This is a genomic window from Gottschalkia purinilytica (assembly GCF_001190785.1).
GTDB classification, from domain to species: Bacteria; Bacillota; Clostridia; order Tissierellales; family Gottschalkiaceae; genus Gottschalkia_A; species Gottschalkia_A purinilytica.
Genome location: NZ_LGSS01000020.1, coordinates 1 through 42193, shown reverse-complemented (window position 1 = coordinate 42193; position 42193 = coordinate 1). Strand labels below are relative to the sequence as shown.

Genomic DNA, 42193 nt, shown 5'->3' with positions numbered 1-42193 from the left:
CAAAAGTACCAGCTGCAAATAGAATGGATGTTCTTCCAAACGGAGAAATAGTAGGCTTATTCTAGTTAAAATAGATTAATAACGAATTATTTTAGTATTTGTGTAACAACGTATATAATTAAAGTTAATATAAATTTGTGTAACAACGTGATCTCAAAAAACCCCTTATAATAAGGGGTTTTTTGATTTTTTGTATAAAAAAGGGAAAATAGATTGACTTGAATGAGTATAAAAACATATAATTTAAGATAATTCAATAAAAACAATTTACATAACTTAGAAATGACTGTTTTCAAATATTATTAATATAAACAGTAAGGGATGATGCTCATGAAATCAAAATTACATTTTCTCAGAATCATATGTATAAGTATAATAATGACAATTATAGCCTTAGTACTTGTTAGTTGTAAAGGTGTGTCTAAAAATACTATATTAAAAGAAGATATAGATGAAAAAGAAATATCTATTAGTGATCAAACAGAATTAAAAGTCAGAATGTATCTTGGAGATATTAATATAACGAAAAGTAAAGATGACAAAATGAAAATAAGGATTAAAACTACTGTAGAGGGAAAAGATGATAATACTATAGAAAAAATGTTAAGTTATTTAAAGCATGATGTACGAAATAATAAAGATACTATAGAAATGAATTCTACAAAGAAAACTGACTTACCAGGAATACGTAATATTAATAGTATAGTTGATATACAAGTTCCAAGTAAGATTAGAAATATCTATATAGATTCTGAAGTTGGAAACATAGATATTTTAAGTGATATACAAAAAGGAGAAATAAAAACTAATGTAGGAGATATTAATATATTTACTAAAAACTCAGAGTCGATTATATTATCTACTTCTACAGGAAATATCAACTTAGAAGGTAAAATAAAGGATATTACTGCAAAATCAGAAATAGGAGATATAAATATATTTACTAGTGAAGTTAAAAAACTTATAGCTAAAGCTGGTAAGGGAAATATTAAATCACAAATGAATGATATAGATAGTTTAGGTATATATGAATTTAAAAATGATACTGGTAACATAGATATTAGGGTTCCAAAAGATATACCTATAAATGTGGATGATTATAATGAAAAAGAAATTCAAGACTTAACACATGAAAAAATAACTTTACAAGGCATACTTTTAAAAGAAAATGGAGTAAGATTATATATTGATCTGAGACAAGTTGGAAAGGTTAAGTTACAAGGAATATAGTTATGCAAATATTAGAAACTTTACTTTAGTTATTTAAAGTATTGCAACTGACAAGTATTAATATTAAAATATAATTGCGACTATTTTATAAACATTCATTAAATGTTTAGTTAATTTAAAATTAGTGATTTAATAGTAGATATTATTTAATAATATAAATAATAAGATTGAGGAGTGAACTATATTATGGAGCATCATCATTCAAGGATCAAAGATAAACATACAGATGAATTATTCGAAGCAATTCTTAAACTTGAAACTATAGAAGAATGCTATAGATTCTTTGAAGATATATGTACAATTAAAGAAATAAAGTCTATTACTCAAAGATTACAAGTGGCAAAGCTACTAAGATTAGAAAAAACTTATAATGAAATAGAAGAAGAAACAGGAGCAAGTACAGCTACAATAAGTAGAGTTAATAGAGTATTAAACTATGGAGCAGAGGGATATAATATAGGGCTTGATAGACTTGGGTACAAAAAATACAAGAAATAAAATAACAAAATCCCTTAAGGTAAATTAGGGGATTTTATTATTTTGAAAATTTTACATTTTCCCAAGATTTAAATATTATTTCGTTAAATAAGTTAATATCTTTAATGCATGTAGGTATATTTACTTTATATCCTTCATTGGACGAGTTATTAACTTTTAAAAAACCTGTTTCTAAATCTTTAACACTAGAAACTATATTTAATATATTGTCATCAAATAGCTCAGGATTTGTTATATACATAGAAGCAACTATATCCCAATTAAAAAATCCATCTATATTGAACCAATTCATAAAGAACTCATACCATTTATAAGATTTATTTTTAATATATTTATAGCATTCTATAGAGTTACTGTTCATTAGTCTATCATACTCTTTTTTACCAAAAAAAGCCTGTAAACAAATATGTCCAGTTAATACAGTTGTCTTACAATTAGAACTTAATACATTATATGTGGCTTCAGGATCACACGAAAAATTTAATTCATCTAAAATTTGATTATTTATTACTAAGGGACGAGTTAATCCACCCATTAATACTATTTGTTCTAACTTTTCAAAAAAATTATTATCTTTTTCATAGGCACCATATAGGTTAGTAAGAGATCCAGTTCCAAGTAAGGTTATCTGATTTGGATACTTATTCACCATTTCAACTAAAAAATCAGAAGCTTCGCTTTGCCTATCTGATGTATCTTTAGCTCCTTTTAAAAGTGGAATATAGTTTATTCCTATATCATTAAACATATCGATAGAATTTCTATATACATCATCTATTGTGCTATTGCCAAAAGTTGTAGTTACTCCTATAATTTCTATATCGCTTCTACCTAACAGATATAGTAGTGTTAATCCATCATCTACATCTTTTCCGTTTAAACCCATGGTATTATCACAGTCAAATAAGATTTTCTTTTTTATCATAAAAAATACTCCTTTTTATATAATTAGAAAATTATGTATTTTGCTGAAATTTATGCATACAATGATACAACAAAATTTTTATTTTGTCAAAGATTGTAGCTTTAAGGACGGTTATAAAATAATTTGAAAAAAATGTATGCAACACTTATAATATATGTGAAAATGTTGTAAAAACGATAAATATGAGGAATAGGAGGATAAAGAAATGAAGAAATTAATTTGTGTCTTAATGATTATTACTTTATCATTAGGAATAATAAGCTGTGGCAAAACTTCTCAAACAAAGGATGATGTTTCGATTGATAAATGGGAAGATGTATTAAGTAAAGCTAAAGGAACCACTGTTAACTTTTACGGTTGGGGAGGAGATCAATTACTTAATGGATGGATAGATAATCATCTTTCTAAGAAACTAAAGGAAAAGTATGATATAACATTAAATAGGGTTGGAATGAATATAGATGAAATTCTAAGTAAACTTTTAAATGAAAAGCAGTTAAATGTTAAAGACGGAAGTATAGATATAGTATGGATTAATGGGGAGAATTTTTTTACAGCTAGAGAGAATGAGCTGTTGTATGGACCATTTTCAGACAAGCTACCTAATTTTAAAAAATACATAGATAAGGACGATGTAGAAACTAAATTTGATTTTGGATTTCCTGTGGAAGGATATGAATCACCTTATGGGAAAGCACAATTCGTAATGATATATGATAAGATGAAAACTCAAGCAGTACCTAAAGATCATAAAGAGCTTATGGAATTTGCAAAAAATAATCCTGGAAAGTTTACTTACCCTGCGCCACCTGATTTTACAGGAAGTGCATTTGTAAGAAATATTATATATGATATTGTTGGACATGAACAGTTTATGGACATGAAGGCAGATGAAGACACGGTTAGAAAGGCAATACAACCTGCTATAGATTATTTAAAAGAGTTAAAGCCTTATCTATGGAAAAAAGGAGAAACATATCCAGCAGAAAGTACATTACTTGATAATATGTATGGTGATAATGAGGTTTTAATGACTATGTCATATGCACCTAACTTTGCAGCTTCAAAAATAAAGACGGGAGAATTTACTGAATCTACAAGGACTTTTGTATTTGACAAAGGAACTATAGGAAATACTAATTTTTTAGCTATACCATTTAATTCTCCGAATAAAGAAGGTGCATTAGCTGTAATCAACTATATACTAAGTGTGGATATGCAAGCTTCAAAATATGAGCCTAAACATGGAGGAGGACAACCAGTTTTAGACAGTGATAAGTTAAATGAAAAAGAAAAGAAGAAATTTGAAAAAGTTAGAAGCAGTATAGGAGATGCAGCACTTAGTCAAGAAGAACTTCTTGATCATAGATTACCTGAAATGCCTGCTAATTTAATTCCTATAATAGAGAAAATATGGATGGAAAGTATTCCTAATAAGTAAGAAAGGGGATAAATGTGAAATATAAGTACAAACTGAAGCCTTATATTCTACTTACACCAGTAATGATAGTTATATTAGGAATATTTGTAACAGGAATTGTTATGGGGTTTTTACAAAGTATAGGATATTTTCCTATAGTAGGACTTAAAGACTTTACCCTTAAGTACTATAAAGAAGTAATGATGAGTAAAGATTTTTTATCATCGCTTATATTTAGTATATATATATCATTTATATCTTCTGCACTTTCGGTAATATTAGGAGTTGCTTTGGCTTATCTAATATATAGAAAAAAAGAGAAAAAAGGTGTAGAAGATATAGTGTTTAAAGTCCCAATAATTGTACCTCATATAGTAGCAGTATTACTCGTGTACAATTTATTATCTCAAAGTGGAATTATATCTAGAATATTTTATAGTCTAGGATTTGTTTCATCACAAAATCATTTTCCATCATTATTGTTTGAGAAAAATGGTATAGGAATAATTATAACTTATCTATGGAAAGAGATTCCTTTTATTGGAATGGTAGTTTATAGCGTTCTTAACAATATGAATAATAAATTTTCAGATGTAGCAAAAACATTAGGAGCTAATAGGAGGCAAGTATTCTTTAAAGTTACACTTCCTCTTATTATGCCATCTATAGTAACTTCATTTATACTGGTATTTGCATTTTCATTTGGAGCATTTGAAGTACCGTTCTTACTAGGACCTACTAATCCAAAAGCATTACCGGTAAAAGCATATATTGAATATAGTAATCCAGATCTAAAACACAGACCTTATACTATGGTTATAAATATGATATTAACCTTTGTATCATTGATATTAGTTTGGGGTTATAATAAAGCCTTTAAGGTTATTTCTAAATATAATAGGTGAGTATATGAAAAATAGAAAATTAAGTTTATCTAATTTCATTTTATATATAATGATATTTATTTTTATAGCTCCTTTAATTATTCTAGTAGTTTGGAGCTTTGCTAAGAATTGGCCCTGGCCAAATATTGTACCTAGTTCACTGGGATTAAGAGGATGGAAGTATTTTTTAGATCCAACTAGTAAGTCATTTAAAATATTAGGATTTAGTATATGCTTATCAATGGTTACGACTTTAATAACTGTTTTGATTAGTATTCCTGCTGGAAAAGCATTAGGTTTTTATAAATTTAGAGGAAAAAAGGCTATTGAAATACTTATACTTTCTCCCATAATAGTACCTACTGTTGCAGTAGCTATGGGAATACATGTTACTTTTATAAAACTTGGACTAGCTAATACTTTTATGGGAGTCGTATTAGTTCATATAATACCTTGTATTCCTTATGGAGTTAAGATACTTAAAGATACATTTGAACTTTTAGGAGAGTCTATGGAAGTTCAAGCTAAGGTATTAGGAGCTAGTAGTTTTCAGACTTTTACAAATATAACACTTCCTCTTATATCGCCAGGACTTATTGTTAGTAGTAGTTTAGTTTTTATAGTATCTTTTAGTCAGTATTTCTTAACCTTTTTAATTGGAGGGGGTAAAGTAGTAACATTTTCTATGGTTATGTTTCCATATATACAAAGTGGAGATAGAACAATAGCTTCTGTATATAGTATTGTTTTTATAATAACTACTTTAATTCTTTTATATTTAATTGAGAGATTTTTAAGGCATTATTATGAAGATAAAATGAAACTTAATTCAGATGGAATTTTTTTATCAAATTAAAATTTGTAAGATTAATCTCAGTCCTATATAATTCTTATTTTCTATTTATAAAGTTATGAATACTGGAATTAATTATTAAGTTACATGATGAAAGTCATACTTTTATATGAGTAGTTATATTACTATATTTGTATTATATAACCTTAATGACCCTAGATCATAGATTAGATTATTAAATCTAAATAAAAGATAAGGAGACGTTGTACATGTCTAAAGTTGAACTTAAAAATATTGTGAAATTATTTGATAATAAGAAGATCTTAGATAATGTAAACTTAACAGTAGAAGAAGGGGAACTAGTTTCTCTATTAGGTCCTTCAGGGTGTGGAAAAACAACTACCCTTAAAATCATATCAGGACTTTTGGATACTGATGAAGGAGACGTGCTAGTTAATGGTAAGTCTATTTTAAATACTCCAGTTGAACAGCGAAATATAACAATAGTATTTCAAGACTATTTATTATTTCCACACTTAAATGTAGAAGAAAATATAGGATTTGGACTTAAAATGAGAAAGATAGATAAAAAACAGATAAGCTTAAAGACAAAGGAAATGTTAGAACTAGTAAGATTAAGTAGATTTGAAAAGAAGAAAATAAGTGAATTATCAGGAGGACAAAAACAAAGAATAGCTTTAGCGAGAGCATTGGCTGTAGAGCCTAAAGTTTTGTTACTTGATGAACCATTTTCTAACTTAGACATGAGGCTTAGGGAAGATATGAGGCTTTTTATATTAGATATACAAAAAAGACTTAAAATTACAACTATATTAGTAACTCATGACAAGGAAGAAGCATTAATGATGTCAGATAAAATAGCAATTATGCTTGATGGAAAGATAAATCAATTTGGGAGTCCTACAGAATTATATGAGAAACCAGTATCTCCTGAGGTTGCTAACTTCTTTGGTGATAAAAATTATATAGATGGTGTAGTCAAGAATGGAATATTCAAGTCTTCTATATTTACTGCTGAAATGTCATTAGATAAATGCTGTGAAGGTAAGTTAATGATAAAGCCTGAAGATGTAAATATTAAAAAGAGAGAAGGAATTTCAAATATTATAGGAACCATAAATACGAAGAGATATGCTGGTGATAGACTATACTATACAGTTATAGTGGATGATACTGAACTAAAATGTATATCTAATTCTAATATACATTTTAGTGAAGGTGACGAAGTTGAAGTGTGTATAGACTTTGATAAAGCTATATTTTATGAAGCTTAGAAAGGTGGAGAACATTGATTTCCATTATATTACCTTTACTTAATGAAGAAAAAAGTATAGAGAATACATTAACACAGATACAAAGACTAAAAGGGGATAAAGAGATAATTGTAGTAGATGGGGGTAGTACAGATAGTACGGTTAAAATAGCTTCAAAATATGCTATAGTAATAAATAGCGAAAAAGGTAGAGGAAAGCAAATGAATGCTGGTGCTAAAGTTGCTAAAGGAGATATATTGTGGTTTATACACTCAGATTCTAAACTAGAAGAAAATTCTTTAATAAGTATACGAAATTGCATGGAAGAAGGATATTGTGCTGGTGGCTTTCCTATTTATTTTTATGATTATGATACTGCATTTATGAGATTTGTATCAGTGACATCTAACTTAAGAGCTAAGTACTTGGGACTTTACTTTGGAGATCAGGGAATTTTTATAAAAAAGAAATTATTTAATAAAATAGATGGATTTAAAGAAATAGAAATTATGGAAGATTGGGAATTTTCTAAAAGATTAAATAAAGTTACAAAGCTGAAAATGTTATCTACTAAAATTGGAACATCTGGTAGGCGTTTTAAATCAGGTGGACAGCTAAGAACTTTACTATTAATGCATAAAATAAAGATAATGTATTTACTAGGAGTTAGTCCTAAAACTCTCAATAGCATGTATAGGGAGGCAAGATAGTGGATGCTTTAATAATAATGACTAGAATACCTATTCCTGGTAAGACAAAAACAAGACTAATGGATATATTTACAGGTCAACAGTGTGCAGAGATACACACTTGTTTTCTTAAAGACCTGTTTAATATTTGTAATATAATAAAAAAAGATATAGATATATATTTAACTTTTACACCTGAAGATTCTTTTGAAGTTATAAAGGATATAACTCCAAATAATATCAAAGTTTTTCCACAGATAGGAGATACACTTGGAGATAGAATGAAAAATGCTTTTGAATATATATTTGATAAAGGATATGAAAAGGTAAGTCTAATAGGTAGTGATGTACCTGATATACAGCCGAAAGATATATACAATTCATTTCATATTTTAGATAAAAGTGATATATGTTTAGGTCCTACGTTTGATGGAGGATATTATCTTATAGGAATGAAGACACTCCATACTAGAGTATTTTCAAGTAATTTAAAATGGGGAGAAAAATCTGTACTTGAAAATACATTAGATATAGCTAATGAGCTTTTTCTAAAAGTTGGACTAGTTACTAAACATAGAGATATTGATACGAAAGAGGATATTATTTATTTTAAAAATAGTATAAAAAATAATGAATTTAAAAGAGATGTTAGTCCAATAAATACTATTGAATATTTAAAAGAAAGTTGGAGTGATGTTTGTTATGTTAAAAGATGATCTACTAAACGAAATATCTGAATATTTAATGTATAGTGCTTTTTTAGATAATGAATATACAGTTAATTTTTTAGCTCAAGGAGAATATAATATTAACTTTTTAATAGATTCTAAGAATGAAAAATATGTTTTTAGGGTGAATACTGGTAGTCAATTGGGAATAGAAAATCAAATAAAATATGAGTATGATTCTCTAAAAGCTCTTGAAACATCTGGAGTAACGCCGAAAGTATTCTTTGTAGATGATTCCAAAGGCTTTTTTGATTATGGGATACTCATTATGGAGTTTCTCGAAGGAAAGCCTTTAAATTATAAAAAGAACGTAAATAATGCAGCTAAGATATTTGCTAAGATTCACTCTTTAGATTTAGAAGAAGTTAATACAAAACATTTTTTAATAGAGGAAAATATATTTAGTGAAAGAATAAAGGAAAGTAAAAAACTCTTAAGCAATGTTTTACAATCAAATAAATTATCATTGGAAGTAAAAAAAATGTTTCATAATTTTTTAGATTGGGCTGAAAAGAATAAAAATAAGGAAAAATATTTTATAGAAAATAAATGGCATGTTATAAATAACACAGAAGTTAATTCACATAATTTTATAATATCTGATAAAAAAAGCTATCTGATAGATTGGGAAAAGCCAGTTATAAGTGATCCATGTCAGGATTTAACTCAATTTTTAGCTCCAACTACTACTTTATGGAAAGGAAATTATATTTTAAATAGAGAAGAAAAAGAAGACTTTTTTAAAGTTTATACTAAGTATGTTAAATGTAAAGATAATGATATAAGAGAAAGAGTTAATTTATATACTCCATATCTTTACTTAAGAGCATTATCATGGTGTGCTTATGCATATTTAGAATATCAAAATCCAGATAAAGATATAAAAAATATGGATACTTTTGAAAAAATAAAAGAATATCTAGATATAGATTTTATGAATAATCTTTTAAAAGACTACCTACACAGTTAGGAGGCATTTAAATGAAAAAAACTAACTTTAGTAAAGATTTAATGGACAAGATAAAAGAAATATCAGAAAGTTGTTCTGGTTGTAGACTTTGTGTAAAAGAATGTTTAATGCTAGAAGAATACTGTAATAGTCCTAAGGATTTATTTCAAAAAGTATTAGAAACAGAAACAATAGATCCTGCAATACCATATTCATGTAATATGTGTAATCAATGTACAATAGTATGTCCTAAAAATTTAGAAATACAAGATAAATTTATGGAAATGAGACAAGCTTTTGTAAAAGACAATAATGGTAAGTCACCTATGAAAGGTCATAGTGCAATAGAAATGCATCAATTATTAAGCTTCTCAAAAATGTTTACTACAGGAAAACTTAATAAACAAAGAGAGGAAGGGAAACATGAATAGAAATAATAAAATTAAAAAAGTATTTTTCCCAGGATGCAGTTTATCATCATATAGTCCCGAGTTAGTAAAAAAAGTGTTGATATATTTGCAAGAAAAACTGCCAGGAACAGGTGGAATTTTAAATTGTTGTGGAAAACCAACACTAGATATAGGACAAGTAGATAAGTTTAAAGAAAGACATGAAAAATTACAAAAAGAATTTGAACAAATGGAAGTAGAGGAGATAATAGTTGCCTGTCAATCATGTTATACGAATATGAATAAATATAGTACAAATTTAAAAGTAACTTCTCTTTGGCAACTGCTTCCTGCAATAGGATTACCAAAAGAGTCTATAGGTATTGGAAAAGATAGTAATATTGTTTTTGCTATACATGATTCATGTTCTACTAGAAATGTATCTTCTATACAAGATGGAGTAAGATGGATAATGAAGGAATTAGGATATGAAATAGAAGAAACACTACATAGTAGAGAAAATACAAGATGTTGTGGATTTGGGGGAATGGTAGTACCTGCGAATCCACAATTAGCTTTAAAAGTTATGAAAAGAAGAACCGAAGAAGTAAAGTCAGATTATATGGTAACTTATTGTGCTGCTTGTAGAGAAGCTATGGCTAAAGGTGATAAAAAGGCAGTTCATATTTTAGATTTAGTGTTCAATAATACATGGACATCTGATTCTCAATTTCCAGGAATACCAAGTACACCTATTACAAGTTGGAAAAATAGATATAAAACTAAAAGAAATATAAATAGTATATTTAAATAAAGTTAAACAGATATTTATTTTTATGCAACTTATTATAAATTTTAGTGAATTTTATATAGAAAAAAATTATATAAAACTAAAAATATATAGAAATAAATTATTTCAAATTCATATTAGATTAATGTATATTTTAATAGACTGTGTAGAATCCTTCTTCTTCTATAGTAGAAGATTCATAGCAGTAATTTGGTAAATGCTAGATGAAATTACTAAATTAGGATATAATGATTTTAAGAACAACCAAAAACTGAATATATTGAGTTGCTATAGGAAATGTTCTATAGTGTAAAATATTCAATACTTGCCTAGTAGTATAGCGAAAACCAAGCATATATATCAATGCAGAAGCTATTGTACTATATTTCGAGGTGGTGCGACTTTTAGAGCCCATGTGGACTTGTCTGGTTAGAGATATTGACTAGGAAGCCATTCACTTCTATAAGTGGTGGTAGTTAACTAGACAGGATGTAAGAGACTTTAAGAAAATTTATATATGGATATAATAAAACACATAAATTGTTATATCTTAAAAAAATCTTTCTTAATTTTATATTCTTGTTTGTTCTATTTTTATGTAACTTATCAAAATCTAAATGTTTTATATAGTACAATCATATATTTTATATACGTTATAAGTGAAATTGTATAGTGTAGATCATCAATATGTTATGAAAATTTGGGGGAGTGAGTTCATTGAAGGAAAAAGACAAGGAACTTATGAAGAAAGCTAGAGAACTAGCTGAAGGTTACTACAGAAAAGAAGAATACTTATGTTCTGAGGCTATATTGGCTTCGGTTAATAAAGTATTAGAGTGCGGAATGCCAGAGGAGTATGTGAGACTTACATCAGGATTTCCTGTTGGAATGGGAGGTGCAGGATGTAGTTGCGGTGCTTTAACTGGTGGACAAACTGCCCTAGGACTCGTATACGGAAGAAAGAAACCAGGGGGCGGTAATAGAAAAGTGATGAAGTTATCACAACAGTTGCATGATAAGTTTAGAGAGAAGTATGGTAGTGCTTGCTGTAGAGTCCTTATAAAAGATTACAAATTTGGTTCCAAAGAACATAAGGAAAGATGTACTAAAGTTACAGGGGATATATGTGAAATGGTTATGGAGATTATACTTGAAAATAAAAGCTTAATTTCAAAAGTACTAGGATAACGATTATCTATTAACTAAAAAAAGGAGGGGTAAAGTGGAAGATACAAAAAATAGTGAAATTAAAAATAAGAAAAAAAACTATTTAAAGATAGGAATCATAATAGCAATTATAACCGCTATCATTTTACTTATGAGGCATTTTGGATTGTTTGAATATATAAGTATTAAGAATATTCAAAATCTTAAAAATTGGATAAATGACTTTGGTATACTTGGACCTATTGTATACATAGGGCTGTATGTTATTGCTTGTATTTTCTTTTTACCAGGTTTACCAATAGGGATATTAGCTGGGTTAGCTTTTGGTTCTTTATGGGGAGCAGTTTGGGCTTCAATAGGATCAACGATAGGTGCAACAATGGCATTCATAGTAGGAAGATATACAGCTAGAGATATGGTTGAAGGATTGATTGAAAAGAATAAAAATCTTAAAAGAATAGATGATGGAGTAAAACAGCAGGGCTGGAGAATGTTAATGATAACAAGGTTAGTACCTATATTTCCGTTTAATGTTCAAAATTATGTGTACGGGCTAACAGATATTAAACTATCAACGTATATATTGGTTTCTTGGATATGTATGTTACCTGGAACTATAGCAATTACATTTATGAGTGGGGCATTAGCAAGTGGAGAAGGAAACACAGGAAAGACTTTTGCATATTTAGGAGCTGGTGCAGTACTGTTTGTTATAGTTTCACTTATACCAGGGTGGCTTAAGAAGAAAAAGAATATTGATGTTTAAATTGTATGAAAGCTAAATAAAAGCTTTTAGATAAAATTTTGATGTACAGTATAAGGGGGAGTAATAATGTTAAGTAAAAAAATAGCATTAATTGGAGTACTAGCTTTGTCTTTAACAGTAGCTACAGTTGGATGTTCTAAAAAAACAGAAACAAATCAAACTAATCAAGAAAAAACTACTGAAGATACAACAAGTGCTAGTAAAAAAGAAGATAATAAACAAGAAAAAAATCAAAAAGGGTATGCTAAACCAGAAAGTATTATAACGGCTAAAGAACTAAAAGACCTAAAAGAAGCTGTTATAATAGACCTAAGAGATGGTAAACTTCCAGGGGGATACATACCGGGAGCAGTTAAAATCAAAAGAGATGATATTATGACAGAAGTAAATGGTGTCTCTAAAATGATGGTTAATAGAGAAAAAATAGAAGAAGTTTTAAGTAAAGCAGGAATTAAAAATGATGATACTGTAGTTATTTATGATGCTGATAACGGATTATGGGCTTCACGTTTATGGTGGACTATGAAAGTATATGGCCATGAAAATGTAAAAATATTAGAGGGTGGAGTAGATGCTTGGAAAAAAGCAGGATTTGAAACAAAAGCTTTATCTGATGAAAAAGAAGCAACACAATATAAAGCACAAGAACCTAACAAAGATTATGTTGCTGATTTAGATTTTATTAAGAAAAATTCAGATAATAAAAATGTAATACCTTTAGATTCACGTTCGGAGAAAGAAGTTAAGGATGGATCTATTCCAAAATCAGTATGGATAGAATGGACACAAGTATTAAATGAAGATGGTACATTTAAAAGTGCGGAAGAACTTGAAAAACTATATGGGGAAAAAGGAATAACAAAAGATAAAGAAGCTATATTACCTTTCTGTCAATCTGGAGTGAAATCGGCACATACAGTTTTCGTATTAAGAGAATTATTGGGATATGAAAATGTTAAAAATTATGATGGGTCTTGGGCAGAATATGAAAAATCAGGGTTAGAGGTTTCGAAACCATTGGATTAATAATATGAAACTTAATTAATAATATAAAAAAACATAATTATGATATAAAAAATAATGGCTAATCAACCGATTAATTGACTAGCCATTATTTTTTGTAACTTTTATAAAAGATATATAGATAATTAAAAGAAAAATAAAACTATTTATAGTTGATCTATACAAAAAAAATAGTTAAACATAGCTAAATGAGGGAATATAATTTATTAGTAAAAAAATATGCGAAATATGTAAAAAAACATAATATAATGATAAAATATGTTAAAATAACTTATATATTATATTGAAAAACTTGAGTAAACTAAATTATTAGAGATTATAAAATTTCTTAAATACGTAGAGATATAAGGAGAATGATAAAAATGATTCTAAGTAAAAGAAAGTATGAAGAGATTATAGATGACATGTTAAAAGATAAATTAGAGGATTCTAATAGAATTGATACAAAAGATAGAATAGTAAGAAAATTAATAGATTTATCACATAAATTTTATGGAAATAAAGAAGAGATAGAGTATATTATTCACAGTATATTAGATATAGCCATAGATATTAGTACTTTTGACGTAAAGTTAGAACATTACTCAAGTGAAATAAATGACGGTGTTTCAAATATAAGTAATATATCTGATGGATTAGCATCAGTTTTTGAAGAAATATCTGCAAATATGGCCGAACTTGAAAATAATTCTATAGAGGTTTCAGATTCTTTATCTGTTATGAATGATAAAACTAAAGAGATGAGTAATAATGTGACATCAAGTAAAGAAATGGCGGAGGTTATAGGAGAGAGTATTGAATATGTAACAAATATATCACATACTATGTATGATAATGTTTCAAGTTTGATCAATATAACTAAGAATGTAAAAAAAACAATGGAAGATATAGATTCTATATCAGAACAAATAAATATACTAGCATTAAATGCTTCTATAGAGGCAGCAAGAGCAGGTGAGCATGGTAAGGGATTTAATGTTGTAGCTGAAGAAGTGAGGAAGCTTTCAGCAGATACAAAAAAACTATTAGAAGGTCTTAGTATACATATAGAAGATATAAATATAGCCTCTGAGAATAGTTCTAAGAGTGTTTCAGAATCAGTAGATGAAATAGAATCAGTTAAAGCTCAATTAGATGAGCTCATATACATATTTAATAAAAATAATGAACTAATAAGTGAAACTGTAGATGGAATTAATGCTATATCTAATACAAGTCAAGAACTTAGCTCTGCTACGGAGGAAATAAGTAGTGCAATGGGAGATACAACTAATATAATAGAAAAAATGAACAATACTTCAACTGAGTTAACAGATGTATCTAATAAAATTAAAGAGATATCTAGTGGAATTAAAGATATAGAAAATAAGGTATCTAGTGTAGCTAAAGTTGGTGGAAAGCTTAGTAATCAAGATAAGTATAGAATTTCCAATGATGACTTTATCAAAAATGTGGAATCTGCTATAACTGCCCACAAGAATTGGGTTCTGACTTTAGAATCTATGGTAAATGAAGTGAAAGTTCTACCTATCCAGACAGATGGACATAGATGTGCTTTTGGACATTTTTATCACTCTGTTAGTCCTAAAAATCCCCAAATTTTAGAAATATGGTCTGAAGTTGATTCTTATCATGAAGACTTGCATAATATAGGAGAAGTAGTTATTAATTTAATAAAGAGAGAAAATATTAAGGAAGCTTACTCTCAAGTAGAAAAGGCTAAAGAGTTATCTAAAACTATAATAACTATGTTTGATGAAATGATAAATATAACAAAAGATTTATTAGAAAAAGGAGAATATGTGTTTTAATAGAATAATTATAATTAAAGTAATGAGTCTCTTAATATTAAAAGAGGCTCATTTTTAATTAGGTTTATAATTGGTGAACTACTCACATTTACAGAAGTTAGAAACTTCTTATATAGGGCTGTTAAATATAAGAATAAAATATGATATAGTTACACTACTAATATCATTGACTAATCATCTTTAATAAGGAGATACTTTCTTATATAATAGTATAAGTAGACAATGAGAAGAAAGGGGAAAATAAAATGAGCTTTCTTACAGGAATGAACGAAAGACAAAAAGAAGCTGTTCTTGCTACGGAAGGACCAATACTCGTATTAGCTGGTGCTGGAAGTGGAAAGACAAGAGTACTTACTTATAGAATAGCATATTTAATCGAGGAAAAAGGAGTAAGTCCTTATAATATATTAGCACTTACATTTACAAATAAAGCTGCAAGTGAAATGAAAGAAAGGATATCCAGACTTATAGTAGACGGAGTAGACGATATATGGACAGGAACTTTTCACTCTATATGTGTAAGAATACTTAGAAGAAATATAGAGAAGATCGGATACAATAGAAGTTTTGTTATATTTGATACTAGTGATCAAAAGACTCTTATAAAAGATTGTTTAAAAGAAAAAGACATGAACGAAAAACTATTTGATCCTAATTCAATGTTAAACTTTATAGGATCTCAAAAGGACAAGTTGATATCACCAGATAAATATATAAATGATAACTATAGCGACTTTAGAGAAAGACAAAAAGGAGAGCTATATGAATTATATCAAAATAAGTTAAAAGAAAATAATGCATTAGACTTTGATGACTTAATAAATAAAACTATAGAGCTCTTTAGACAAAATCCTGATGTACTAGAATACTATCAAAATAAATTCAAATATGTATTAGTAGATGAATATCAAGATACAAATAGAGCACAATATATGTTGATAAAATTATTGGCTAAACAACATGAGAATATATGCGTGGTTGGTGATTTTGACCAGTCAATTTACAAATGGAGAGGAGCTGACATAAGGAATATATTGGACTTTGAAGAAGAATATCCTAATGCTAAAGTTATAAAACTAGAACAAAATTATCGCTCTACAAAAACTATACTTGATGCAGCAAACTCTGTTATAGAAAATAATTTAGAGAGAAAAGATAAGATTTTATGGACTGAAAATGAAGAAGGAGACAAAATAAAAATATATAATGGGGATAACGAACACGACGAAGCTTACTTTATAGTTAATAAAATAAAAAGTATCTGTGAGGAAGATGAAAAAAGCTTATCGGATTTTGCCTTACTTTACAGAACTAATGCCCAGTCTCGTGTACTAGAGGAAGCATTAATAAAAGGGAATATACCATATAAAATTGTAGGAGGATTAAAGTTCTACGATAGAAAAGAAATAAAAGATATTATAGCTTACTTAAGAGTTATTCAAAATCCAGTAGATAATATAAGTTTAAAAAGAATAATAAATGTTCCTAAAAGAGGAATAGGAAAAACGACTTTAGATAAGGTAGAGGATTATAGTATTAAGAAAGGTGAAAGTATATATAGTATAATGCTGGATGCAGAAGAAATACCTGGGCTTTCACAAAGAGCAATAACTAACTTAAAAAGCTTTGTTTCTCTTATAGGAAAATTTATAGCTATGAAAGAAATATTAGGAGTAAAAGACTTAATCGAGAACATATTAGATTCTATTGGATATATAAAAGAGCTTGAAGAAGAGAATACAGTGGAAGCCAGAAGTAGAATAGAAAACTTAGAAGAGTTTCTATCTGTTGCTATAGATTATGAAGCTAATAATGAAGAAAGTAATTTGGAAGATTTTCTTGCTAATATATCATTACTTTCAGACATAGATAGAGTGGACACAGAAAACGGTGAAGCAGTAACTTTAATGACCTTACACAGCGCTAAAGGTCTTGAATTTCCTGTAGTATTTATGACTGGAATGGAAGAAGGACTTTTTCCATCAGCACGAGGATTTACAGATGATGATGAGTTAGAAGAAGAAAGAAGACTTTGTTATGTAGGAATAACAAGAGCCAAAGAAATACTATATATGACATATTCAAGTATACGTATGTTGTATGGTAAAACAAATTATAATGCAGTTTCAAGGTTTATAGGCGAAGTACCGGAAAGTTTGATCGATGGTTGCAATGAAAAGAAAAAATTAAATACTGCAACTCAAAATTCAAGTACAAGTAGTAAATATTTTAAAGGATATACATTTGAGAATACTAAAAAAGAACCTAATCTGAATTCAGATAGTGAGAATATAAAGGCAGGAGCGAAAGTAAGCCATAAGTCTTGGGGAATAGGAACGGTTGTTCAAGTAAAAGGACAAGGAGAAAATACAGAGATAACAGTAACTTTTCCAAGTCAAGGTATAAAGAAACTTATGCTTGCCTATGCACCTATAGAAGTAGTATAAATTTGGAGGTGCTAATATGGATGATAATAAATTGTCTAGAATGAAAGAACTAATAGATATAATAAATGACCTAAACTACTACTACTATACATTAGACAGTCCTAAGGTTAGTGATAAAGAATATGACGCTATTTATGATGAATTAGTAGCACTCGAGAAAGAAACAAATACTGTGCTTTCTAACTCACCTACACAAAGAGTAGGTGGGGAAGTATTAGATAAGTTCGAAAAACATAGACATTTAGGAAAACTACTGAGCTTGGATAAAAGCCAAAATGTAGAAGAACTTAGAAGTTGGGATCAAAGAGTTAAAAAGCTTATAAACCAGTATAATGCAGCAAATGAACAGAAGCTTCCATATCCTACGTATGTTGTTGAACTAAAATTCGATGGTCTTACAATAAACCTTACTTATCAAGATGGAAAACTAGTACAAGGTTCAACTAGAGGTAATGGAATAATAGGAGAAGGCATACTTCCACAGATAAAAACAATAAAAACTGTTCCTTTAACTATACCTTTTAAAGATGGCACATTTGAGGTTCAAGGAGAGGGTCTCATGCCTTTATCGGCACTAGAAGAGTATAATAAAAAGGCAAAAGAACCTTTGAAGAATGCTAGAAATGGAGCGGCAGGGGCTTTAAGAAACTTGGATCCAAAGTTAACAGCAGAAAGAAACCTTATAGCTTACTTTTATAATATAGGATTTTCTGATACATTAACATTTGAAACTCATCTAGATATGATAGAGTTCATAAAGGAAAATAGACTTCCTGTAAACGACTATCTTAAAGTATATAATGATATAGAAGAAGTAATAGAAGAAGTAGGTAGAGTGAATGAAGAAAGAAAAAATTTAGATGTGTTAACAGATGGATTAGTTATAAAAATAAATGATATTAGAACGAGAGAAGTTTTAGGATATACTCAGAAGTTTCCTAGATGGGCTATGGCATATAAATTTGAGGCAGAAGAAGTTACTACAAAGCTACTAGAAGTGGAATGGAATGTAGGAAGAACGGGAAAAGTAACTCCAATAGCACATCTAGAGCCTATTGATATAGGAGGAGTAACTGTAAAAAGGGCTACTTTAAATAACTGGGATGATATACAGAGAAAAAGAGTAAAAAAAGGATGCAAGGTTTGGATAAGAAGGTCAAATGATGTTATACCAGAAATAATGGGAGCAGTTGAAGATGATGAAGTACATGAGGAAATAGATAAGCCAGAATACTGTCCTGCATGTAATAGTGAATTGAAACATGAAGGTGTACATATGTTTTGCTTAAATTCACTATCTTGTAAGCCACAGTTAGTATCAAGACTAGTTCATTTTGCAAGTAGAGATGCTATGAATATAGAAGGATTTAGTGAAAAAACAGCAGGACAGTTATTTGAAAAATTAGATTTAAAGGATATATCTCAAATATATGAGCTTAAATTTGATGATTTAGTTGAATTAGAGAGATTCGGAAAGAAAAAGACAGAGAATCTATTAAATGCTATAGAAAAAAGTAAAAATTGTGATTTAGATGCGTTTATATATGCACTTGGTATACCTAATGTAGGAAGAAAAACAGCTACAGAGCTTGCTAATACTTTCAAGTCACTAGAAAATATAATGAACGCAACATATGATGAATTAATTTCTGTACCAGATATAGGAGGAATAGTTGCTAATAGTATAATAGAGTTTTTCCATGATGACAAAATAGTAGAAAGTATAAATAAGCTATTATCTGAAGGAATAACTTTAGAATATGAAGAGCATGAAGTAAAAGAAGATAGTATATTCAGTGGAAAAACTGTAGTTGTTACTGGCACTTTAGAAGACTTTAGTAGGACTGAGGCAAAAGAAATAGTAGAAAAACTTGGTGGTAAAGTGACAGGTAGTGTAAGTAAAAAAACAGACTTTGTGGTAGTTGGAGAAAATCCAGGATCAAAGGCCGACAAAGCTAGTGAACTTGGAATTTCTATTATAAATAGTGATGAATTTAAGAAAATAGTTGAAGATTCAAAGCTTATGTAATATGGAGGGAATATAATGACTATTACAGAGGAAGAAATCGAGAAAGTTATAAAACTATCAAAATTAGAAATAAAAGGTAAGGAAAAAGAGAAATTCATAAAAGATATAGAAATATTACTAAACTATGTAGAAAAGATTGAAGAAATGAATACGACAAATATAGAGCCTACTTACTATATTCATTCACAAATGAATGTAACAAGAGAAGATGTCTTAAAAGAAAGTATGGATAAAAATAAGGCTTTAATGAATGCAAAAGATACTCTTGACGATTATTTTAAAATTTCTACAAAATAAATTGACAATAAGTATCAGCATATTTCCTGGGTAATCGAAAAAATATTAGGATAATTTTATGCACCAAGTAGAATAATAACTCTTCTTGGTGCAAATTTGTATATGATTAACTTAGTAAGAAATTCATATTTCTCGTTATTTAGGGGGAATTAAAATGATAAAGCTTCAGTACTTAGAAGAAAAAGACTTTAGAAAAATAGTTGAATGGAATGGAAATAAGACGTCAGATTATTTATTGCAATGGGCTGGGCCTGTGTATACATATCCTTTAACTGAAGATCAAATCCGAGAATATTTTTATAATAAAGTTAAAAAAGAAAATTCTGATATATTCGTTTATAAAATAATATTAGCTGATACAAATGAAACTATTGGAACTGTTGAGTTATGCATAGAAGATAAGGTCAATATGGTTGGGAAAATAGGAAGATTTTTAATAGGAGAAGAAAATGTAAGAGGTAGAGGAATAGGGAAACTAGTATTAGAAGAATTATTAAGGATTGGATTTACAAAGTTTAAACTAGAGAAGATAATCCTTAAAGTATTTGATTTTAACTCTGGTGCTATTAAGTGTTACGAGGGTGTTGGATTTGTAAAAGAAAATCTTATTAAAAATGCGAGGAAGGTTGAAAACGGTTATTGGAATTTGTATGAAATGTCTATATCTAAGTACAACTGGAAAAATAGAAATAAATAAATTACTTAACTATATGAAGTACGTAGGAAAATTATTAATAAGTTAATATATTGCTTCATATTTGAAGTATTGAAAGGATGATACAAGTGGATCTAACTCATCTCACTATACATGATTTAATAGATTTATTAAGAAAAAAAGAGATAAATTCACAAGATATAGTGAAAAGCTATTTAAAAAGAATAAGTGAAACGGAATCTGATTTAAATTCTTTTATATCTGTATTTGAAGATTATGCAATAAAAAGGGCTAAACAAGTGGATGATACTATTATAAGAATGAAGACTATATCCGATTTAGCAGGAATTCCATGTTCTATAAAAGATAATATAATGGTAGAAGGATTTAAGACAACTTGTGCTTCAAAGATGATGAAAGATTTCATAGCACCATATGATGCTACCGTTTCTAAAAAATTAAAAGAAGATGGAGCAATCATAATAGGTAAGAATAATATGGATGAATTTGCTATGGGATCGTCTAATGAAACTTCTTATTTTAATTCTACTAAAAATCCTGTAGATAAATCTAGAGTTCCAGGAGGATCAAGTGGCGGATCAGCTGCTAGCGTGGCATCTAGACAAGTACTTTTTTCTATAGCTTCTTCTACGGGAGGCTCTGTAAGACAACCTGCTAGTTATTGTGGAGTAGTAGGACTTAAACCTACTTATGGATTAATTTCTAGATATGGACTAGTTTCTTTTGCCTCGTCTTTAGATCAAATAGGAATTATAACTAAGAATGTAGAGGATTGTGCTATAGTGTTGAATAGCGTATCGGGCAACGATAAATTTGACTCTACATCTATTAATAGAGAAAAAGAAAACTATAGAGAATATCTAATAGACAATATTAAAGGAATGAAAATAGGTATACCAAGAGAATACTTTGGATCAGAAGTGGATGAACGTATAAGGGAAAAAGTGCTAGAAGAAATAATGTTCCTTGAAAGACTAGGAGCTAATATTGATGAAATTTCACTTCCAACTACAGAGTATGCATTATCAGCATACTATATAATATCGTTAGTAGAAGCCAGTTCTAATTTAGGGAGATTTGATGGAATAAGGTATGGATATAGAAGCGATAATTATAGTTCAATAGAAGACTTAATTATAAAAAACAGGAGCGAAGGATTTGGAGAAGAAGTAAAGAAGAGAATACTAATTGGGAACTACTTTTTAAGTTCTAGTAACTATGAAAAATATTATGAAAAAGCTTGTAAGATAAGAACATTATTAAAAAATGAATATGAAAATATATTTAGAAAGTATGATGTTTTAATAACACCTACTACAATTAATCTACCCTTTAAGCTAGGTAGTAAGGAAAGTAATGGTGAATATGGTCATATATTAGATAAATTAACAACTCCAGCTAACTTAGTTGGAATTCCAGCTATGACTATTCCTTGTGGTAAAATTGATAATTTACCTATAGGAATGCAGATAATGAGCAATAGACTTAATGAAAAAGCTATTTTTAAGATAGCTTATGCTTATGAAAAAAATAAAGTATGCTAATGAAGTCTTTGAAAAGTTTTATTATGAATAATTGATAAAAACAGGAGTTGATAAAATGTCTTATAAAACCCTTATAGGACTAGAAATACATGTAGAATTAAATACTAATACAAAGATATTTTGCGGTTGTTCAACTGAGTTTGGAAAAGAACCAAATACCCAAGTATGCCCTGTATGTTTAGGGCTTCCAGGATCACTACCTATTATTAACGAAAAGGTGATAGAGTATGGAATAAAAGCGGGGTTAGCTCTTAATTGTAAGATTGCTAATAAAGTTAACATGGATAGAAAAAATTATTTTTATCAGGACTTAGTAAAAGGATTTCAGACAACTCAATATTATAATCCATTATGTGAAAATGGCTATCTTAATATAGAAAATGAGGGATCAAATAAAAAGATAAGAATAAAAAGAATACATATAGAAGAAGACACTGGAAAATCTATATATGATAAAGAAAGAAATATACTACTTGATTATAATAGATGTGGAGTACCACTTATAGAGATTGTAACTGAACCAGATATAAATTCATCAAAAGAATTGAGTATTTTTTTAGAGAATTTAAAACAAATAATAGAGTATATAGAAGTATCAGATTGTAAAATGGAGGAAGGGTCACTTCGATGTGATGTAAACATAAATATAGTAGACGAAAATAATAATATAAAAACAGAAATTGTAGAGCTTAAGAATCTGAATTCATTTAAAAATGCTATAAGAGCAGTTGAATACGAAGAAAGTAGACATATAGAGCTTTTAAAATACAAAAAAATTGGAAGTAAAGAAACAAGAAGATGGGATGAATCAGAAAATAAGACATTAGCAATGAGAAGCAAAGAGGATGCTCTAGATTATAGATACTTTCCAGAACCCGATATAGTTAATGTATTATTGAATGAGGATATGATTAGTGATATAGAAAAAAGTCTTCCAGAACTACCACATGATAAGAAAATAAGATTTATTGATAAATATGAGTTATCCGAATACGATGTTGAGATTCTTATAGCTGATAAAAAGATAGCTAATTTTTTCGAGGAAACACTAAATTATACTAAAGAAGCTAAACAAGTAGCAAACTGGATAACTGGAGACATGCTAAGAAGATTGAATGATAGTAAAATAAAAATAGATAATATAAAATTTGAATCTAAGGACTTAGGTGAGTTAATAAATTACATTAGTAATGGTGATATAAATAATAGTACAGCTAAAGATATATTTAGAAGGATGTTTGAACAAGGGGAAAGACCTAAAGTAATAATAGAAGATTTAGGACTTAAGCAAATAAATGATGACAAAGAGCTTAGATTAATAGTGAAAGAAATACTGTCTCAAAATCAAGATGCTGTTAATGAATATAAACAAGGAAAAGATAAGGTATTAGGATTTCTTGTAGGACAAATAATGAAAGCTACAAAAGGCAAAGCAAATCCAAAAAAAATAAATAACATATTATTAGAAATGGTCAGTAAGGCTTAATCGTCATACTGACTATTTTTTATTCTTATCTCATATTCCAAATTGTGTATAAGATGGATTATCGTATCAATAATATATGATTAATGTTTCATATTAAACATTAATTTTATTTCAAAATTTTACTATTGATATATATATTTGTCTAATAAATAAATAGATAGTAAATATATAGTATATAAAAATATTAAAAAAATGTAACAAAAAGAAAAACTATTTAACTAATTGTGGAATATTAAAAGAATATTTTTTCTTTGCAGTGAGTGAATAAGGTTATAAATGTGTGATTTTCAACAATATGTATAAACATAATTGTAATATTTATCTATACAAATTGTTAAGAAATATTAATAAATTGTTAAAAATATGTTAATTAGGTTGTGTTATATAATTATATATAATGTCGAGAGAGATTGTGTCGATGTTACTTTTCTGATATTAAATTCAGAAAATTAGAAACTTTTACAATAGGCTAAATTATATTTAAAGTTTAATATATAAAATGCTTTAGAATATTAAAGTGAAAAAGAAGTTTTATATATTTGTTATGTGTTTTTTACTCTTATATATACTACTTTTTTGCTTTTATTTAAGATAAATTGTCAAATTTATCGTAAAATTCAAAACTATAGATATATTAATATCTAGTATAAAAAGGCTTTTATAGATGTATGGAGGTGTAGTAATTGTTAAAGTATACTCTTAAAAGAGGAGTAATAGCGGTGTTAACTGTTTGGGTTATTATAACTATAACATTTTTCTTAATGCACTCAATACCAGGAGATCCGTTTACTGATGGTAAGAAAATACCACCACAAATTATGAAAAACTTAGAAGCTAAATATGGGCTAGATAAGCCACTTATAGTTCAATACGGAACTTATATGAAAAATCTTTTAAAGGGAGATTTAGGAGATTCAATGAAGTATGAAAACAGATCAGTTGGAAATATACTATCAGAAGGATTTCCTGTATCAGCTAAGCTAGGATTATTAGCTGCTACGTTAGGAGTAGTAGTGGGAGTATCATGTGGAGTGATAGCATCACTAAATAGGGGTAAGCTCCCTGACTATTTAGTGATTATAACTGCTGTAATAGGAGTTTCAGTTCCTAACTTTGTATTTGCAGCATTATTTCAGTATTGGTTTGGAGCATATCTGAAATGGTTCCCAGTTGGAAGATGGGGTACTCTTAGCCACTATGTACTACCAGTAGTAGCTTTAGGATTAAGTATGACTGCATATATAGCTAGAATGATGAGAACAAGTATGCTTGATGTATTAGGACAAGATTATGTAAAAACAGCTAAGGCAAAAGGTCTTTCAAAAGGATCTATAATATTTAAACATACTATAAGAAACGCTATATTACCAGTAATAACTATACTTGGAGTTATGATAGCTTCAGTTCTTATAGGATCATTCGTAGTTGAAAATATATTTATAATACCTGGGATAGGTAAGCATTATGTTCAAAGTATTCAACAAAATGACTATACACTTATACTAGGAACTACGACATTTTATGCAACTATATTAGTATTTATGATGTACATTATAGACTTATTATACGGACTAGTTGATCCTAGAATAAGACTAGACCAGTAGTTAGAAAGAGGGGAGAAAAAGATGCCGAAGAGTCAGATGTCTACATTGACTGAAGATATGTTTAAGCCTGTAGACAAAGATATAGATAAATCTGAAAAAATTGTTAGACCTAGTTTAACTTACTGGGCTGATGCTTGGAGAAGACTAAAAGAAAACAAACTAGCACTGTTCTCACTTGGATTATTATTTCTTATAATTATAATGGCTTTTTTAGGGCCTAAAATTAGACCTTTTGGATATTCAGAACAAGACTTTACTCTTATAAATAAAGGACCTACATCAGTACATTGGTTCGGAACTGATGCACTAGGAAGAGATATATTTGTTAGATGTTGGGAAGGAGCTAAAGTATCTTTATTCATAGGATTTATTTCAGCATTAATTAATATAACTATCGGGATTATATATGGCGGAATTTCAGGTTATCTTGGTGGATATGTAGACGTTATAATGATGCGTATAGTAGAGATAATATACTCTATACCAGAGCTATTGTGGGTTATCCTATTAATGCTTGTTATGGGGCAAGGATTAAGCACTATAATAGTAGCGATATCCATTTCTGGATGGGGAGGAATGGCTCGTCTAGTTAGGGGCCAAGTACTACAGCTAAAACAAATGGAGTTTGTACTTGCTGCCAAAACTTTAGGAGCTAGTTCATCAAGAATTATACTAAAACACTTGATACCAAATGCTATGGGACCTATAATAATAAACTTAACTTTCCAAGTTCCTAGTGCAATATTTACAGAAGCTTTCTTAAGTTATATAGGACTTGGAGTTCCAGCACCACTAGCAAGTTGGGGAACACTAGCTAATGAAGGAACATTGACACTTTTAACATATCCATATCAGCTATTATTCCCAGCTTTATTAATAAGTGTAACAATGCTTGCATTTAATATATTAGGAGACGGCATTAGGGACGCACTAGATCCTAAGCTTAGAAAGTAAGGAGGGAAGACGTTGAAAGATAAACTTTTAGATGTTAAAGACTTAGCAGTATCTTTTGACACTTATTCTGGAGAAGTTCAATCTGTTAGAGGTGTGAACTTTCATGTAAATAAAGGAGAAACTTTAGCAATAGTAGGAGAATCTGGATGTGGCAAGTCAGTAACATCACAGACTATAATGAGACTTATCCCTATGCCTCCTGGAAGAATAAAAAGAGGAACAATAACATTTGAAGGAAAAGATCTTACAAAACTTTCAGATAAACAAATGGAGTCTGTTCGTGGAAAAGATATAAGTATGATTTTCCAAGACCCTATGACATCTCTTAATCCAACTATGAAAATCGGAAAGCAGATAATGGAAGGCTTAATGAAACATCAAAATATGGATAAAAAGCAAGCTAAAGAAAAAGCTATAGAAATGCTTAAACTAGTTGGTCTTCCAACACCAGAAAAGCGTGTAGAACAATATCCACATGAATTCAGTGGTGGTATGAGACAAAGAGCTATGATAGCTATAGCACTAGCTTGTAATCCAAAGCTTCTTATAGCTGATGAACCTACAACTGCACTAGATGTTACTATACAGGCTCAGATTATAGATCTTATGAGAGAATTACAAGAAAAACTCCACATGTCAATAATAATAATTACTCATGATTTAGGAGTAGTTGCAGATATATCAGATAGAGTAGCAGTAATGTATGCTGGAGTTATTATAGAGACTGGAACTGTAAATGAAGTATTTTATAATCCAAAGCATCCTTATACATGGGGACTTCTAAAATCAGTTCCTAGACTAGATATAAATAAAAATGAAAAACTGATACCTATAAATGGTACACCACCTGACTTAATAGCACCTCCAAAAGGATGTCCATTTGCGGCTAGATGTGACTATGCAATGGGAGTTTGTTTAGAACAGCATCCAGAAGAAACTCAAATTACAGATACTCACCGTGTAAATTGTTGGCTACAACATGAATTAGCGCCTAATGTTGAGAGTCCTGTAGCCAAAGGAGGGAAATAAAAGTGAGTAACAATGAAAAGAATCTAATAGAAATTAATAACTTGAAAAAATACTTTAATGTAGGTAAAGGACAGATATTAAAAGCTGTAGATGGAATAAGTCTTAAGGTTAAAAGAGGTGAAACTATAGGACTAGTTGGAGAATCAGGATGTGGAAAATCAACTGCAGGTAGAACTATAATAGGACTTTATGATGCAACAGATGGAGATATAATATTTGAGGATAAAAATATAAATAAAATGAACGGAAAAGAAAGAAAAGATTTTACAAGAAAAGCTCAGATGATATTCCAGGATCCATATGCATCACTGAATCCTAGAATGACAGTTACAGATATTATAGGTGAGGGTATAGATATTCATGACCTATACAAGGGTGAAGCAAGACAAAAAAGAATATATGAACTACTAGAACTAGTTGGGCTAAATAAAGAACATGCTAATAGATATCCACATGAGTTTAGTGGTGGACAAAGACAACGTATAGGTATAGCAAGAGCTCTTGCTATTGAGCCTGAGCTCATAATATGTGACGAACCTATATCTGCTCTTGACGTATCGATTCAGGCTCAAGTAGTTAATCTGCTAGAAGATTTGCAAAAAGAATTTGGATTAACTTATATATTTATTGCTCACGACTTAAGTATGGTTAAACATATATCAAATAGAATAGCTGTTATGTATCTTGGAAATATAGTAGAGTTAGCTGAAAGTACTGAACTATATGATAAACCATTACACCCTTACACTCAGGCACTACTTTCTGCTGTACCAATACCAGATCCGGAAATCGAAAGAAGTAGAAAAAGAATAATGCTAGAAGGAGATGTACCAAGTCCAATAGACCCTCCTTCAGGATGTAAATTTAGAACTAGATGTAGTATTGCTAGCACTATATGCCAACAAAAACAACCAGAATTTAGAGAAATTAGACCAGATCATTTTGTAGCTTGTCATATGGTAGAGTAAGTTTTTTCTTCTTACTCTACTTTAAATAAATACACTAAATAAATATATTTAGAGAAATAAGGGAGGAAAGTAAATGAAGATGAAAAAATGGCTTTCATTATCTTTAGTTGCTGTATTATCACTTTCCCTTGGACTGGCTGGATGTGGAAATAGTTCAGGCGACAAGAAAAGTGATAAGGGGAAAGAAAGTACAGGCAAAGAAGAATTAGCAGAAGAACAAGTATTAAGATTTAACTGGCAGGCAAACCCACCTAACTTAGATCCACAAGTTTGTAAAGATCAAGTTTCAGGATGGATCATTAATGGAATTTATGAAGGACTTGTAAGAAGATCTCCAAATGGAGAAATAAAACAAGGTTCAGGTTTAGCTGAAAAATGGGAAGTTAGTGATGATAAACTAACATATACATTCCATTTAAGAGATGCTAAATGGTCAGATGGAACACCAATAACAGCTGAAGATTTTGCATTTGCTTGGAAAAGAGCATTAAATCCAGCAACAGCTTCAGAATATGCTTATCAGTTATATCATATTAAAAATGGAGAAGCTTATAATACTGGAAAAATAAAAGATGCTGATCAAGTAGGAATAACTGTAGTAGATCCAAAAACATTAAAAGTAGAGTTAGAAAGACCAACTCCATTCTTCTTAGATTTACTAGCATTCTATACTTACTTACCAGCTCAAAAAGCTACTGTAGAGAAGCTTGGTGACCAATTTGCTACAGCTCCAGATAAAATGGTATATTCAGGACCATTCGTAGTTAAAGAGTGGAAAAATGAACAAAAGTTAACTTTAGAAAAAAATCCTAATTACTGGGATGCTAAAAGTGTTAAACTTCAAAGAATTGAAGGAGATATGATAACAGATGCTAATGCTCTAGTTAACTTATATGACACTGGAGATATGGATGAAATGACAGTTTCAGTAGACTTTATAGATAAATATAAAGACACTGAAGATTATGTAAAAGTACCAGAAGGTACAGTTTGGTATTTACAATATAACGTTGAAAATAAATACATGAAAAATGAAAATATAAGAAAAGGTCTATCACTTGCGATAGATAGAAAATCTCACGTAGATAATGTTTTAAGAGGTGCTGGAGTAGTTGCAGGAGGATTAACACCAGGACTTATAAAAGGTAAAGATGATGGAGAATTTGCTAAGCAACGTGGAGATGTATTACCAAAATATGATGCTAAAAAAGCAAAAGAATACTTTGAAAAAGGATTAAAAGAGTTAGGAATTACTAAAGAAGAGTTCCAAAAAGGAACAAGCTTCTTAGCAGGAGATAGTACAAGAGCATTAAGAGAAGCACAAACTTATCAAGAAATGTGGAAAAAAGCATTAGGAGTAGAAATAAAAATAGAGTCAGCGTCATTTAAATTAAGACTAGATAGATATGACAGAAAAGATTATACAATAACTATGGCAGGTTGGGGAGGAGACTATAACGACCCAATGTCATTTATGGATTTACATTTAACAGGTGCACCACATAATGATGCTTACTATTCAAATCCAGAATATGATGAATTAGTAAAAACAGCAATAACTACAGCAGATATTAATGAAAGACATGATAATTTAATTAAGGCAGAAAAAATATTAGCAAAAGATATGCCTATATATCCTTTATATTATGAAGTAAAACCACATGCGGTAAAACCATATGTAAAAGGAATAGCTAGATATCCAGTTGGAGTTGATACAGACTTTAAATGGACTTACATCTTAAAACACTAATATAATAAAGTAATCAAAAGAAACCTCCTTGTAGATTAAGGTTTTTACTGAAAATCTATATAAGGAGGTTTCTTATATTTAATTTAAAACATAATAATTAAATAGATTTTGATGAATTCATTTAGTAAAAATGATAACTAAACTATTAACATCCTACTTTGTCTTTAAGACTATTCCATATTGTTGTGGAATAAAAGGTAATTATACTAATTGATATGACAAGTAGTGTAATACTATATACAGAATCTTTGTAACCTATTCCCATATAACTATATAGCAACATGGCAGGAGTGTTAGCTAAAATTATAGATAAAATATATTTGATGTAACTTACTCTTGTTGAAGCTGATAAAAAGCATATAATGTCCGTTGGAGCTACAGGGCAAAGTACTCCTAATGCTAAAAATTTAAATTTATACTTTTCTATTAACGGTACCATCTCTGGATGCTTACTATTAATTAAATTTCTTAGTTGTGAATTTGAGAACTTTCTTCCAGCTAGATATACTAAAGTTTCACTTAGAATGAAGCCTAACATTGATAGCAAAAATCCCTTCATAGATCCGAAACATATTCCTCCTAATACCATAAGGATAACCCCAGGTATGAAAAATAATAGTCTAATTACCCACAATCCTATAAATGCTATCATCGTATATTGTGTATTTGATACTAGATATTGCTTTATAGTCTCTGTATCTAATGCTATTAAATTATATTTTTTAAAAACACATATTAATATAGTCCATATTATAAGTGCAATAAAATATTTTTTATTTATATTCATGATTGTTTCCTCCTAATATATCTAAAGTTTATGTTCTTAGTATAGGGGAGAAACATTAAGAAATAATAAGAAAAATTCTTTAGAATTCTTAACTTTGATTAAATAAGTGTTAACTGTAAAAGAAAAAAAGTAGCTATAGGATAAAACAACATCTCCTTTAGCTACTTTTTTTTGAAAATTAATAAATTGTTTCTTTATATAATGAAACATTAGAATTATATAATTTTTAACACTTTTTATTTAAGTGTAAGAACATGAATAGATTTTTCAATTAACTAAATAATAATTATTATAGTAGATATTAGTTAGCTGTTTTTTTATCTTTAAAATATGGGCAACTGCTACAGCTATTTCCACTAGAAGTTGTTATATGATTTAATGTACATAATCCATCATCTTGATAAAGGCACTTTTCAGAACAGTTAATGCTCATAACTATTACCTCCGATTAAAATGTATTAATAGTATTTTAACCAAATAAAATAAATTTTATTTTTAATTTTTACTTTTGATATATTTTGCCTACAATTTACTATTTTTATATATGAAAATATGATATTCTAATTAATAAAGGAGTTGATTTAGTGTTTTTCTCCGATTATAAAGATACAGGATACGTGTATCATGTTGCTGCTATAACAGACTTAAAAGATATATTAGAAAATGGGATAAAATATAATGATAAAAATACATATATAGATAAATACTTAGGTTTTCATAAGTATATAGATAGTTTAAAAAATGAAGAAATACCTCATTGGGTTCAAAGAGAAAAGGCTATATATGCTAGTATGAACTATTCAACTGATCATCAATGGCATTCACACAGTGTAGTACTAGGATTAAAAGTGAATCCAAGTAAATGCTGGATAGCTAATGAAAGTTTAGCAAATAAAATATATGAACCTTTTATACTTCAACATATAGATATGTTTAGTGATGCAAGGGATTACTTAGATTGCCACGGAGAAAGGATTATAAGAAAATACTGGGATACTTCTCTTAGCTTTAAAGATAATCTTAAACTTAGAAAAGATAGAAAGGAAGGGTATGATGAAGAAGTACTTATTTTTCATAGTATACCTCCTGATGACATAAAACCAATATATATAATATCAGATCATGAATTTACTACTATAGAAAATTGGATTAAATATTTTAAAGGGGAGGATTAATAATGGAAATAGGAAAAGTGCCAAATGACCTACTTGAAAAATTAGTATTTGAAAACATAAAAAATAAAAGAGAAGAAGTCATAGTTCATGCAGGTGTAGGAAAGGATTGTTCAGTAATTGACTTTGGAGAATATAGTTGTGTAGTTTCGACTGACCCTATAACAGGAGCTACACATAATATAGGTAGTTTAGCTATTAATATTTCATGTAATGATGTAGCTGCAAGTGGCGCTGAACCTATAGGAGTTCTTATGACTATTTTAGCTCCAGCTAATACTACAGAAAAAGATTTAGAGCAAATAATGAAAGATGCTGGGAAAGCTTCTGAAAAGTTAAATGTAGAAATAGTTGGCGGTCATACGGAAATAACTGATGCAGTTAATAGAGTAGTTATAACTACTACAGTCATAGGAAAGCAATTAAAAGAGAGAGTTATTACTATGGAAAATATAAAAGTAGGAGATAAAATTCTTATAACGAAATCAGCAGGAATAGAGGGAACATCAATAATAGCTAATGAATTAGAAGATAGATTAAAAAATAAGTTGTCAGAAGAATTAATAAGGGAAGCACAAGCCCTAGGAGATAATATAAGTGTAGTTAAAGAAGGAATGATATGTGCAAGTATTGGAGTAAATTATATGCATGATATTACAGAAGGTGGAGTTTTAGGAGCTATATGGGAAGCTTCAGAAGCTATAGGTAAAGGAGTGAAAGTAAAAAGAGAACTTATACCTATAAAACAGTCGACAAATGAAATATGTAGTATTTTTAATATAAATCCACTTAGACTAATATCAAGTGGAAGTATGCTTATAATAGCTTCTGATAAAAACTCAGAGTTAATACTAAAAGAACTTAGAAAAGAAAATATACAAGTCACTATTATAGGAGAAGTTACAGAGGAAGATATTATTATAGAAGAAGATGGACAAGGTGTAACTATAGATCCACCTCAAAGTGATGAATTATATAAAGTAATATAAATATTAAGAATTATATTGAAAAAGTTCAAATTTCAAGGTTATATATGTTAAATTAATGTTACAAAGTTCAAAACTAATTGACATAATATTTTATATAATGATATAAATAGTATAAAGGAAACTTAAAAATACATAAGAAATATGTTGATTTTCTTAACTACAATATAAATAATGTCAATACATGTATTAAAGTTAGCCAAGTTATCAAAATACTTTGTATTTATTAAATAGAAAGATTCTGAATATTAAGTTTTAAAGAATCTTACTATTTATTTTATTTTGTAAAAAAATAATAAAAGGAGGGGAAGTATTGAAAAGGATAATTTCGCTTTCGCTGATATTTGTTATGCTATTTAGCTTAAGCATGAGTTCTATAGGTCAATCTCAATTTGTCAGAGTATTTATAGATGGGCAATACAGAGATGTAAGAAAAGTAAATGTTTACTTTAATGGACAAACTGTAGTGGGAAACTCTCCATCTATTATATATCAAGAAAGAACATTAGTACCAATAAGAGCCATAGCTGAAAGACTAAATGCTAAGATAGAATGGAATCAGCAAACTGAAGAAGCAACAATAATTACAAGTACTAAAAAAATAGTGTTTAAAATTAATAGTAATTATGTAACTGTTAATGGAGTAAAAAAACCTATTCCTTATAACACTCCAGCTAAGTTAATGGATGATGCAAGTACAATGGTACCTTTAAGATTTGTGTCAGAAGAGCTTGGATGTGAAGTATTATGGGATGCACCAACGTGGACTGCAAGAATTAACTATAATAATGGAGAAAATCCTCCAGCACTAAATCAAGTTAGTGATATTGCAGTAAAAAACATAAGTGGTAATGCTCTTCCGCAAATAGAGATAAAAACAAGTGGACAAGCTAGATATACTACTATGGAATTAAGTAATCCAGATAAACTAGTAATAGATATACATGATAGTAAACTAAATGTAAATGGAAGTGGATATATAGAAAAAGCTGTAGGAAAGTGGCCTTTACAAACTATAAGGGCATCTCAATTTGATCAAGATACAGTTAGAGTTGTTTTAGATTTAAGTAAGATGGTGAGACCGCAAATAACGACTCCTAATGTAAATACTATATCTCTTAACTTTACAAATAAGCTTGAAAAGATAACTAAAGAAGTCATAAATGGTAAAGAGGCTATAGTACTACATAACATGTACCCACAAGAATATAATAGCTTTACACTTCCAAATCCAAATAGAGTTGTAGTAGATCTAAGAAATACTATAGCTCCTGATAGTATAGGAAGTATCTCTACTGGTGTTGTTGGAAGTGTAAGAGTATCTCAATTTTCCAATGATGGATCTTATCCACAGGGAGAAAAAGTTACAAGAGTAGTAATGGATATTAATAGTAGTTATACTAGTCCTACCTTATCTGTAGAAAAGTCTAATGATAAGATGATACTTTATGTTAATGGTCAATCTACAGGTGGAGGAACTAATCCAGGAACTAATCCAGGAACTAATCCTGGAAATGGAAAGCTAATTATGATAGATCCAGGTCATGGAGGATCTGATCCTGGAACAACATCAGTTTCTGGTAAATACAAAGAAAAAGATCTAGCTTTAAATGTAGCTTTAAAACTAGATAAAAAATTGAAGGCACTTGGATATAGAACCATGCTTACAAGAAGTGATGATAGAAGAGTGGAATTAAGAGAGAGAACTAAAATGGCTAATGATAATAATGTTGATGCATTTATAAGTATACACTTTAATTCAGTTGATAATGCTCCTACTGCAACAGGTTTAGAAACTTTTTATTCTTCTAAAAATATTAGTAAAATAAAATTACAAGATGATTACCCATATGCAAAGAAAATACAAGATGGGATTGTGTCAGCATTGAAAGGTAGAAATAGAGGCGTAATTGATAGATCTCTTGCAGTAACAAGAGATGTTAAAATGATATCAGCTTTAGCAGAATTAGGATTTATATCAAATCCGAATGATGAAAAGATAATAGTAACTGAAAGTTATCTTGAAAAATGCGCTCAATCTTTAGCAACATCTATAGATAATTACTTTAAATAAATAGTTATTGTACTAAATAGCAATTAAAAGATTAGTATCAATAGTCCATAATTTATCCAAATATCAATGATATAGGTTAAATTATGGACTTTTTTATTTAAAATCTTTAAAGGATTCATATAGTTTTAAGATTGATAATATATTTTATAGTAAGTTATTAATTATTTTAGTACGATATATGACTCATTTTCTTTTAGAGAAACTAATAAATTAAATTACTTAGGGAGGGTGGGTATGAAACATAAAAAAATTATAGGAATTATACTTACTATATTATTATCCTTATTATTATATGGATGCAATAAGATTGACCAAATAAGGGGGATAATATTTGAAGAAAAGGGAGACATTGAGATAATAAGGAATGATGAAGAAGAGATAAATGCAAGTATAGAAACTAACTTAAGAGATACAACACTTTACTATCAAAATGAAAATGGGTATTTAGTACCTATTAAAAGACAAATACCTTGGGAAGAAGGAATAGCAAAAGCTGCTCTTAAGAACATGACTGATACCGTTGCAGTGAGAGAAGATATTAATCCTATAGGGTTAAAACCTATTATACCAACAGGAACAGAAATAAGAGGAATGACCGTTGATAACGAGACTGGTATATGTAAAATTGATTTTAGTAAAGAAATAGAGAACTATGAAGGTAAGAAACAAGAGGAAAATATGATAAAAGGAATAGTGTATACTCTTACAGAATTTCCAAATATAAAAGAAGTACAAATTATAATAGACGGGAAAGCAGTTACTACAATGAAACACGGAACTAATATAGAAAAACCTCTTAAGAGAGAAGATATAAACTTAATAGAAGTATCTGGAAACACTGATTCGAAAATGGTAGTTTACTATAAAGGAACTGGAAGTGGAGAGTATGAATATTATGTTCCTGTTACTATTCCAGTATCTTCACATAAGAATAATATATTAACAGCACTAGGATACTTGTTTAAGGGAGCTCCTGAGCTTTCAGGATTATATACAGATATTCCAGATGGGGTAAAACTTCAACAAGCTCAGGTAAGCGACGGAACTATATATGTAGATGTTAAACTAGATAATGAAAACTCTATAAAAGATCAAGTTGCTTTTGATAAAATGTCTAAAAATATAAGTCTTACTTTATCTCAGTTTGAAAATGTGAAAAATATAGAAGTATTAGTTGACGGAAAAACATTACAAGAAGCAGGATTACCATTGGAAGGGCAAGGCACGGCTATACCTGTATTTGCTAATGAATATTAAATAGTATTAAAAAATTTATGAATAAAGTATAAATAATTATCAATGCTTATATTAGCTCATATTTTAACCACTTAGTAATAAAATAGGTTAAAGTATGAGCTATATTAAATTATTGGTTATTCATGGACAAACTATACTTTTAAAAGATATTAAATAATACTTTTATCATAGATTCTCTTATACTACTTAATATGTTTGCTAGTTCAATCTTAATAGTATTTAAAATGCTATACTGACACTTTTTTAGGATTTAACAGTCTATAACTAATAATTCTAATGTCATTATTTTTATCAAAACCATTGATTTATTGAGAAAAAAGTAATAAAATATAATTGATAAGGATTATCGTTTTCGGAGATGAAGGAGGGACTTACATGGATAGTTTAGATAAAATGCCATTAGGTGCAAAAGTAAAAGTTAAGGAAATATCAAAGGATGCACATGTTAAAAGAAGACTTATGGATATGGGGGTAGTTCCCGGGGTACAAGTAGAAATAAAAGGAAAAGCTCCATTAGGAGATCCTATTGAAATCTTAATAAGAGGATATAAACTTACTTTAAGAAAAAATGAAGCATCAAATATTATTGTAGAACAACTTTAAGGAGGGGAAGAGTATGGCTTGTGTACCTCTAAGTTTTTTTATAGAAGGCGAAAAAGGTGTAGTCGATAATATTTCAGGTGGAGAGAAAATTTCTAAAAGACTTTATGAAATGGGTTTTAATAAAGGAGCGGAAGTAAAAGTTGTGAAAAATGATGCAGGAACTATAATAGTTTCTCTATCAGGATGTAGAGTTGCTATTGGAAGAGGACTTGCTCAAAAAATAATGATTAACCGGTAATTAATTTACTGGTATTTTATTTTTTAAAATTCGTAAATGATAATGATTATTAATGTAAAAAGGAGGTAGATTTTTTGAATACTATTGCTTTAGTTGGAAATCCCAACTGTGGAAAAACTACTATTTTTAATGCTCTTACTGGCACCAATCAACATGTTGGAAACTGGCCAGGAGTTACAGTAGAAAAGAAAGAAGGAACTCTTAAATTTAAAGGAGAAAAATATAATATAGTAGACTTACCTGGAACTTATAGTTTAGGAGCTTATTCTGAAGATGAGATAGTTGCAAGAGACTTTATTATGAAAGATAATCCAGATGTAGTAATAAATATGGTTGATGCAACAAATATTGAAAGAAATTTATACCTTACTACTCAATTATTAGAAATGGGAACTAAGGTTATCATTGCTCTTAATATGATGGATGAAGCTAAGAGTAGAAAGATAGATATTAATATAGAAAAGCTATCTAAAGAATTAGGTGTTCCTGTTGTACCAACAGTAGCTTCTAAAAAAGAGGGTGTAGATAAACTTATTGAAGAAGCTATAAAGCTTATGAAAAAAGATAAGCCTTGTGAAGATAAAATAAATTATGGAAAAGAAGTAGATGAGCAGATAGATTATCTAAAAGAAATTATAGAAAATTCTTATACTGATATTGAATATCCTTCTAAATGGGTTGCTATTAAACTTCTTGAAGGTGATAGTTATATACAAGATATAATTACAAAGAAAACTGATTCTAATATTCTTGACATAGTTCAAGAGAGTATAGATACTGTTGCTGCTACTTCTATGGAGCCAGAACTTATTATAGTAGATAAAAGATACGAGTTCATTGGAAATGCAGTTAATAAAAGTGTTAAAAAACCTAAAGTAGAAGTAACAACTAAATCAGATAAGATAGATAAGGTATTAACTCATAAATGGCTTGGATTACCTATTTTTGCTTTAATAATGTTTATAGTATATCAAGTAACTTTCGTTGTAGGTCAAGGATTTCTTGGTGATTTAGTAGCTGGTGCAATAGAATCCCTAGGAGAAAAATTAGCTTCAGTTCTTACTAATATGAATGCGCCAGAACTATTAATTTCATTTATAACTGATGGAGTTATTGGTGGAGTTGGAACTGTACTTGAATTTGTTCCATTGATAATGGTTATGTACCTGCTGCTTGGTATTCTAGAAGATAGTGGATATATGGCAAGAGCAGCATATGTTATGGACAGAATAATGAGAACTCTAGGACTTCATGGTAAAACTTTCATATCTATGTTAGTAGGTACTGGATGTAATGTACCAGGAATTATGTCTACTAGAACCTTAGATAGTAAAAAAGATAGAATGATTGCTATTTTAATAAATCCTTTTATTTCTTGTAGTGCTAGATTACCTGTATATTTAGTATTTATTTCAGCATTTTTCCCTAAACACGGTGGACTAGTTTTATTTTCTTTATATGTAATAGGATTCATTATTGCTTTAATAATGGGAAAAATATTTAGTAAAACCTTATTTAAAGGTGAATCTTCTTATTTCGTTATGGAGCTTCCCCCATATAGAATTCCTACTGTAAAAGCAATTTTAATGAATATGTGGGACAAAGTAAGCTCTTTCATAAAGAGAGCAGGAACTATAATACTCGTAGTTGTAACTGCACTTTGGGCATTATCAATATTACCTTATGGTGTTGAACCTTACAGCGAGGCAAGTATTCTTGGAAAGATAGGAACATTTATTGCTCCAATATTTAAACCAGCGGGATATGGAACATGGCAAGCTTCAGTAGGGTTATTTGCAGGTGTAGCAGCAAAAGAAGCAGTTGTAGCAATATTAGGTATGGTATATGCAGGTGTGCAAGAGGGATCAAGACTTGTTACTGCTATCCAAGGAGTTTTCACTCCATTAAGTGCTTTTTCATTCTTGATTATGACACTATTGTATACACCTTGTGCAGCGGCAATTGGTACTATTAGAAGAGAAACAAACTCGAAAAAATGGGCTATCTTCACAGCAGTTTATACTTTCGCGATAGGCTGGGTATTATCAGTACTTGTATACCAAATAGGTAGACTATTCGGATTAAGCTAATTGCTAAAATTGCATAATTGTAAATAAGAAAAGTAATTAAAACATATATAAATTTAAGAAGTATTATGTTGTAAAAGAATATTTTAGATATTTAAGAAGGTAAGTATTTAAGGAAGGAGATGAACATATGTTAGTAGATACTCTAAGAGAAATAAGCAATATGTCAGCTTTTTCTAAAAAGGCATTAGCAAGTAAAATGAATACTAGTGAAGATGTAATAGAGCAAGTTCTGGAACAATTGAAAAGAATGAAATATATTTCAGAAGAAAATAATGAAGCTAGTTGTAGCTCAGGATGTAAAAGCTGTCATACAACTTGTTCTCCAAATCCAATAAATACTTTAACTATTACGGAGAAGGGAAGAAAACTACTAAATTCTAATTAAGATTATAAAAAAAGTAGTTAACTTTATAAACTTAAGATTTAAAGGATTATTTATACTAAATTAAATAATTATTTACACGAAGTAGGCTTATATTAGAATATAAGCCTACTTTCATAATATTTATAGAAAATATAGATTACTTTTCAAATTTTCATATTAGGATATTTACTAGTTTAGTATACAAACATAATTGTCTTTATATTATTTAGTATATTTATATACTTAACGTATATTTTAGTTAGATTTCATATCAAATACTTTATGTATCAACGAATTTAAATATTTGATATATGAAATAAAAAACTATGAGAAGGGTTATAAGTCAGAATTAATGATTGGTTATATATGTTATATTACTTTAACCAGTTATAGAAAAACAATAAAATATTTGTTATTATTATGATATGTATGGATAGAATACTAAATATATTTGAGAGACAGAGAAAGGTAGATAATTAATGAGAATTGATAAGAGAAGTTTTGATCAACTTAGAAGTGTGAAAATTACTAGAAATTATTTAAAGCATCCTCATGGATCTGTACTTATAGAGATGGGAGAAACTAAAGTAATATGTACAGCAATGGTAGATGATAGGGTGCCTCCTTTTATAAAGGGAACAGGAAATGGATGGGTTACAGCAGAATATTCTATGCTTCCTGGAGCTACTGCTACAAGGAAAATTAGAGAATCTAGTAGGGGTAAGGTAGATGGACGAACACAAGAGATTCAAAGACTTATAGGTAGGGCTTTAAGATCAGTTATTAATCTTGAAGATTTGGGAGAAAGAACTATATGGATAGACTGTGATGTTATACAAGCTGATGGAGGAACTAGAACAGCTTCTATAACAGGTGCTTTTATTGCGTTGGTAGATGCTTTACATAACTTATATTCACAAAATTTAATTTCATATATACCAGTAAGAAACTATTTATCAGCGGTTAGTGTAGGAATAGTTAAAGGAAATAGGATATTAGATTTATGTTATGAAGAAGATTCAAATGCAAAAGTAGATATGAACATTATAATGACTGATAAGAAAGAATTTGTTGAAATACAAGGAACAGGAGAAGAGTCACCTTTTAGTTTAGATGATCTAAATGAATTAATTAGACTTGGACAAAAAGGAAATAGTGAACTTATAGAAAAACAAAAAGAAGCACTTGGAGAAATAGCTAAACTTATAGGAAAAAGTAAAGATGAACTATCAGAAAAAGGTGGAAATAAAGATGAGTAAAAAAAATTTAATACTTTCTAGTGGAAATGAGAATAAGATAAAAGAAATAAAAGACATACTTGGTGGTATGAAGATTAATATTATTTCTAAAGATGAAATAGGATTAAAGGATTTAGAGGTAGAAGAAGATAAAGAGACACTAGAAGAAAATGCTATTAAAAAGGCAATGGAAATATCAAAACATGTTGATGGAATAGTTATAGCAGATGATACAGGGCTATTTGCAGATAAGCTTGAGGGTAGACCAGGGGTTTATTCTGCAAGATATTCAGGAGAAGATGCAACATCGGAAAAAAACAATATTAAACTTTTAAAAGAACTAGAAAATGTGCCTAGAGAAGAGAGAACAGCGCAGTTTAGAACGGCTATAGCTATTGTATTAGAAGATAAAAGTGTAAAAATTGTAGTTGGAGAATGTAAAGGAATAATAGAATTTTCTCCAAGAGGAAAAAATGGTTTTGGATATGACCCACTGTTCACACCAGATGGATATACTAAAACTTTTGGAGAATTAGAGCTTGAAGTTAAAAATAAGATAAGTCATAGAGCAAATGCTTTACAGAAATTAAGAAATGAATTAGAGAGCATATTAAAGGATGATGTAATGTGCGAATAGTAGTATTAAGTGATACTCACGGGAGTATAGATAATTCTATTTTGAAAATATCACAATTGAAAGATGTAGATATTATAATACATCTTGGTGATAACGTTAAAGATGCAATAAATCTAAAAGAGAAATTAGGAATAGAAGTTATATATGTAAAAGGAAATTGTGATTTTTTAGGTGAAAAATCAGATGAAGAAAAAATAATAAGCTTAAATAATAAAAAATTTTTTATAACGCACGGTCATTTATATGATGTTAAAAAAGATATGAACAAAATTTTTTATAGAGGTAAAGAACTTGGAGCAAATGTTATTTTATTTGGACATAGTCATGTACCAACAGTAGTTAAATATGAAGATATACTCTTATTAAATCCAGGTAGTCCTACTAAGCCTAGAATAGGTAGTAACAAGAGTATAGGCTTAATTGAAATAAAGAATGATCATATAGAAGGTGAGATATTAGCACTTGAATAGTTTATTAATATATAATTTAAAAATATAAAAATAAAAAAATGTAGAAAAGTGTTGACACCTATAAAATATCCTGCTATAATTTATTATTGTCAGCTAGGTTAAGCGCCTGTAGCTCAGTAGGATAGAGCAACGGACTTCTAATCCGTGTGCCGGGGGT

General features: G+C 29.0%; 40 protein-coding genes. 37 read left to right on the top strand and 3 right to left on the bottom strand.

All coding sequences use genetic code 11. The features are described from left to right. The first annotated feature begins 330 nt into the window (after positions 1-330). Together CLPU_RS14730 and CLPU_RS14725 are read left to right on the top strand one after the other, a co-directional pair. Positions 331-1230 carry a DUF4097 family beta strand repeat-containing protein gene (locus tag CLPU_RS14730; RefSeq protein ID WP_050378624.1) on the top strand — a complete coding sequence of 300 codons (900 nt, stop codon included), beginning with the start codon at positions 331-333 and terminating at the stop codon, positions 1228-1230. 186 nt (positions 1231-1416) lie between these two features. Further along, complete coding sequence (locus CLPU_RS14725) at positions 1417-1728, top strand: YerC/YecD family TrpR-related protein (protein WP_050378623.1); 312 nt, start codon at positions 1417-1419, stop codon at positions 1726-1728. A gap of 37 nt (positions 1729-1765) precedes the next feature. Here the strand turns inward: CLPU_RS14725 and CLPU_RS14720 are convergent, their stop codons facing one another. Beyond that, on the bottom strand, positions 1766-2653 hold the full coding sequence (locus tag CLPU_RS14720) for a nucleoside hydrolase (RefSeq protein WP_050378622.1): 888 nt from the start codon (positions 2651-2653) through the stop codon (positions 1766-1768). 205 nt (positions 2654-2858) lie between these two features. Between CLPU_RS14720 and CLPU_RS14715 the strand changes: the two genes are divergently transcribed. The 24 genes from CLPU_RS14715 (at position 2859) to CLPU_RS14600 (ending at position 30120) form a co-directional block, all read left to right on the top strand. Further along, positions 2859-4094, top strand: a complete 1236-nt coding sequence (locus tag CLPU_RS14715; protein WP_050378621.1) for an ABC transporter substrate-binding protein — start codon at positions 2859-2861, stop codon at positions 4092-4094. A 14-nt stretch (positions 4095-4108) separates the two neighbouring features. Continuing rightward, positions 4109-4978, top strand: a complete 870-nt coding sequence (locus tag CLPU_RS14710; protein WP_200898612.1) for an ABC transporter permease — start codon at positions 4109-4111, stop codon at positions 4976-4978. A 4-nt stretch (positions 4979-4982) separates the two neighbouring features. After that, positions 4983-5813: an ABC transporter permease gene (locus CLPU_RS14705; RefSeq protein WP_050378620.1), complete on the top strand. Its 831-nt coding sequence runs from the start codon at positions 4983-4985 to the stop codon at positions 5811-5813. Between the two features lie 206 nt (positions 5814-6019). Further along, the gene (locus CLPU_RS14700) at positions 6020-7045 is read left to right on the top strand and encodes an ABC transporter ATP-binding protein (RefSeq protein WP_050378618.1); all 1026 of its coding nucleotides are present in this window, start codon (positions 6020-6022) and stop codon (positions 7043-7045) included. A 14-nt stretch (positions 7046-7059) separates the two neighbouring features. Next, entirely contained in the window at positions 7060-7734 is a 675-nt protein-coding gene (locus CLPU_RS14695) for a TIGR04283 family arsenosugar biosynthesis glycosyltransferase (RefSeq protein ID WP_050378616.1), read from the top strand. Next, a complete protein-coding gene (locus tag CLPU_RS14690) occupies positions 7734-8429 on the top strand; it encodes a TIGR04282 family arsenosugar biosynthesis glycosyltransferase (protein WP_050378614.1) in 696 nt (231 codons plus the stop codon). The genes CLPU_RS14695 and CLPU_RS14690 overlap by 1 nt, the downstream gene beginning before the upstream one ends. Beyond that, positions 8416-9411 (top strand): phosphotransferase, encoded by a 996-nt coding sequence (locus tag CLPU_RS14685; RefSeq protein ID WP_050378610.1) that lies wholly within the window; start codon positions 8416-8418, stop codon positions 9409-9411. Before CLPU_RS14690 ends, CLPU_RS14685 begins: the two co-directional genes overlap by 14 nt. Positions 9412-9422: 11 nt before the next feature. Next, positions 9423-9821, top strand: a complete 399-nt coding sequence (locus tag CLPU_RS17755; RefSeq protein ID WP_050378607.1) for a 4Fe-4S dicluster domain-containing protein — start codon at positions 9423-9425, stop codon at positions 9819-9821. Further along, entirely contained in the window at positions 9814-10593 is a 780-nt protein-coding gene (locus CLPU_RS14675; RefSeq protein ID WP_050378605.1) for a heterodisulfide reductase-related iron-sulfur binding cluster, read from the top strand. Before CLPU_RS17755 ends, CLPU_RS14675 begins: the two co-directional genes overlap by 8 nt. A gap of 693 nt (positions 10594-11286) precedes the next feature. Next, complete coding sequence (locus CLPU_RS14670) at positions 11287-11757, top strand: C-GCAxxG-C-C family protein (protein ID WP_200898611.1); 471 nt, start codon at positions 11287-11289, stop codon at positions 11755-11757. 34 nt (positions 11758-11791) lie between these two features. Continuing rightward, a complete protein-coding gene (locus tag CLPU_RS14665; RefSeq protein WP_200898610.1) occupies positions 11792-12502 on the top strand; it encodes a TVP38/TMEM64 family protein in 711 nt (236 codons plus the stop codon). 66 nt (positions 12503-12568) lie between these two features. Then, on the top strand, positions 12569-13528 hold the full coding sequence (locus CLPU_RS14660) for a sulfurtransferase (protein WP_050378603.1): 960 nt from the start codon (positions 12569-12571) through the stop codon (positions 13526-13528). Between the two features lie 359 nt (positions 13529-13887). Then, entirely contained in the window at positions 13888-15336 is a 1449-nt protein-coding gene (locus CLPU_RS14655) for a methyl-accepting chemotaxis protein (RefSeq protein WP_050378601.1), read from the top strand. A 245-nt stretch (positions 15337-15581) separates the two neighbouring features. Further along, a complete protein-coding gene (gene pcrA, locus CLPU_RS14650) occupies positions 15582-17783 on the top strand; it encodes a DNA helicase PcrA (RefSeq protein WP_050378599.1) in 2202 nt (733 codons plus the stop codon). Positions 17784-17799: 16 nt separating this feature from the next. After that, positions 17800-19812 carry an NAD-dependent DNA ligase LigA gene (ligA, locus tag CLPU_RS14645; protein ID WP_050378597.1) on the top strand — a complete coding sequence of 671 codons (2013 nt, stop codon included), beginning with the start codon at positions 17800-17802 and terminating at the stop codon, positions 19810-19812. Positions 19813-19827: 15 nt separating this feature from the next. Then, positions 19828-20109, top strand: coding sequence for an Asp-tRNA(Asn)/Glu-tRNA(Gln) amidotransferase subunit GatC (gatC, locus tag CLPU_RS14640; RefSeq protein WP_050378596.1), 282 nt, complete (start codon positions 19828-19830; stop codon positions 20107-20109). A gap of 154 nt (positions 20110-20263) precedes the next feature. After that, positions 20264-20806 carry a GNAT family N-acetyltransferase gene (locus CLPU_RS14635; protein ID WP_050378591.1) on the top strand — a complete coding sequence of 181 codons (543 nt, stop codon included), beginning with the start codon at positions 20264-20266 and terminating at the stop codon, positions 20804-20806. A gap of 86 nt (positions 20807-20892) precedes the next feature. Continuing rightward, positions 20893-22329: an Asp-tRNA(Asn)/Glu-tRNA(Gln) amidotransferase subunit GatA gene (gene gatA, locus CLPU_RS14630; RefSeq protein WP_050378589.1), complete on the top strand. Its 1437-nt coding sequence runs from the start codon at positions 20893-20895 to the stop codon at positions 22327-22329. A gap of 55 nt (positions 22330-22384) precedes the next feature. Continuing rightward, the gene (gatB, locus tag CLPU_RS14625; protein WP_050378587.1) at positions 22385-23815 is read left to right on the top strand and encodes an Asp-tRNA(Asn)/Glu-tRNA(Gln) amidotransferase subunit GatB; all 1431 of its coding nucleotides are present in this window, start codon (positions 22385-22387) and stop codon (positions 23813-23815) included. A 683-nt stretch (positions 23816-24498) separates the two neighbouring features. Continuing rightward, entirely contained in the window at positions 24499-25419 is a 921-nt protein-coding gene (locus tag CLPU_RS14620) for an ABC transporter permease (RefSeq protein ID WP_050378584.1), read from the top strand. A 21-nt stretch (positions 25420-25440) separates the two neighbouring features. Beyond that, positions 25441-26373 (top strand): ABC transporter permease, encoded by a 933-nt coding sequence (locus CLPU_RS14615; protein ID WP_321169974.1) that lies wholly within the window; start codon positions 25441-25443, stop codon positions 26371-26373. Positions 26374-26385: 12 nt separating this feature from the next. Beyond that, entirely contained in the window at positions 26386-27402 is a 1017-nt protein-coding gene (locus tag CLPU_RS14610) for an ABC transporter ATP-binding protein (RefSeq protein WP_050378582.1), read from the top strand. Positions 27403-27404: 2 nt separating this feature from the next. Beyond that, positions 27405-28370 carry an ABC transporter ATP-binding protein gene (locus CLPU_RS14605; protein WP_050378580.1) on the top strand — a complete coding sequence of 322 codons (966 nt, stop codon included), beginning with the start codon at positions 27405-27407 and terminating at the stop codon, positions 28368-28370. A 73-nt stretch (positions 28371-28443) separates the two neighbouring features. Further along, positions 28444-30120, top strand: a complete 1677-nt coding sequence (locus CLPU_RS14600; RefSeq protein ID WP_082154257.1) for a peptide ABC transporter substrate-binding protein — start codon at positions 28444-28446, stop codon at positions 30118-30120. A 145-nt stretch (positions 30121-30265) separates the two neighbouring features. On the opposite strand, the gene CLPU_RS14595 is transcribed toward CLPU_RS14600, so the two are convergent. Then, positions 30266-30907 (bottom strand): TVP38/TMEM64 family protein, encoded by a 642-nt coding sequence (locus CLPU_RS14595; protein ID WP_050378578.1) that lies wholly within the window; start codon positions 30905-30907, stop codon positions 30266-30268. Positions 30908-31208: 301 nt separating this feature from the next. Further along, positions 31209-31340 (bottom strand): hydroxymyristoyl-ACP dehydratase, encoded by a 132-nt coding sequence (locus CLPU_RS18080; RefSeq protein ID WP_097677583.1) that lies wholly within the window; start codon positions 31338-31340, stop codon positions 31209-31211. A gap of 151 nt (positions 31341-31491) precedes the next feature. Between CLPU_RS18080 and CLPU_RS14590 the strand changes: the two genes are divergently transcribed. From CLPU_RS14590 to CLPU_RS14540, 11 genes are all read left to right on the top strand, one after another. Next, positions 31492-32082, top strand: coding sequence for a DarT ssDNA thymidine ADP-ribosyltransferase family protein (locus tag CLPU_RS14590; RefSeq protein WP_050378576.1), 591 nt, complete (start codon positions 31492-31494; stop codon positions 32080-32082). Positions 32083-32084: 2 nt separating this feature from the next. Continuing rightward, positions 32085-33068 (top strand): AIR synthase family protein, encoded by a 984-nt coding sequence (locus CLPU_RS14585; RefSeq protein ID WP_050378574.1) that lies wholly within the window; start codon positions 32085-32087, stop codon positions 33066-33068. A 310-nt stretch (positions 33069-33378) separates the two neighbouring features. After that, entirely contained in the window at positions 33379-35139 is a 1761-nt protein-coding gene (locus tag CLPU_RS14580) for an N-acetylmuramoyl-L-alanine amidase family protein (RefSeq protein ID WP_050378572.1), read from the top strand. A gap of 234 nt (positions 35140-35373) precedes the next feature. Beyond that, complete coding sequence (locus CLPU_RS14575) at positions 35374-36396, top strand: GerMN domain-containing protein (protein ID WP_050378570.1); 1023 nt, start codon at positions 35374-35376, stop codon at positions 36394-36396. Positions 36397-36771: 375 nt separating this feature from the next. Then, positions 36772-36999, top strand: coding sequence for a FeoA family protein (locus CLPU_RS14570; RefSeq protein ID WP_050378568.1), 228 nt, complete (start codon positions 36772-36774; stop codon positions 36997-36999). Between the two features lie 13 nt (positions 37000-37012). Beyond that, entirely contained in the window at positions 37013-37237 is a 225-nt protein-coding gene (locus CLPU_RS14565) for a FeoA family protein (protein ID WP_050378566.1), read from the top strand. Between the two features lie 74 nt (positions 37238-37311). After that, a complete protein-coding gene (gene feoB / locus CLPU_RS14560) occupies positions 37312-39327 on the top strand; it encodes a ferrous iron transport protein B (protein WP_050378564.1) in 2016 nt (671 codons plus the stop codon). A gap of 127 nt (positions 39328-39454) precedes the next feature. Continuing rightward, complete coding sequence (locus CLPU_RS14555) at positions 39455-39712, top strand: FeoC-like transcriptional regulator (RefSeq protein WP_050378563.1); 258 nt, start codon at positions 39455-39457, stop codon at positions 39710-39712. A 458-nt stretch (positions 39713-40170) separates the two neighbouring features. Beyond that, the gene (gene rph / locus CLPU_RS16930; protein WP_050378561.1) at positions 40171-40950 is read left to right on the top strand and encodes a ribonuclease PH; all 780 of its coding nucleotides are present in this window, start codon (positions 40171-40173) and stop codon (positions 40948-40950) included. Next, a complete protein-coding gene (rdgB, locus tag CLPU_RS16925; protein ID WP_050378560.1) occupies positions 40943-41566 on the top strand; it encodes an RdgB/HAM1 family non-canonical purine NTP pyrophosphatase in 624 nt (207 codons plus the stop codon). The genes rph and rdgB overlap by 8 nt, the downstream gene beginning before the upstream one ends. After that, on the top strand, positions 41557-42036 hold the full coding sequence (locus CLPU_RS14540; protein WP_050378558.1) for a metallophosphoesterase: 480 nt from the start codon (positions 41557-41559) through the stop codon (positions 42034-42036). The genes rdgB and CLPU_RS14540 overlap by 10 nt, the downstream gene beginning before the upstream one ends. Positions 42037-42193 lie beyond the last annotated feature (157 nt).

Excerpts from the sequence above, each read along its gene's own strand:
- CLPU_RS14730 (WP_050378624.1), top strand. The coding sequence starts at position 331 with ATGAAATCAAAATTACATTTTCTCAGAATCATATGTATAAGTATAATA.
- CLPU_RS14725 (WP_050378623.1), top strand. The coding sequence starts at position 1,417 with ATGGAGCATCATCATTCAAGGATCAAAGATAAACATACAGATGAATTA.
- CLPU_RS14720 (WP_050378622.1), bottom strand. The coding sequence starts at position 2,653 with ATGATAAAAAAGAAAATCTTATTTGACTGTGATAATACCATGGGTTTA.
- CLPU_RS14715 (WP_050378621.1), top strand. The coding sequence starts at position 2,859 with ATGAAGAAATTAATTTGTGTCTTAATGATTATTACTTTATCATTAGGA.
- CLPU_RS14705 (WP_050378620.1), top strand. The coding sequence starts at position 4,983 with ATGAAAAATAGAAAATTAAGTTTATCTAATTTCATTTTATATATAATG.
- CLPU_RS14700 (WP_050378618.1), top strand. The coding sequence starts at position 6,020 with ATGTCTAAAGTTGAACTTAAAAATATTGTGAAATTATTTGATAATAAG.
- CLPU_RS14685 (WP_050378610.1), top strand. The coding sequence starts at position 8,416 with ATGTTAAAAGATGATCTACTAAACGAAATATCTGAATATTTAATGTAT.
- CLPU_RS17755 (WP_050378607.1), top strand. The coding sequence starts at position 9,423 with ATGAAAAAAACTAACTTTAGTAAAGATTTAATGGACAAGATAAAAGAA.
- CLPU_RS14675 (WP_050378605.1), top strand. The coding sequence starts at position 9,814 with ATGAATAGAAATAATAAAATTAAAAAAGTATTTTTCCCAGGATGCAGT.
- CLPU_RS14660 (WP_050378603.1), top strand. The coding sequence starts at position 12,569 with ATGTTAAGTAAAAAAATAGCATTAATTGGAGTACTAGCTTTGTCTTTA.
- CLPU_RS14655 (WP_050378601.1), top strand. The coding sequence starts at position 13,888 with ATGATTCTAAGTAAAAGAAAGTATGAAGAGATTATAGATGACATGTTA.
- pcrA (WP_050378599.1), top strand. The coding sequence starts at position 15,582 with ATGAGCTTTCTTACAGGAATGAACGAAAGACAAAAAGAAGCTGTTCTT.
- ligA (WP_050378597.1), top strand. The coding sequence starts at position 17,800 with ATGGATGATAATAAATTGTCTAGAATGAAAGAACTAATAGATATAATA.
- gatC (WP_050378596.1), top strand. The coding sequence starts at position 19,828 with ATGACTATTACAGAGGAAGAAATCGAGAAAGTTATAAAACTATCAAAA.
- CLPU_RS14635 (WP_050378591.1), top strand. The coding sequence starts at position 20,264 with ATGATAAAGCTTCAGTACTTAGAAGAAAAAGACTTTAGAAAAATAGTT.
- gatB (WP_050378587.1), top strand. The coding sequence starts at position 22,385 with ATGTCTTATAAAACCCTTATAGGACTAGAAATACATGTAGAATTAAAT.
- CLPU_RS14615 (WP_321169974.1), top strand. The coding sequence starts at position 25,441 with ATGCCGAAGAGTCAGATGTCTACATTGACTGAAGATATGTTTAAGCCT.
- CLPU_RS14600 (WP_082154257.1), top strand. The coding sequence starts at position 28,444 with ATGAAGATGAAAAAATGGCTTTCATTATCTTTAGTTGCTGTATTATCA.
- CLPU_RS14595 (WP_050378578.1), bottom strand. The coding sequence starts at position 30,907 with ATGAATATAAATAAAAAATATTTTATTGCACTTATAATATGGACTATA.
- CLPU_RS18080 (WP_097677583.1), bottom strand. The coding sequence starts at position 31,340 with ATGAGCATTAACTGTTCTGAAAAGTGCCTTTATCAAGATGATGGATTA.
- CLPU_RS14585 (WP_050378574.1), top strand. The coding sequence starts at position 32,085 with ATGGAAATAGGAAAAGTGCCAAATGACCTACTTGAAAAATTAGTATTT.
- CLPU_RS14575 (WP_050378570.1), top strand. The coding sequence starts at position 35,374 with ATGAAACATAAAAAAATTATAGGAATTATACTTACTATATTATTATCC.
- CLPU_RS14570 (WP_050378568.1), top strand. The coding sequence starts at position 36,772 with ATGGATAGTTTAGATAAAATGCCATTAGGTGCAAAAGTAAAAGTTAAG.
- CLPU_RS14565 (WP_050378566.1), top strand. The coding sequence starts at position 37,013 with ATGGCTTGTGTACCTCTAAGTTTTTTTATAGAAGGCGAAAAAGGTGTA.
- CLPU_RS14555 (WP_050378563.1), top strand. The coding sequence starts at position 39,455 with ATGTTAGTAGATACTCTAAGAGAAATAAGCAATATGTCAGCTTTTTCT.
- rph (WP_050378561.1), top strand. The coding sequence starts at position 40,171 with ATGAGAATTGATAAGAGAAGTTTTGATCAACTTAGAAGTGTGAAAATT.
- rdgB (WP_050378560.1), top strand. The coding sequence starts at position 40,943 with ATGAGTAAAAAAAATTTAATACTTTCTAGTGGAAATGAGAATAAGATA.